At 42.2% G+C, this 57671-nt stretch carries 40 protein-coding genes and 2 tRNA genes (1 of these 42 running past the window's edge); 30 read left to right on the top strand and 12 right to left on the bottom strand.

Features of this window, described 5'->3' with window-relative positions; all coding sequences use genetic code 11:
- The 6 genes from L2730_RS20730 to L2730_RS20705 form a co-directional block, all read right to left on the bottom strand.
- Positions 1-240, bottom strand: partial view of a regulatory protein RecX gene (locus L2730_RS20730; protein WP_248976322.1) — the 5' portion only. Its footprint begins 570 nt before the window's first position; only the first 240 of its 810 coding nucleotides appear in the window; the start codon lies at positions 238-240; its stop codon lies beyond the left edge, outside the window.
- Between the two features lie 228 nt (positions 241-468).
- A complete protein-coding gene (locus tag L2730_RS20725) occupies positions 469-1731 on the bottom strand; it encodes an anaerobic sulfatase maturase (RefSeq protein WP_248976321.1) in 1263 nt (420 codons plus the stop codon).
- Between the two features lie 192 nt (positions 1732-1923).
- Positions 1924-2706 carry a hypothetical protein gene (locus L2730_RS20720; protein ID WP_248976320.1) on the bottom strand — a complete coding sequence of 261 codons (783 nt, stop codon included), beginning with the start codon at positions 2704-2706 and terminating at the stop codon, positions 1924-1926.
- A gap of 99 nt (positions 2707-2805) precedes the next feature.
- A complete protein-coding gene (locus tag L2730_RS20715) occupies positions 2806-5040 on the bottom strand; it encodes a multiheme c-type cytochrome (protein ID WP_248976319.1) in 2235 nt (744 codons plus the stop codon).
- Positions 5041-5160: 120 nt separating this feature from the next.
- The gene (locus tag L2730_RS20710) at positions 5161-5751 is read right to left on the bottom strand and encodes a response regulator (RefSeq protein WP_248976318.1); all 591 of its coding nucleotides are present in this window, start codon (positions 5749-5751) and stop codon (positions 5161-5163) included.
- Positions 5744-6928: a GAF domain-containing sensor histidine kinase gene (locus tag L2730_RS20705; protein WP_248976317.1), complete on the bottom strand. Its 1185-nt coding sequence runs from the start codon at positions 6926-6928 to the stop codon at positions 5744-5746. Before L2730_RS20705 ends, L2730_RS20710 begins: the two co-directional genes overlap by 8 nt.
- 391 nt (positions 6929-7319) lie before the next feature.
- Here L2730_RS20705 and L2730_RS20700 point away from each other — a divergent pair, with 391 nt between their 5' ends.
- From L2730_RS20700 to L2730_RS20670, 7 genes are all read left to right on the top strand, one after another.
- Entirely contained in the window at positions 7320-8876 is a 1557-nt protein-coding gene (locus L2730_RS20700) for an arylsulfatase (RefSeq protein ID WP_248976316.1), read from the top strand.
- Positions 8877-9192: 316 nt separating this feature from the next.
- Positions 9193-9981, top strand: a complete 789-nt coding sequence (locus tag L2730_RS20695) for a formylglycine-generating enzyme family protein (protein ID WP_248976315.1) — start codon at positions 9193-9195, stop codon at positions 9979-9981.
- A gap of 244 nt (positions 9982-10225) precedes the next feature.
- Positions 10226-11455: an OmpP1/FadL family transporter gene (locus tag L2730_RS20690; RefSeq protein ID WP_248976314.1), complete on the top strand. Its 1230-nt coding sequence runs from the start codon at positions 10226-10228 to the stop codon at positions 11453-11455.
- Positions 11456-11682: 227 nt separating this feature from the next.
- Positions 11683-12570, top strand: a complete 888-nt coding sequence (locus tag L2730_RS20685; RefSeq protein WP_248976313.1) for a LysR family transcriptional regulator — start codon at positions 11683-11685, stop codon at positions 12568-12570.
- 92 nt (positions 12571-12662) lie between these two features.
- The gene (locus tag L2730_RS20680) at positions 12663-13766 is read left to right on the top strand and encodes an efflux RND transporter periplasmic adaptor subunit (protein ID WP_248976312.1); all 1104 of its coding nucleotides are present in this window, start codon (positions 12663-12665) and stop codon (positions 13764-13766) included.
- A gap of 5 nt (positions 13767-13771) precedes the next feature.
- Positions 13772-16849 (top strand): efflux RND transporter permease subunit, encoded by a 3078-nt coding sequence (locus L2730_RS20675; RefSeq protein WP_248976311.1) that lies wholly within the window; start codon positions 13772-13774, stop codon positions 16847-16849.
- 1 nt (position 16850) lies between these two features.
- Positions 16851-18311 carry an efflux transporter outer membrane subunit gene (locus L2730_RS20670; protein ID WP_248976310.1) on the top strand — a complete coding sequence of 487 codons (1461 nt, stop codon included), beginning with the start codon at positions 16851-16853 and terminating at the stop codon, positions 18309-18311.
- Positions 18312-18401: 90 nt separating this feature from the next.
- Here L2730_RS20670 and yegS read toward each other — a convergent pair whose 3' ends face one another.
- Positions 18402-19334, bottom strand: coding sequence for a lipid kinase YegS (gene yegS / locus L2730_RS20665; protein ID WP_248976309.1), 933 nt, complete (start codon positions 19332-19334; stop codon positions 18402-18404).
- 536 nt (positions 19335-19870) lie between these two features.
- Between yegS and L2730_RS20660 the strand changes: the two genes are divergently transcribed.
- The 8 genes from L2730_RS20660 (at position 19871) to prpF (ending at position 32442) form a co-directional block, all read left to right on the top strand.
- Entirely contained in the window at positions 19871-20974 is a 1104-nt protein-coding gene (locus L2730_RS20660; RefSeq protein ID WP_248976308.1) for an efflux RND transporter periplasmic adaptor subunit, read from the top strand.
- Positions 20974-24084, top strand: a complete 3111-nt coding sequence (locus tag L2730_RS20655; protein ID WP_428848481.1) for an efflux RND transporter permease subunit — start codon at positions 20974-20976, stop codon at positions 24082-24084. The genes L2730_RS20660 and L2730_RS20655 overlap by 1 nt, the downstream gene beginning before the upstream one ends.
- Positions 24085-24392: 308 nt before the next feature.
- Positions 24393-24887, top strand: coding sequence for a hypothetical protein (locus tag L2730_RS20650; protein WP_248976307.1), 495 nt, complete (start codon positions 24393-24395; stop codon positions 24885-24887).
- 379 nt (positions 24888-25266) lie between these two features.
- A complete protein-coding gene (locus L2730_RS20645) occupies positions 25267-25926 on the top strand; it encodes a GntR family transcriptional regulator (RefSeq protein WP_248976306.1) in 660 nt (219 codons plus the stop codon).
- Positions 25927-26055: 129 nt separating this feature from the next.
- Positions 26056-26934 (top strand): methylisocitrate lyase, encoded by an 879-nt coding sequence (gene prpB / locus L2730_RS20640; protein WP_248976305.1) that lies wholly within the window; start codon positions 26056-26058, stop codon positions 26932-26934.
- Positions 26935-27115: 181 nt separating this feature from the next.
- Positions 27116-28240, top strand: a complete 1125-nt coding sequence (gene prpC / locus L2730_RS20635; RefSeq protein ID WP_248976304.1) for a bifunctional 2-methylcitrate synthase/citrate synthase — start codon at positions 27116-27118, stop codon at positions 28238-28240.
- 163 nt (positions 28241-28403) lie between these two features.
- On the top strand, positions 28404-31010 hold the full coding sequence (gene acnD, locus L2730_RS20630; RefSeq protein WP_248976303.1) for a Fe/S-dependent 2-methylisocitrate dehydratase AcnD: 2607 nt from the start codon (positions 28404-28406) through the stop codon (positions 31008-31010).
- A 223-nt stretch (positions 31011-31233) separates the two neighbouring features.
- A complete protein-coding gene (gene prpF, locus L2730_RS20625; protein ID WP_248976302.1) occupies positions 31234-32442 on the top strand; it encodes a 2-methylaconitate cis-trans isomerase PrpF in 1209 nt (402 codons plus the stop codon).
- Between the two features lie 129 nt (positions 32443-32571).
- On the opposite strand, the gene L2730_RS20620 is transcribed toward prpF, so the two are convergent.
- A complete protein-coding gene (locus L2730_RS20620) occupies positions 32572-32907 on the bottom strand; it encodes a winged helix-turn-helix transcriptional regulator (protein ID WP_248976301.1) in 336 nt (111 codons plus the stop codon).
- A gap of 155 nt (positions 32908-33062) precedes the next feature.
- Here L2730_RS20620 and L2730_RS20615 point away from each other — a divergent pair, with 155 nt between their 5' ends.
- The 8 genes from L2730_RS20615 to L2730_RS20580 all read left to right on the top strand — a co-directional run bounded on the left by L2730_RS20615 (position 33063) and on the right by L2730_RS20580 (position 42901).
- Positions 33063-34394 carry an aldehyde dehydrogenase family protein gene (locus L2730_RS20615; RefSeq protein ID WP_248976300.1) on the top strand — a complete coding sequence of 444 codons (1332 nt, stop codon included), beginning with the start codon at positions 33063-33065 and terminating at the stop codon, positions 34392-34394.
- Between the two features lie 106 nt (positions 34395-34500).
- On the top strand, positions 34501-35283 hold the full coding sequence (locus tag L2730_RS20610) for a 2OG-Fe(II) oxygenase family protein (protein WP_248976299.1): 783 nt from the start codon (positions 34501-34503) through the stop codon (positions 35281-35283).
- A 192-nt stretch (positions 35284-35475) separates the two neighbouring features.
- Entirely contained in the window at positions 35476-35760 is a 285-nt protein-coding gene (locus L2730_RS20605; protein WP_044555853.1) for a YkgJ family cysteine cluster protein, read from the top strand.
- 1066 nt (positions 35761-36826) lie between these two features.
- Positions 36827-37687: an efflux RND transporter periplasmic adaptor subunit gene (locus tag L2730_RS20600; protein ID WP_248976298.1), complete on the top strand. Its 861-nt coding sequence runs from the start codon at positions 36827-36829 to the stop codon at positions 37685-37687.
- Complete coding sequence (locus tag L2730_RS20595) at positions 37687-39471, top strand: FUSC family protein (RefSeq protein ID WP_248976297.1); 1785 nt, start codon at positions 37687-37689, stop codon at positions 39469-39471. Before L2730_RS20600 ends, L2730_RS20595 begins: the two co-directional genes overlap by 1 nt.
- A gap of 226 nt (positions 39472-39697) precedes the next feature.
- Positions 39698-41878, top strand: coding sequence for an OsmC domain/YcaO domain-containing protein (locus tag L2730_RS20590; protein ID WP_248976296.1), 2181 nt, complete (start codon positions 39698-39700; stop codon positions 41876-41878).
- Positions 41879-41996: 118 nt separating this feature from the next.
- On the top strand, positions 41997-42767 hold the full coding sequence (locus L2730_RS20585) for a DNA alkylation repair protein (RefSeq protein WP_248976295.1): 771 nt from the start codon (positions 41997-41999) through the stop codon (positions 42765-42767).
- Positions 42764-42901 carry a hypothetical protein gene (locus L2730_RS20580; RefSeq protein WP_248976294.1) on the top strand — a complete coding sequence of 46 codons (138 nt, stop codon included), beginning with the start codon at positions 42764-42766 and terminating at the stop codon, positions 42899-42901. Before L2730_RS20585 ends, L2730_RS20580 begins: the two co-directional genes overlap by 4 nt.
- A gap of 87 nt (positions 42902-42988) precedes the next feature.
- Here L2730_RS20580 and L2730_RS20575 read toward each other — a convergent pair whose 3' ends face one another.
- Positions 42989-44596, bottom strand: coding sequence for an ABC-F family ATPase (locus L2730_RS20575; RefSeq protein ID WP_248976293.1), 1608 nt, complete (start codon positions 44594-44596; stop codon positions 42989-42991).
- Positions 44597-44926: 330 nt separating this feature from the next.
- On the opposite strand from L2730_RS20575, the gene L2730_RS20570 reads away from it, so the two are divergent.
- Positions 44927-45424, top strand: a complete 498-nt coding sequence (locus tag L2730_RS20570) for a VF530 family DNA-binding protein (protein ID WP_248976323.1) — start codon at positions 44927-44929, stop codon at positions 45422-45424.
- A 115-nt stretch (positions 45425-45539) separates the two neighbouring features.
- Here L2730_RS20570 and L2730_RS20565 read toward each other — a convergent pair whose 3' ends face one another.
- Positions 45540-47114 (bottom strand): sulfatase family protein, encoded by a 1575-nt coding sequence (locus L2730_RS20565; RefSeq protein ID WP_248976292.1) that lies wholly within the window; start codon positions 47112-47114, stop codon positions 45540-45542.
- A gap of 321 nt (positions 47115-47435) precedes the next feature.
- On the opposite strand from L2730_RS20565, the gene melR reads away from it, so the two are divergent.
- From melR to galK, 6 genes are all read left to right on the top strand, one after another.
- A complete protein-coding gene (melR, locus tag L2730_RS20560) occupies positions 47436-48344 on the top strand; it encodes a transcriptional regulator MelR (protein WP_248976291.1) in 909 nt (302 codons plus the stop codon).
- Between the two features lie 195 nt (positions 48345-48539).
- Positions 48540-50549, top strand: coding sequence for a hypothetical protein (locus L2730_RS20555; protein WP_248976290.1), 2010 nt, complete (start codon positions 48540-48542; stop codon positions 50547-50549).
- A 93-nt stretch (positions 50550-50642) separates the two neighbouring features.
- The gene (locus tag L2730_RS20550; protein WP_248976289.1) at positions 50643-52625 is read left to right on the top strand and encodes a glycoside hydrolase family 97 protein; all 1983 of its coding nucleotides are present in this window, start codon (positions 50643-50645) and stop codon (positions 52623-52625) included.
- A 98-nt stretch (positions 52626-52723) separates the two neighbouring features.
- Positions 52724-54208: a Na+/H+ antiporter NhaC family protein gene (locus tag L2730_RS20545; protein WP_248976288.1), complete on the top strand. Its 1485-nt coding sequence runs from the start codon at positions 52724-52726 to the stop codon at positions 54206-54208.
- A 1-nt stretch (position 54209) separates the two neighbouring features.
- On the top strand, positions 54210-55397 hold the full coding sequence (locus tag L2730_RS20540) for a trans-sulfuration enzyme family protein (RefSeq protein WP_248976287.1): 1188 nt from the start codon (positions 54210-54212) through the stop codon (positions 55395-55397).
- A 533-nt stretch (positions 55398-55930) separates the two neighbouring features.
- A complete protein-coding gene (galK, locus tag L2730_RS20535; protein WP_248976286.1) occupies positions 55931-57073 on the top strand; it encodes a galactokinase in 1143 nt (380 codons plus the stop codon).
- A 130-nt stretch (positions 57074-57203) separates the two neighbouring features.
- Here galK and L2730_RS20530 read toward each other — a convergent pair.
- Both L2730_RS20530 and L2730_RS20525 read right to left on the bottom strand, forming a co-directional pair.
- Positions 57204-57280: transfer RNA gene (locus L2730_RS20530), tRNA-Met, on the bottom strand.
- 50 nt (positions 57281-57330) lie between these two features.
- Positions 57331-57407 (bottom strand) — tRNA-Met (locus L2730_RS20525).
- Positions 57408-57671: the final 264 nt, after the last annotated feature.

Genomic DNA, 57671 nt, shown 5'->3' with positions numbered 1-57671 from the left:
GCCGATTTCATTGCCGAAAGCCATTTCACAATAGCGCACTGCAAAATCAGCATCGCTCTTTAGATAACCGCAGTCTATAAGTTTGGCTAGAACCGTCTCTATCCACTCTTGCTTATCCGTTTTACGTTCAAGCTTAGAGCGAATTTCATTGATAGTAAAATCTTGTTGGCTTAAGTGCCAATAGGCGCTGTTGTAGACGTTATCAATCGATTTGGCTTGGCGAAGCGTAGCACGTTGCATAAGGAGCTGATCTGGTATTTGAATATGTCCCAAAGAGTGTATCAGACCGATAAGAGTTTGAGTACGCTCGTTATACAATGCACTCTATTGGTATTAAAGGTTTTATCCGCTGGGAACTTGATTTTAACGCTCTCTAGGTGGGCGAATATGAAGGTCGTTTGTGCTCGACAAATTAGCGAAGAATAGCGGCATAAGCGTATAAGGCTTATGCCGGTTCTGAAGATCAAGTTATACAGTTTTTCTTACTTGATAGCCCATGGCACTCACTATTTGGCACATATAAGTGTCGATATGTTTGAAAAACATATGCCAGCCTTGGCACAGATAATTATGGCCCACTTCACCTTCGTAAGATCGTACAAAGCGATTCTTAGGACATTCACCGAAACAGGCAAATTTGTAATCACAGTTTTGGCATTGTTTTGTTAGGCTACGGTTCTTGGCAAAGCCAAAAGATTGTTGCTTCGCTGAAAACGCCATTTGATCAAGCGGTTTTTCGTGAATATTGCCAATTTTATATTCAGGATAAACGTAGTGGTCACATGCAAATACGTCGCCGTTTGGCTCCATTGCTAAGCCTTTACCACATAATGAACCTAATGTGCATAAGGGGTTGGTTCTCCCCATCCAAGTTTCCACACAGGCTTCAAAATATTGTACGTTTACTCTTCCTAAATCATGCTTTACCCACTCATCAAAGACTGTACACAAGAAAGTTCCCCAGCCTTCACTGGATACCGACCATGGTGTGACGACGGAACCTAATTCGCCAGGTTGTGCTTGCTTACTGCCAAGAATTGGGAGTTGTTCTTTTTGCCAATGATGCGGAGCCGTTTTTCTAAATGTTTCTGGCTCTGCGATAGGAATAAACTGTATTTGCGGCGATCGCACTTCATCTCGCAAGAAACGGTAGATCTCTAACGGATTCTGGCTGGTAAGCTTATTGATACAAGTCAGCGTTGCAAAGTTCACTTTATGTTTATGCAATAGTGTAATGCTGGCCATTACTTGCTTAAACGTGCCACGGCCAGCTCTATTTTTACGGTAGGCGTTGTGGTACATCTCAGGCCCATCAATACTTAAGCCCACTAAAAACTTATGTTTAGATAAGAAGTAACACCATGCATCGTTTAGCAGGGTGCCGTTGGTTTGCAGGTCATTAGATATCAAAACTCCTTTAGGAGCGTATTTAGCCTGTAAGCGGACGACCTCTTTGAAATAATCAAGTCCGAGCATGGTCGGTTCACCGCCTTGCCAAGTGAAGATGATTTCTGGAGTATTTTGCTGTTCAATATATTGCTTAATGTAAGATTCAAGCTGATCGAATGGCATCTGTGGGCTGCAACCTTTTTTATATTCAAGAAGATCCTGTTTACTTAAGTAGTAGCAGTAGGTGCAGTCGATGTTACATGCAGCCCCAATAGGCTTACTCATCACATGAAATCGTTTGCTTGCTTTTCCATTATGTAAATTGACTTTGATTGGTTGCATTATTAACTCCGTTGGAACGCTAGGGTCGATCGTTATCTAACATCCGTGATTATAAAGTGAAAGCTAAACTACCCCTGTGAATCGGGACTCACTGCGATGAAAACAGGTGTTTTTACCAGCTGGAGTCTCGCAATAAAAAAGCCAGCTTATTGCTGGCTTTTTTGCTTAGGGGTAGCTAAATTCTGTTTGGTATTAGAATTGCTGGTTGTACTCTAGACGAAAGTCACCGTCGCTAAAGTTATTCTGAGTCGTGTTATACCAAAGACGAAAGTTTTGCTTGGGTGTCATCTGCCAGCTCAAAACAAACTCATGAGTCAAACCATCACTTCCACGCAGATTATCTGTGTAGAGTTGATCGCCAAAAATAGCTTGAGTATAAACTGGGTTGTAGTTTGCCCAAATGGTATCGGTTAACTGAAATTTGTTGTACAAGGTGAAACTTGCAAAAGCAAAGTCAGAATGTAAGCCCGTAGAATCACCATCAGCTGCATGCATTGAGCCATCATTGTACTGGACGCCAGCTGCGATAATTGGGAATGCTTGCCAAAAACCGACTTTTGGTAAAGCTTGAATCATGCCAATTGACGCTGTACCTGAATTGGTGTCGAAGTTATGGATAACATCCATAGAAATACCACGACCGTTGGTCATGTCTACATCAAACTTTCTAAAGCGGAGCTCAGAGATACCATCATTAGCCATGTCAGGGTTCATTGCACTTGAACCTTCATCTTTAGTGTGTTCGCCAAACATGCTTTTTAATTCAAAAAGAACCATCGACATATCTGTAGGTGAACCGGTATCAAGTGTCTTACCTAGCTTAAAGTTAATTCCATTTGTGCCGTAAGAGCCGCCGACCTGCGTATATACAGCAAGTGGATCTGACATGTCTTGAACTTCTTTTTCTTCAGCAAAAGCTGCAGTGCTAATAAACGATACAGTTAGCAAGCCTAATAGTGCGGTTTGTGATTTCACTTATTTCACCCATAGTCACAATTTCAATGGGCTCATAGTAGAGCAGAGAAGAAAACCGAAATACTCGTAGATATTCCAGTTTTCTTTATTATGCTGGGGTTAATCACTCTTCAAATGAAAGCGAGCTTTAAGCTGGTTAACCGCATCTGCAGGTGCTCGCGTTGATAATTCTTGTAAACATTGGCTCGATTGCGGGCTTTTATTACTCAACATCAACTCACAAAGGGCATAAAGGTACTGTGGATTACCACTAACTTGATAAGCTTTGTCAAATGCGGCTCCAGCCGCTGAAACCGATGTTGGGGTGATTGCTATTGCATAGACATACCAAAAACGGCCATTTGTAGGCTCCAATTCCGTTGCTTTTTTGAGGTGTTTTATGGCTGTTGATGTTTGTTTGTCACGTAGTAATGCTAGCGCCATACTAAATTGAATTGAACCTGATGCCGGTTGTGCCAGCATACCTTGCTCTAAAATTGCCATTGCTTGGCTATTGTTACCTTGAGTACGATATAAATCTGCGAGATTAATATACGCGGCATCATAATTAGCTTGCACCTCAATTGCTGCTTTGTATTCTTTAATTGCTTGTTCAGCTAAGCCCTGATTGGCATAAAGATGACCGAGATTGGTTCTAGCAAAACCTCGGTCGCCATTAAATTTCAATATTTTTATATATTCGTCCAAGGGGGACTTCAATTGTCTCCGCTGTTCTTGACTCAACTCAGGCCAGAATCCCGCCAAAGCGCCAGCAGCTTGGCTACGCACCATCAGTATCTTGTCATTGAGTAAGGGCGCCAGCATGCGCCATCTGTCAGCAATGGGGTAGGGGGCACTTCCTTGGATAGTCGCAAACCTGAGCATTGGTTCATCGTTACGGGTCGCTCTTGCGACTGCCACAATGCCGTTACGGCTGGGGTATTGCTGTAAACGCTCTATGGCAGCAGCACGTATAACCGCTGGCTGACTACTATCTTGGGCGATGTAAGATAGCTGATCGCCTGCAGCGGGAAGGCCAGCTCTAGCACCAGCAAACGCACTACTAAAATGTTTTGCATCATACTGATTTAACGATGGATACCAGTTTGAGGTTTTATCTACAGCCCAAGCAGTATCTTTATCTTGATGGCATTGATTACAAGCGTTAGGGGTACCCATTCTTTGTGAGTTACCTGGGTTGGGAATACTAAAGCTATGATCACGCCTTTTATCAATCTGCATATAGGTTGTTTGCGGCATATGACAATTAACACACTGGGCACCACTGGTGTTTACTGGGTGCTGATGGTGCTCACTGGTGTCGAATATTGCAGGACTGTGGCATTGGCTACAAAGTGCATTTTTAGGCAGCACTAACTTGGTAGAATGAGGGTTGTGGCAATTACTGCAAACAACACCGTTATGGTGCATTTTTGATTGTAAGAAAGAGCCATAAACATAGTCTTCGTCGTACACTTGGCCGTCATCATAGTAACGATCTTGGCTGATAAGATTGAGTTGGTAACGATCGCCAAAATCACTATCGACAAGCGGATTAGTATCGCTTATTTGTAAACGACGGCTATGACATTGTGCGCAAGTCTGCAGTTGATTACTGTGCCCTTTGTTGATGGGCGTTGCTGTATCGGTACTTTTACTCGTTTCTTGGGCATTGGTTTGCCAAGTCCATTTCGAGACGGGCTTAGTTAAGTCTCTACTGAATCCTTTCCTCTCATCTTTTTTATTACTGCTACTGTCTTTATTCGCTGCCCAGGTTAGGTGCTTACTAGCCGCACCATGGCAGGCTTCACAGCCGACATTGATTTCTGAGAACGTAGTATTAAAACGATTTTTTTCGAAATCATAGTTCTTTTTGACATTGGTTGAATGGCAATCTGCACACATAAAATTCCAATTTTGACCGACATTTTGCCAGAAAAAATCATCATGTTTTGCACTGTTATCCGGATAAAGGTGGAACCACTTCTGGCCACCTTCTATTTTGGAACGATTGTCCCAAGCAAACGGAATTAGTTGCACCCGGCCATCTTCGAACTCGACCATATATTGCTGTAAAGGATCGATACCAAAGGTGTAGCTTATTCTAAAGTCATTAAACTGACCGCTGCTATCTTCGATGTTTACCCAGTATTCATCGCCTTTTCGAAAAAAACGGTTTTGTTTACCTAAAAAACTGAAGCTAGTATCAAAGTCAGCAGCCACAGATGATGGTGTTGCATGCTTCATTGCCATATCGTGATCTGAACCCGTCCAATCTTCAAATTCTGTTTGGTGGCACTGCTGACATTTAAACGAGCCAACAAATTCAGTAGCAACTGATGGCTGAGTAGCCAATAGTCCTGTTAGTAAGAGACCGATTAAGCGACTTTTGGGCTGCCATTGAACGGCTACTAATCTTTGTAAGCGTTTAATAATATTCTCCCTTTTGAATATTTACTTTTCTAAATACGAGCTTTACACCAAACCTCGAGAAAGTGCATACTGGATAAGCTCTGCACTAGATTTAGCTTCTATGAGCTTCATAATTGAATACTTATGAAATTCAACGGTCCGTGGTGAGATAAACAGTTCATCTGCGACCTGTTTGGCTGATTTTCCTTGTGCTAATAACCGCAATACACTTAGTTGCCTTGCTGAAAGACTCGGTGCTGAGTCTTCAACTTGCACTGATTTGGATAAGTACTGTTTACCTGCTAATACGCTATTAACTGCATCAACTAAGTCATCAGTAGCTTCATGCTTAAGCACATACCCTAATGCGCCAGCGGCAATGGCACCTTCTGCATACTCTTGTTCATCATGCATGGTGAGGCAAATAACCCGTAGATTTTTCTTAATACGTTTAAGAGCTGCGACAGCCGCGATGCCAGTCATACCCGGCATGCTTATGTCAGTGATGACAAGTTCTGGATTATGGCGTTTAACAAGTTCAATTAGCTCTTCACCATCTTTAGCAATTGCCAATACTTCATGTTCTGCTTTTAATAGACCTGCAATTCCCTGAGCAACAATTAAATGGTCGTCTGCGATAATAATTCTACTCATAATGTTCCTTTATTGCTGGAATGGTAATGTTAACTTCAAAGCCACCTTCATCAGGGCTAACAAATTCTGCATCACCATGTAATAGTTGTGCTCGTTCTCTGATACTCACTAAGCCAATACTCCCTTTGCTCTTTTCGAGTGTCTCTTTGCAACCTATCCCATCATCCATTACTTGTAATGTGAGTTTATTATTGGTTATTTCAATAGAAACAAAGACGGCTGAAGCATGGGAGTGTTTAATGACATTATTCAATGACTCTTGCAAAATTCGATAAAGGTTAAGTGATACTTCTTTTTTGAGGGGCGGTATTTCACCAAACATAGTTTGTAACTCTAATGCTTTGACCCCCGCGATACGTCTAGCTTCAGATTTTAGTGCAGCGATAAGTCCAAGATCTTCCAGCATAGCTGGGTGCAAGGAGCGAGATAGCGACTGCATATCTTTGGCTATCTGCTGAATATTTACGTGCAGTTCTTTAGCTTCAGGCTTTACGCTCTCACGTACTATGCCGAAAACGTTATTTGCCTTAATGGTGAGCAGGGCGAGTCGCTGAGAAAAGTTATCGTGTAATTCACGTGATAGCAGGCGTCGCTCGGTCTCTTGATTTTCCATTAAATGACGCGATAGTGATTCAAGCTCTTTATTCTTGGTTTGCAGTGATAACCAAAAGTGGTAGCGCTCGTAGGACGCGGCCAAGACTTGGCCGAGTGTCTTAATGCGTTCAAGTAATATTGGACACCAGTCAGAATGCTCCTTATAACGGCTACAGGCAATTGCCCCCCAAATGCGATCTTTTACTTTAATAGGGATCACAGCGTGGGCAATAACGCCTTCCATATTGACGAGACTTATTTCATCTCTGGTAAATATCTCTTCGATGGGACCTGAGTGCACAATCATCTCGCCTAAAGATATTTTGTCCAAGTAGGGACTATTAAAACCAACTCCAACCATCTTTGTTGGTGTATATCCCGGTGCAGCAACGGAATAGGCCCCTTCATGTTGCTTCTCTTTGGTGATCCTAAGTAGCGACATGCGTTGCACGTTTGCATAAGACAAGTATTCGGAAAGTCCTGCGCAGATAACATCGGGAATATTCGCCGTGTCTTCCTCTAATAAGCGATTCGATATATCAGCAAAGAAATGCTCTGCAATTGAAATTGGTTCTACACTCATACGCTGTGCCCTATCATTCATTGAAAGCGAATATTGTGAATGGCTAATAATGTCTATCGCTATCAATAACGCTTTTTAATGACTTTCGCCACTAAAACATAACATTGGGACAAATAACAGGAATTATTACTAGGCTAATACTAAGCGAATACTAAGTTTGGTAAGCGTTCAGAGAATAGCCCTAGATTGATATTGATGAAGTTAAGCTTAGTTGATGTGACTCCCAAGTTTGTAAAACAAAGTAACAATTGTAGATGGAACAAGTATTTCTTCGAGGTTTTTTTTAAGAGATTTAGACGTTAAATGTCGACATCGTTTTAAGGACACCGTTTTAATCGGCAGTGTGCTTTTTAACAACAGTAAATAAAAAGATCTAACCAAGGGGAATGAAATGTCCAAACTACTATCGAAAGTTGCATTAGGTGTAGGCCTTCTCGCAACTGCTTCTTCTGCAATGGCGGCTACTGATCCAGAGCGTCCAAATATTCTTGTGATCTGGGGTGATGATATTGGTTATTACAATATCAGCGCATACAACCAAGGTATGATGGGTTACCAAACGCCTAATTTAGACCGTATTGCGAATGAAGGTGCGTTATTCACCGATCACTATGCCCAGCAAAGTTGTACCGCAGGCCGTTCTTCATTTATTACTGGTCAACATCCATTCCGTACTGGCCTTTTAACTATCGGTATGCCGGGTTCAGAACATGGTATTCCTGATTGGGCGCCAACGATTGCTGATGCGCTTAAAGACAAAGGCTATACAACAGGGCAATTCGGCAAGAATCACTTGGGTGACCAAGACAAGCATTTGCCTACCGCACATGGTTTTGATGAGTTCTTCGGTAACTTGTACCACTTAAATGCTGAAGAAGAACCTGAAACATACTACTACCCAAAAGATCCTGAGTTTAAAAAGAAGTATGGACCACGTGGTGTAATCCATTCTTATGCAGATGGTCGTATTGAAGATACTGGTCCTATGACCCGCAAACGCATGGAAACTGCAGACGAAGAGTTTGTAGGTGCATCAATTAAATTCATGACAAAAGCGGTGAAAGCAGATAAGCCTTTCTTTGCATGGGTAAATGCATCAAGAATGCATGTGCATACACGTTTGCAAGAAAAGTACGATGGTATTACCGGCATTGGTTTATACCCTGATGGCATGATTGAGCACGATGATCATGTTGGGTTGCTGCTTGATACGTTAGATGAGTTGAAAATTGCCGATAACACCATTGTTGTCTACTCAACCGATAACGGTGCAGAAAAATTTACTTGGCCTGACGGTGGTACCTCTCCATTCCATGGTGAGAAGGGAACAACCTTTGAAGGTGGCATGCGCGTTCCTCAACTAGTGCGCTGGCCTGGTGTGATTGAACCTGGTACTAAGATTAACGCCATGATGTCCCATGAAGATTGGATGCCAACTCTGTTAGCAGCAGCAGGTGAAGACACTTTGGTTGAAGACCTTAAAGAAGGGAAAAGCTTTAACGGTAAAGACTGGCGTGTACATCTAGATGGTAGTAATTTCTTACCTTACTTTAAGGGTGATGTAGAGCAAGGTCCACGTACTAGCAAGATATATTTCAGTGCTAATGGTGAACTTAACGCTGTACGTTGGAATGACTGGAAAGCATCTTTTGCTATGATGGATGGAGACATGCAGTCTGCTGTTCGTAACGTACCCGCTTGGGCGTCTTTAACAAACTTACGTGCAGATCCTTTTGAGATCGCTGCTAAAGAATCTGGTATGTATGTCCGTTGGATGATCGACAACATGTGGTTGTTTGTGCCAATGTCACAAGAAGTTGGAAAGTTCCTGAGTACGATAGAAGACTATCCATTCCAACCTGGTTCAGGCTTTAGTGCTGCGGGTATTAACTATAATACTTTAAAGCTACAAAAAATCATGAAAGCGGTTGAAGCTCAACAAAATTAAGCCGTCAACAAAAACCATAGTGCTAATGACAAACGTCATACATTAGCAGCAAGCGCTCTTAGGTATAAATATATCTAGGGGCGTTTTTATTCCCCCTATTAAGCATCTTCATTAAGGCGTTATAAAGCCTCAGCACTAATGTCCCCGCTCAATATGGATTTGCTAAAATAGTGCGCCTAAAGTTGAACTGGCGTGACACCTCTTAACCGTGCGATTACAACTTGCATAGAACAGTTTAAAACTGGTAGTTCTTCGAGCATCAAACATCGTGAACTAAGCGTAAAATTTCGCTGTAACTTACAAACTTGGATCTGTTATGCCTAAAAGCCTAATTACTGCCACTACTATATTATCCGTTATATTTCTTCAAGGTTGCGCCGCATTTATCCACGAACATATTAATGTGGAACTAAAAGACAAGGTCTTGTCTGAAATGGTTTGGGTTGAAGGTGGTGAGTTTAGGATGGGTAGTGACTGTGGTGTTGGGACGATTAGTGAGTGTCCTGCACGTATGGTTACTCTCGACGGATTCTATATCGGTCAGTATGAAGTGACACAATCCTTGTTTGATTCCGTACTTGAAGGCGCCACCCCCTATTTTCCTGGCTCACAAATGCCAATGAATAACTTAAGTTGGCAACAAGCCAAGTATTTTATCAATCAGCTTAACCTTGAAACCGGACTCACTTTTCGCCTACCGACTGAAGCTGAGTGGGAATATGCTGCTAAAGGCGGAATAAAAAGCAAAGGTTACCGCTATAGCGGTTCGAACGATATCGAGACTGTGGGTTGGTATGCTGGTAACGCAGGGAATAAAGCCCAGCAAGTCGGGCAAAAGTTACCTAACGAGCTGGGGCTCTATGATATGACGGGGAATGTGGGTGAAATGGTAGAAGACGCCTTTGATGTTGATTTTTATCGTCATGCTCCTAATGAAAACCCGGTGAATGCCATCGATTCGGCTCATCATTTAGCTTATAAATCTGTTCGTGGTGGTAGCTTTTCTTATGATGCTCTCGAATCTGCAAATTACTCGCGTGACTCCGCGAGTCAAAGCGCAATTATGCCGGATATTGGGCTAAGGCTAGTTCTGACTAAGAAATAGCCGATAAAAACAAGTAGGGATCTTGGCATACTAAAACCTCAAGTTTTTAGCATTTTGAAAGCTAAGTTATACCGCAAATCGCTTTAACTTGCTGTTTGCGGTATTTTTTGTTTTAGCGAAGTGTCAGTTAGCGCAAAGGTTTAAGGTTTTTTCGCTAAAACTAGGAATTTTCCGAGTCCATTTTAAAAACGTTAACCGTGATAATTGATTGTGATTATTACATAACAACATACGAGATTATTTAATGAAATTTCTACTTAAACCTTTAGCAGTGACCATTGCATTAGTATCAGCACCAAGTTTTGCAGCAGGTACCGTTCTTGGTGAGTTAGGCAGTTTAAACGCTAGCACTGCAGGTGCAGGTAGCGCAGCGATTTCAGAAGGTGCTGAAAGTGCTTACTCCAACCCTGCAGCAATGAGTCTCGTTGAAAAATCGACCTTAACTGGCAGTCTTCAAGCTTTTGACCTCAATATCAAATATCAAGATAACGGTTCCTATGGTAGTTTTGGTGGTGGCAATGACGGTGGTAATGCAGGCAGTGTTACACCACTTGGATCTGTATATTGGGTTAACCCATTAAGCGACAAATGGGCATTTGGTCTTGCACTCGCTTCACAAGGCGGAGCATCTGTTGATTATGGTGATGATTGGCGTGGCGCAAGTCTTATTAGCTCTATTGATCTTGTGACTGTTCAGGTAAACGCATCTGTTTCTTATAAAATCAATGAGCAATGGGCAGTTGGCGTAGGCATGGTTTCTGAATATGCGTCACTTTTGCAAACTCAGCAGTTTACTCAAAACATTGGCGCTGAATATGAAGCGGGTTCAGTAGAGTTTGGGGTTAATTTAGGCCTGCATTACACGATCGATGCGGACAATATGTTGGGGCTAACAGTTCGCTCAGGTCTGGACCATACCCTTGAGGGCGATGTAAAACTTGACCGTAACGGCAATGGCGAAACCTACGATGCGCGCTTAGGTCTGGTTTCACCCGCTATTGTAAAGTTAAGTGGTTACCATGGTTTGACTGACAAGTTTGCGTTGTTATGGTCTTTAGACTGGCAGGATTGGAGTAAGAATCAGTCAAGCGTATTGATCTTAGATGACTCTGGCCGTCAAGTTAATGTAGATAGGAATTGGGATGACACGTATAGCGCTTCTTTAGGGATGCACTATCAGCTGACTAATCAATGGCGTTTAGAGTTTGGAGTCGGTTACGAGTCATCGCCGCTAAGCGATACCGCTGATAACGCGTACAACCAATACCCAGACCTTCCTGTAGATGACATAATCCGTATCGGTACCGGTGCAACATATCAGGCATCAGAAGACTTTTCTGTTAATTTCTTCATTGAATATCTAGATCTTGGTTCTCCAGAGATCCGCTATGACGCACTGGGCTATGGGGCGCTATCTGGCAGTTATAACAATGATGCTGCCATCGCTGGTATCACTATGAATTGGGTATTTTAAAAGGCTTTATGTATAAGTCTTAGTAGGAATAGTTACTCTTTTCTGCTTCAAATCAGATTTAATTAACTGTGCAGTAACGCACATAGCTGACTTGTAAACTACCACCGCTACAAAAAAAACATTACAGTATTTTTAAGCTTAGTCTTTACCGACTAAGCTTTTTTTGTTGCCTACAACAAAGTTAACTTTGACTCAGTAAGCAAAAATATTTAAATGGGTGGAAATGTATGCGGATAGAAGATCTAAAATTATTTACCATCGTGGTAAAGCTCGGTAGTTTTACAGCAGCGGCCAATGCCTTAGATCTGCCACGAGCGAATGTGAGTAGGCGGATTGGCGAGCTAGAAAAAGCGTTAAATGCTCAGCTGTTTTTTCGTACTACTAGGCAGCTACGTTTAACTCAGCATGGTGAAGCATACTATCATGAATTATTGTCTGTTTTAGAAGGGTTTGAATTAGCGAAAAACAAGCTACTGGATATTGATGACAAGCCAGTAGGTAAGGTAAAAGTTGGTTTTTTACCTGAAAGTGATGAAGCACTGCAACCGGTATTGGCTAAATTTCAGCAACTCTACCCCGAGATAGAGCTGGATTTGCGCTACACCAATAACTATGCCACTGACATATATAGCCAAGCATTAGACTTTGCCATTCATGCAGGCAAGGTTCAAGATTCGGGCTTTATCGCTAGACGTATCCTTAGCTTAGGTCGAGGTATATACGCTAGCCCTGAATACATACAGAAGCACGGAGCGCCAAAAACGCTATCAGATCTGCAGCAGCATAATGCCATTTGTTACCGCTGGCCCGATGGAACACTAGATGATAATTGGGATTTGAGCAGTGAAACGGTTAAAGTTAACAGCCGATTTAGTTGTAATCATATGGGGTTTGTTCGTCGTGCCATTGTCGGTGGCCAAGGTATCGGCTTTATGCCGCCTCTATATGCGTTAGCATCCATCGAAAGCCAGCACTTAGTGCGTATTTTGCCTGAATATGAATCTAAGAAAGAAGATGTTTGGCTCATTTATGCCGACAGAAAAGGGATAAGTTTACCAACAAGGCTATTGATTGATTTTTTATTACAAGAAATCCCTGAAATGGCTGGATTGTAATAATATTCATGACAGTTTGGTGCGCGATAGACTGATTATCTTGCTAAGTTAAAGTCTTAAACTCTCTACCAATTATTCTATTGGAGAGAGCAATGTCCTTCTCATACGCAAAACTTACCAAATTCACTATCGCACCTCTAGCCATCGCTGTTCTTTCAGGCTGTAGTGAAGCTCCTGCTGCAAGCGCTACAGCGGCCATTAAGGTTGAGCGCCCCGTTCAAGTGATGGTTCTTAAGCAATCCCACCAAACTAATACCAAGCAATTTTCCGGTGTACTTGAAGCAACCCAAACAGCAAATCTGGCATTTAGAGTCGCTGGTACCATTGAAGAAATGTTAGTTAAGACCGGCGATAAGGTTGTAAAAGGGCAGGTACTGGCCAGATTAGAGCCCCATGATTATCGTGTCAATGTCGCTGAATTGGAGGCGAGACTTGCTGAGGCAAATGCTGCACACCAGCTGGCCTCCGTCGAGCTTGAGCGAGTTAAGCAAGCGATTGCTGACGATGCAATTTCAAAGGTTAATTTAGATAGAGCACAAAGCGGCTACAAGCGTAGCTTAGCGATGGTGAATGTCGTTAAGCAAAACTTACAAAAAGCTCAAGATGCTCTAGGCTATACAGAGCTTAAAGCACCATTTAGTGGCATTATTGGTTCTAAATCTCAACAAACCTTCCAGCAAACCTCTCCAGGTACTTCAGTGTATTCACTGCATCAACCTAATGAGTTAAAAGCCATTATCGATATGCCTGAAAACCTAATGGGCCAATTGACACTCGCGCAGAGCGCAGTTGTTAGCTGGCATGGAGCGCAGCAAGGCTTAACTGCAACGTTAACTGCAATGGACACCTTAGCTGATCCAATTAAACAAACTTATGCTGTTGAGTTTCTTCTTGAACAAGCGACAGATGCTTTGCCAGGAAAAGCGGTAAATGTTGCTGTTAACTTCAATATTGATCAGGCCAGTTACTGTGTGCCATATGGGGCCTTGCTGCAAAAAGGCAACAACAAAAGCGTTTATATCGTGAAGGCGCAGGTTATTGCTGAAATACCAGTAACGGTAGAGTCTTTGCAAAGTAATAGCGTTTGTTTGAGCGGCAGTTTACAAACAGGTGATGCGATCGTCACAGCTGGCGTGAGTTATTTGGCGCCTTATCAGCAAGTGACTAACACTGTCGATAAAGCATTTAGCTATTAGGAGTTATGATGAATTTAGCTGAATTTGCAATTAAACAACGTTTATTCGTGCTGTTTTTCAGTGTGTTATGTGTGATTGTTGGTTTAATCTCTTACTTCGAGTTGGGTAAATTAGAGGATCCGACGTTTACCGTAAAAAGTGCCGTTGTGGTGACGCTTTACCCTGGTGCGTCTGCGGAAGAGATTGAGCGACAAGTCACAGACAAAGTTGAGACCAAACTGCAAGAGATGGGCTCTATGTGGAAACTGCGCTCTTTGTCACGCCCAGGCAGCTCTATGATTTTTATTGATTTGAAAGAGTCTACAAAATCTGAAGAGTTACCTCAGCAGTGGGATCTGCTGCGACGAAAAATTAATGATGTTAAGTTAACTTTGCCAGCAACCGCGCAAATTAGCATAGTGCAAGATGAATTTTCTGAAGTTTACGGCATGTTGTTTAGCGTCTATGGCGAAAACGCGCAACCAGAAGAGCTGCGTCAGTATGCTAAAGAACTGCAACGACGAATAAAGTCGGTTGACGGCATTAAAAAGATTGAGCTCCATGGCGTACAGAGCCAAGCGGTGTATATCGATCTTCCTGAGGAGCGTTTAGCACAATATGGGATCTCATCTGCCCAAGTTATTAACCAACTAGCGACACAGAACCTGACATTTAATAGCGGTAGTTTTGCCGCAGATAATGAACGTATCCGGATTGATCAAAGCAGTGCATTTAAATCGATTGAAGACGTTAAAGCGCTCAGCATCAAAGGTGGAATAGGCGATTACAGTACTGGTTTACTGACATTAGGTGATATTGCCGATGTCAGTCTTGGTTATCAAACCCCGATAACAACTTTAAGCCGATTCAATGGCCAGCAAGCTGTAACATTGGCGGTAAGTCCTGTTGCCGGCATTAATGTTGTTAGTTTAGGCGAAAGTTTAACCAACATTATAAGCGAGTATCAACAACAGCTGCCTGTCGGCATCGAAATTGGTGTCACGGCTTTTCAGCCAGATGAAGTAGAAAAGTCGATTGAAGATTTTGTCGTCAATTTACTTGAAAGTGTGGCAATTGTTGTAGCTGTACTGCTAGTCTTTATGGGCTTTAAAAGTGCGACCATTGTAGGTGGCAGCCTTATTTTTACCATCTTGCTAACACTTATCTACATGTATATTGCAGGGGTCGACTTGCAGCGAGTTTCTTTGGGGACGTTTATTTTAGCACTCGGTATGTTAGTGGATAACGCCATTGTTATTACTGATCTGTTTATCGTCAAACTCAACCAAGGTATCGAAAGAACCAAAGCGGCAATTGATTCAGTGAAAGAAACGGCTAAACCACTGCTTGCGGCAACCGTTATCGCTATTATGGGTTCAAGCCCTGTTGTGTTCTCGCAAACTGATGCCGGTGAATTCGCCAGCTCTGTGTTCCTAATTGTTTGCTCATCTTTACTGTTTTCATGGCTGGTGGCTGTCACTCTTACACCACTACTTTGTTGGTTATGGATCAAACCTAACACTAAAAAGTCACAGCAAGATAGTAAACCAACGCGCTATCAAACCGCGGTTAATTGGACAGTATTAAATCCAGTGAAAGCCATTTCAATGGTGGTGCCTTTGCTGTTAATTACCGCATTAGCTGCGCCGTACGTTGCTATCAACTTTATTCCTAGCTCTGACCGCCCAATGGTGTTTCTTGATTACTGGTTACCAAATGGTTCTAAGATAGAAAGCACATCGGAGGATATGAAAAAAATTGAAGGCTGGTTGGTTAAGCAACCTGAAGTTAGCAGTATTTCAAGTTTTGTTGGTGCCAGTGCACCGCGATTCTCTGTGACTGTAGAGCCAGAACCTTACGATACCAGTTATGGCCAGATAGTCATTAATGTTCATGAATACGAAGGTATAGAGACGCTTTCTAAACGTGGTGACGAATGGCTAGCAAACAACTTTCCCAACGCAGAGCCTCGGTTTAGAGCACTAAAACTAGCGACTAAAGATAAGTTTAGTGTTGAAGCAAGGTTTACCGGTCCTGATCCACTGGTGTTACATGAGTTGTCTAACAGAGCTCAAGCAATCATGAAGGCTAACAGTAATACTAAATATGTTCGTGATGACTGGCGCCAACTAAGTAAAGTTATCGAACCTGTGATCAATCAAGAACAAGCTCGTAGGGCAGGTATTAACCGTACTGATATTTCGCTAGCAATAAAACGTGCGACGGAAGGTGTGACCCTAGGGACTTTGAATCAAGGTGATCAGCTAATCCCTATTAGCGTGAGAAGTGCAAATGCTGACTTGAGCAACCTAGAAACCTTACCTGTCCGTTCACTATTGGGCGTCCATAGCGTGCCATTAGGCCAAGTGGTAGATAGTTTTGAGTTGCAAAGTGAAGAGAGCATGATTTGGCGCCGTAATCGCGTTCCGACAATTACTGCTCAAGCAGATGTATTTGATGCCACACCAGCACAAGTCCGTAATCAAATTAAGGACAGTATTGAAGCAATAGAGTTGCCTGCTGGGTATGCGTTTGAGTGGGGCGGAGAGTTCTATGATGAAGATCGCGCTATTAACGACATTATGAGCCAAATGCCAAAAGCCTTGCTGATGATGGTGGTGATTATGGTCGCGATGTTTAACGGCTTTAAGCAGCCAGCAATCATTTTGATCACTTTGCCGCTGGCATCAATAGGCGCAACATGGACGCTATTGTTACTTGATAAACCGTTTGGCTTTATGGCCTTGATTGGTGCAATTACCCTCTCTGGGATGATTATCAAGAACGGCATTGTGTTGATGGATCAAATTGAGTTAGAACGCGCGGCTAATAAGCCTCTTAAAGAAGCAGTTAAGGCTGCTACGTTAAACCGTACTATGGCGATTTCAATGGGCGCACTCACTACAGCACTTGGAATGATCCCGCTCTTAAGCGATAGATTGTTTGACCAAATGGCGGCCACTATTATCGGTGGGTTAGCAGCGGCAACTGTATTGTCACTGTTTATTATGCCAGCCTTTTATTGCCTATTTTACCGAGAAAACAGTCATAAGACGGATGCTATAAACACGCAAACCTCAAGTGTCGCTATGGAGCAAAACTAATATGAAACTATTCAAAATAGCGCCGATAGCGATGGCTATCTTGATGTCTGGTTGCGCAGTAGGCCCTGATTATCAAGCGCCTACAACCACTCTTGACAGTGAGTATTTGTATCAAGACACGGCTGGTACTATTGCTGGCGAGCGCAGTGATATTAACGATAACGCTTGGTGGACTAAGTTCAACGACCCGGTGCTTGATCAATTGGTAGCCGATGCCCAAAATCAGGCTATACCGTTAAAAATAGCGGCGCAGCGTATAAAAATGGCGCAATCATATCAAGCTGCTATTGAATCTTTTAAGGTACCAACCGTCAACTTAGGTGCGGGCTTTGGAAATTTTCAGATCAGTGAGAATGATCCGTTACTGGGGACGGCAATAACTGCCAAGAATCCAGCTACCGGCGAAGATTTAGGTTTAGTGGACGACAACAATAGTGCGTTCTTCGCGGGGGCAACTATTGCCTGGGAAGCTGACCTATTTGGCCGTATTGATCGTCAAGCGAATGCCGCAGCGATACGTGCCGAGCAGATGGTGATAATGCGTGAAGGGCTAGTCACCTTGATCACTTCGGATGTGATCCATAACTATTTGCAGTTACGCGGTGCTCAGGAGCGTAAGCAGATTGCGCTACATACGGTTGAGGATCAGCAACGTACGTTGGAGTTGGTGCAACTAATGGTTAAGAGTGGTTACGGCTCAAAACTTGATGAAGCACGCGCTAAGGCGATGTTAGCAGCCACCAAGTCAGTGATCCCACAGTTGGAGATCGCCGCCAATGTTCATAAACAGCGTTTAGCTATTTTACTTGGAGAAACACCCAAGCAGGGTGAACAGAGATTAAGTGAAGTTATGCCACTGCCTAACTTTACCGGGATAGTGCCAATTGGTCTGCCAGCGGATTTACTCAATCGCAGGCCCGATATCAGGATTGCTGAACGTGAGATGGCGGCGCTTAATGAAGAAAGAGCAGCGGCGATTGCAGCACAATATCCGAAAGTATTTTTAACCGGTGCGCCTGGAGTGTTGGCGGAAGACTTTGATGATCTGTTTAGCGGTGACTCTGTGGCTTGGGCTGGCAGTATTGGTGTTAGTTGGAACGTATTTGATGGTGGCAGAGGTGATGCAATTGTTGAAATGCAGGAGGCTCGTTTTGATTCAAGCGTATTGAGTTATCAGCACTCCGTGATTGCAGCGTTTGGTGAAGTAGAAACGCTTTTACAAGGTTATGGTCACAGTCAGCAATATGTAAAACTGGTTAGTGAAGCAGAAACAGAAACCACAAACGCCGTCAATAAGGCAAAGTCACTTTATAAGGCGGGTCTTAGTGATTATTTGTCGATACTAGATGCTCAGCGACAAGAGAATATGATCAAAGATCGAGTGGTTGCGGCAAAGCTGCAAACCGCCCATATGACCATAGGGTTGCATAAAGCGCTTGGAGGTAACTGGCAGCTTAATTAGGAGACAAGCTGGTGACCTAAGTTTTATACTGGTTTTACGCAAATAGAAAAGCAGCACTAAGTGCTGCTTTTCTATTTGTAGATTCAAAAACTAGCCAAGCACTGGCGAGTCATCGGGTAGTACTAAATGAATTGCATTGGGGATGATTGAAATGGTATGTTTTTGGCTTGAAGTAGGTTCGCCATCAAGGTTTACAGGCAAAGGTTGAGTTGATTCAAGCACAATATTGGTAACTTGCATTCTGCTGACATATTCACCATTAATACTGGTATCGATGAGCTCATCAACAACCTGTTTCAATGCTGTGCTAGGAAAGTGGCGCACTAGAAAGACATCGAGTAAACCATCGTTCAGCAATGCATTTGGAGCAAGACTTTGGCCACCGCCAGCGAGGCGCCCATTACAAACAGCACCTAGTAATCCCGCTCCTTCCTGGGTTACTTGCTGTCCATCTGCGAGGGTTGCTGTGAACTTTCCCTCGTAAGGGGTAAAGTTAAGTGCCTGCACTAAACCTGATATGAAGTAAGCTTGCCCTCCTAAAAGATCTTTCAGCTCTACTGGTGTATCAACAGTCACTTGAGCGCCAAATCCTGCAGATGCGACGTTGATAAAATAACGCTCATTCGCTTGAGCCATATCTATAGAGTAGGCTTTACCCGTGAGCGCCAGTTTCAATGCCGCTTCCACGTCTGCAGGTATACGGCAGGCCGTGGCAAAATCATTTGCGGTGCCTAATGGCAGTATCGCAATCTCACTTTTGTTAAGTTGAGAAACTAAGGTCTCGTCTGCATCTTGCTTAAGTGTCGTAACGGCATCGGCCAATTCGTTTACGGTTCCATCTCCTCCGCCAGCAATGATTCTGGTTATGTTTGACTGTATTGCTTCTTTAACAAAGCGTGCAATATCACCAGACTCCCATGTGCATCGCACTTCAATATTATAGCCTTGCTGCCTGAGTGTATTAACACTCTGTCTGATTTCAGCCAAACCGGCTTTTTTTCCATTAAGGATTAACATGGCCATAAATATAAGCTTCTCTACAGTGAGTATTAACATTGATTATGCTGGTGAACTGCCAAAATTAGAAGGGTTTTACGCACTTTGTTAATTACCTAGCATGGCAATGATTAGCCTGTTTAACCAGCTAACAACTTCGCTTAAGGCCTAAGTTCTTCTTTATAATTGCTAGCTTAGTGTTTTCTATATAACTGAGTTGATAATGTTTCGTATGTTTAGTTCTCCAGCTTTCTCTTCATAAAGGTTAATGACCTGCTGTGTTTACGTACAAATTTTAGTTAGCTGTTATCACTAGTAAAACCTCCTGTTATTGATGTAGTGCGTTGTGGCGCGCGGCTTAATACAAATTATATTGCTAATATTCCGCCATTATTTAAATGCGAGCTAAATGTTTTAAGATTAATTTTGTTAAAAATCAGATATTTACGTTTGTTTTTTTTGCAATAACTAGGTCAGTCGTAGTAGGTGGGGATCTATTAAACGGCTGATTGATGAACATCTTGGTGCGTTTAGTTTGTGAGTTTCATGCTTGCGGAGTACTAATGACAACCATAAAAAATCGACTGTTACTAACAACAATAGCACTTGCTACCTCTTCATTAATAGGTTGTGCTGAACATAAAACAGAACAACAAACTAACGAGACAGTGCGACCTGTGAAAATGGCCATTGTAGAGAGTGTAGCAGCCAATATTGAACGCTCTTTTCCTGCTCAAGTTACTGCAAATGAGAGTACTGACCTTGCATTTAGGGTATCGGGGCAAATTACTAAACATTATGTCATTGAGGGAGATCGCGTTAAGAAAGGAGCGCTGATTGCTGAATTAGATCCTACTGATTTTAATATTTTATTGGATAATGCCAAGGCTAAGTATGAACTGTCTGTTTCTCAGCATGAACGTAATTCAACGCTTGTACCGAAAGGCTTGGCAACTAAAGCTGAATTTGATACCTCTCGTGCAGAGATGCTGATGGCAAAAGCTAGACTTGATAGAGCAAGTCAAAATCTTAAGTATACTAAAATCTATGCCCCTTATGATGGTATTGTAGCTAAAAAATACGGTGAAAATCATGATCATATCGCCGCTACTCAAGCCATTGTAGAGTTTCAAAACGATCGCTTAAGTGATATTCAGTTTGACCTTCCTGAGCAGCTATTAAAACAGTTCGACCCTGAAAAATTCAAAGCGATAACTACTCAAGTTGTTCTTGATAGTTACTCTGATAGACCCCTCGTTGCCACTTTTAAAGAGATGCGTAAATCAACCACACTCGGAGCATTGAGCTTTAGGGTGACGCTATCAGTTGAGGTTCCTGCTGATATGCGCGCACTGCCAGGTATGAGTGCCAATGTTAATACCGTGATTACTGACGAAAAGTTGGCTACAAATAGCGCAGTCATTGTTCCGATGAGTGCCTTATTTAGCCCTGAAACTAAAAAGCTTAGTGATGATAGTAAATATGTCTGGGTGGTCGATAGCAACTATAAGACTCATCTTCGAGAAGTTAACGTATTGAGTCTTCTAGCGACTGGGGCAGTTGTTGATTCTGGTCTAGTGGCTGGCGATAAAGTAGTAACAGCTGGCACTTATTTGATAAGCGAAAACCAGCAAGTTAAAGAACTTAAGCGTGAGCGAGGTATTTAATGACTACTTTTTCAAAAGAGCAAAGCTTAACTGAGGATTTAGAAAAGGAATGCCTGGGTGGTGGTATCGCGGGTTATTCGATGCGTAACTCTGTGGTTAGCTGGCTAATCATTATGGTGTTACTTGTTGGGGGGATTCTTGCGTTTAAAGATCTAGGTAGGTTAGAAGATCCTGAGTTTACACCTCGCTCAGCATTGATTGTTACTAGTTATCCAGGCGCCTCTCCAGAACAAGTTGAAGAGGAAGTAACTCTGCTAATTGAGAATGCATTGCAGCAACTTCCGTCAGTTAAGTGGATTAAGTCTGTAAGCACTGCTGGGTTATCTCAAGTTGATGTAATGATGGAGTCGGAATATACCAGTCTGCATCTACCGCAAATTTGGGATGAAGTACGGCGTAAGATTGGCGATCTAAAAACCTTACCACCTGGTGCTGCAGAACCAATCGTTAATGATGATTTTGGTGATGTATACGGCATGATATGGGGGATCACCGGTAAAGGCTATGATATGGCTGAACTGGAACAATTCGCCGATCAACTTCGACGGGATGTGGTTACGCTTGATGGAGTCAGCAAAGTTGTTATTGGTGGTGTTCAGCAGCAGCAAATTTTTGTCGAGATCTCAAACAGTAAGATCTCTGCACTCAATATTCCGATAGATCATATTGCTGCTTTATTGCAGAGCCAAAACTCAGTATCAAATGCTGGCCGGATCAGAATTCAAAATGACACAGTAAGACTCTATCCTACTGGTGAGTTTCAGGACATCAGTGAGTTAAGAGATCTGGTGATTAGCCCTGTTGGCTCTGAGGCTAGGATATTACTAGGAGATGTTGCTGAGATCAGTCAAGGCTATGTCGAAGTACCGACAAAGCTCATGTCTATGAACGGTCTTCCGGCGCTTGAGTTTGGTGTGTCATTTATGCCAGGCGAAAACGTCATTAAGGTTGGTAGCCGTGTTCAGGCGCATATCGACAGTATGCTTAACAAGCAACCAATCGGTATTGAGATGGAGAACATCTACAATCAGCCTGTACAAGTAGAAAAAGCCGTTGATGGTTTTGTGTGGAGCCTTGTTGAAGCGGTAGCGATTGTTATTGCCGTACTGCTACTCACGATGGGCTTGAAAAGTGGCATTATCATTGGGATTGTACTGATCTTATCTGTGACTGGTACGTTTATCTTCATGGAACAAATGGGGATCAATTTACAGCGGATCTCATTAGGTGCGCTGATCATTGCGCTAGGTATGTTGGTTGATAACGCCATTGTTGTCGTGGAAGGTATTCTGGTCGGTATGCAGAGAGGTAAAAACCGTTTCCGCGCCGCGATTGATATTGTTGAACAAACAAAGTGGCCATTACTCGGTGCCACAGTCATTGCGGTGACTGCATTCGCCCCGATTGGTTTATCAGAAGATATATCGGGTGAATTGATTGGTACACTGTTCTGGGTGGTATTGATATCGTTAACCTTAAGTTGGATCACCGCCATTACCACTACACCATTTTTATCCGCTATGTTCTTCAAAAATGAAAAGCCAGCAGCGGAAGGGGAAGAAGTTGATCCCTATAAAAGTGTAGTGTTTACTTCCTACAGAAAGTTCTTAAAAGGGTGCATACGTCATAGAAAGAAGACCATGCTTTTGTTGGTGGTTTTGCTACTAGGTTCTGTAAAAGGTTTTGGCATGTTGAAGAACGAATTCTTCCCGCCAATGAACCTACCTAAATTTATGGTCGATACCTGGTTACCCTACAATACAGACATCCGCGCGACAGCGACAGAAATTAAAGCGATGGAAGACTTGGTATTGAGTCACCCAGAAGTTACTCAAGTTGCTTCTAGTGTCGGTGGAGGGCATGTTCGTTTCATGCTGGCTTATAAGCCTGAAAAGATGTACAACAATTACGGCAACCTAATGGTTACTGTTAAAGATATGGATAGCCTGCTTGATGTCATGCGTGATGTGCGCAGTATGCTTGAATCTAACTTTGCTGGTGCAAATTATAACTTTAAGCGTTTTGAAATGGGTCCTGCGCCTGACGGTCGAATAGAAGCTCGTTTCCAAGGTCCAGATCCTGACGTATTAAGAGACCTCTCAGCCCAGGCAAAAGCGATAATGGCTGCAAGCGAAGGTGGGACAGCTGTACGTGATGATTGGCGTGAACGAACAAAAGTTGTCCGCCCTGTATTTAACGTAGAAGCCGCGAGAACGCTAGGGATCAGTAAGGCACAGATCGATAACGTGCTACTGGCAAACTTCTCTGGTCGCAGTGTAGGCTTATATCGTGATGGCTCAGACCTAATGCCAATTATTGTACGTCCACCGGAAGTGGAACGTACTGATATTAATGGAATTATGGAATTGCAGATCTGGAGTAATCAGCTTAATAAATACGTGAGCCTATCTCAAGTCGTTCATCGTTTTGACATCGAGTTTGAAGATCCTGTCATTATGCGTCGTGACAGAGTGCGCACCGTGATGGCGATGGCTGATGAAGATCAAATGGGGACGTTAACCACTGCAGCTGTTCAAAAGTCATTTAAAGCTGAAGTTGAGGCGATTGAATTACCTGAAGGCTATAGCATGCATTGGGGTGGTAAGCATGAAACATCGATGGATGCATTGGTAGCTATCGGTGAAAAATTGGGTGGTGGTTATTTGGTTATGATCCTTATTACAGTGTTGCTCTTTAGCTCATTCAAAGATGCCGCAGTTATTTGGACTGTTGTTCCATTTGCGATAATCGGTGTCGTTGTAGGGCTTTATACCGCTAATATGCCATTTACTTTCTTAGCACTGCTTGGCACGATGAGCTTAACTGGCATGTTAATTAAAAATGCTATCGTGTTAGTTGAAGAGATTAAGCTGCAGATCCATGAGGGGAAAGAGGATTACCTCGCAGTAATTGATGCGTCAGTTTCAAGGGTTCGTCCAGTAAGTATGGCTGCGGTAACGACTGTTTTAGGTATGATCCCACTCATCACTGATGGGTTCTTCCAAGCAATGGCTGTGGCGATGATGGCAGGATTAACGTTCGCGACAATTCTTACTTTGATCGTAACACCAGTAATGTATACGGTTATTCATCGAGTTCGATCCGCATAGCTTCGCAACGCGGTTCCATCGTTAAACCGTACACTGACTTAGTGAGTGTGCGGTTTTTTATATCTCAACCATGGCTAACAATATTTTATTCATTGTATAGAGAGCAAAGTAAAAGGGCGGCTCATTGATTGGTTTGACTGTGATGTTTGCGCGCCGTCAAAGTTTAATCACCCGATACCTTTTCCTAGTAAAGTTACTAGTATGACTTTTGAACAAACGGCGTATATTTATTGTAAATTGACCAGCAACTAAAACCGTTGCACTGATTTTTATCAAACGATTGGTATAACGATTACTAGGATTAGGCTATGTTCAAAAATACGCATTTGGCTACTGTTGTTATTAGCTGTGTTTGCTGCAGTATGCTCGTGGGTTGCTCCGGCAAAGATAGCGCTATTTTTACAGGTGTTACAAACGATAACTACCAGCAAGTATCGAACTTAAATATTGAAAACAATAGTGACTTTGACTTGCTAAACAAACAGAATAAGTTAACTTCTGCAAAGTCTGATTTAATTAATGCTAAAGCTGTCTTGTTAGCGGCAGAGTCTAGAAAGTATTTGTACTCCCTTGATGCACTTAACCCAAAAAGCAGCCGTCCTTATAATGTTGGCGACTATTCCAGTGCCCTTGCTAATGTTCACAGAGCGGAAGAAAAGGTGATGAGTGCTGAGCTTGATGTTACTTATGCTGTAAAAATGACAAAGTTTAGTGGGATGCAAGCAGCGTTTGTGACTGATAACGGACCTGTGTCCGCTTCATCGTCCACTAACACCTTGACCAACTTAATCGAACAATATTAGGGAAGATTGTCGACACTGCAACCTGTTGCATTCAGCAACCGTTTACTAAAATCATCATCTATGAGTAGAGTGCAACGGTTTGTGTTAGCGGCTTATCCGTGTTAGGTAAGTCGCTGTTCATCAGTATCTCAAACCAGTTAGGTTATTGATTGTTTTTTGTTAATCTTTGTTTTCGACACCCCGTAATCTCTATAGATACAGCTTACTGCTAGTCCTATTCACTGTAAATTAAACCTGCCTAATCTATTACCTTTTGCTTCATCGTGTACCATCAGTGTTACTGTGTCTTTGTCGACAATATTGCCTAGAAGTGTTGACTTGGTCACATAATGGCGATAAATTGTCGACAATCCAGTTTTAAACTATCAAGCCTATTTATATGACCTTTTTTACTGAACAGCCCGTCACTGCTGCAGATAAGACATTTTTCCAGCTACGAAAAGATATCGTAGAAGGCGATGTCGCAGCCGGTTCTAAGTTAAGTGAAACTGAGTTGTCGACAAAATATGCGGTTAGTCGTGCTGTCGTTAGAGAAGCAATTAATCGGTTAGAGGCCAGCCACTTGGTTGAGCGTAAAGCAAATGTTGGTGCTAGGGTTGTCACCTTGACACCTGAAGGACTAGTAGAACTTTATCAGGTACGTGAGTCGCTTGAGGGAATGGCGGCCCGACTTGCAGCGCAAAATATGACCGATCATGAAATAGCCGATCTACAGGCTCTCCTTAATAGCCATTTCGATAAAGTCCAGTCTGGCCTGACATATTACCAGGAAGCCGGCGATGTCGATTTTCATTACCGCATCATTCTGGGCAGTAAAAATAAGCACCTTATTTCTATGTTAACCGATGGTATCTATCACCTGGTACGTATGTATCGTGTGCAGCTAGGCATGAGTGGTCCGCGGGTAACCACGGCATTTGATGAGCATAAGCATATTGTTCAAGCTATCTGTAATCGTGATGCAGAACTTGCCGAGATGCTGATGCGCCGACATATTTTGTACTCAAAATCGAGTATCGAGAATAAGCTGAATTTATAGAAATTAACTTTTAAACATAAAGTCGTAATCAAAAGACCGTTAAATAACTAATATTATTTTTCTCTGATCTAGCTTGTTACAGCATCGAATAATTACAAGTTAGCTGAGCCATAACAAAGGGAGCACCACATGAGCGCAGGTAAGAAGTTTCGTGAGGCCTTAGCAGCCAATAGTCCATTACAAATAGTCGGTACCATTAATGCTTATTCGGCCATGATGGCGAAGAAAATTGGTCATCAAGCTATATATCTATCAGGTGGCGGCGTCGCTAATGCCTCTTATGGTTTACCAGATCTCGGCATGACCTCATTAAATGACGTGATTGTTGATGTGCAACGTATCACTTCTGCTTGTGACTTACCGTTAATGGTTGATATCGATACGGGTTGGGGCGGCGCATTTAATATTGCTAAGACGATTCGTGATATGGAAAAAGCGGGTGCAGCAGCTGTACATATGGAAGATCAAGTCGCACAGAAGCGTTGTGGTCACCGTCCGAACAAAGAGATCGTATCAACTGAAGAGATGGTTGATCGAATTAAAGCGGCTGTTGATGCTCGCACAGATCCTGATTTTTTCATCATGGCGCGCACCGATTCATTCGCACAAGAAGGTCTAGAGGCCGCGATTGCACGTGCTAAAGCCTATGTTGCAGCAGGCGCTGACGGTATTTTTGCTGAAGCAGTAAAGACCGAAGAGCATTACCGCGCATTTAGCGATGCACTGGATGTGCCTATTCTTGCAAATATTACCGAGTTTGGTCAAACCGAGCTATGGAATAAAGAGCAATTAGGCGAGTGGGGCGCTTCAATGGTGTTGTATCCATTAAGTGCATTCAGAGCGATGAACAAAGCGGCTGAAATGGTTTATAGCTCGATTCTTGAGCATGGCGATCAAAAAGCGGTAGTTGATTCAATGCAAACACGCATGGATCTCTACGACTACCTTGGTTATCACGATTATGAACAAAAGCTAGATAGCTTGTTCGCCGAAGGTAAGAATCTCTAATTAGTTGGAAAATTAGTCAGTAAAAACCGCTGTCATTAGGCAGCCAAACCTTACACCTTGTGTCAGCAATTACACCTCGCAGCATTGAGGAGCTGGCATAAACTAAAAAATATAAAAAAAATGCGGGGCTTAGTACGTAAAGTTAAGCCACCAGCAATACAAATTGAAAAGGAATACTGTCATGGTTGATAAAAAATTGAGTGGTGCAGGTCTTCGTGGTCAGAGTGCTGGTGAAACAGCGCTTTGTACTGTGGGTAAATCAGGATCAGGTTTGACCTACTGCGGCTACGATGTCTCGGATCTTGCTGACAACGCAACCTTTGAAGAAGTTGCTTATCTATTGTTTAACGGTGAGCTACCTAATCAAACAGAGCTTGATCACTATAAGACTGAGCTGTTTGCACAACGCGATCTACCTCAAGCATTAAAGGAAGTATTGCAACGTATTCCTGCCGATGCTCATCCAATGGATGTTATGCGCACTGGCTGTTCATTTCTCGGTAACTTAGAACCTGAAGCTGATTTTTCGGAGCAGAACAAAGCTGCTAATCGTCTGCTGGCAGCTTTTCCGGCAATTATGTGTTACTGGTACAAATTCTCCCATGAAGGTGTTGAAATTGATTGTGTGACTAATGAAGATTCCATAGGCGGTCACTTCCTACATTTGCTCAATGGTAAAGCGCCTTCTGAGCAACATAGGCGCGTGATGGACGTATCGTTAATCCTTTATGCTGAGCATGAGTTTAATGCATCGACCTTCACTGCCCGTGTTTGTGCATCAACTCTATCCGATATGTATTCTTGTATTACTGGCGCCATAGGCACTCTGCGTGGGCCACTGCATGGTGGTGCAAATGAAGCGGCAATGGATATGATCCAGCAGTTTAGCTCTCCCAGCGATGCTAAAGAGCAAATGGCCGGTATGCTTGAACGTAAAGAGAAGATCATGGGCTTTGGCCACGCTATCTACCGTACCTCTGATCCACGTAATGTGATTATTAAAGCTTGGTCTGAAAAACTCGCTGCCGAGAATGGTGATACATCACTATATGATATCTCAGTCGCGTGTGAAGAGTTTATGTGGGACACCAAGAAGCTATTTTGTAATGCTGACTTCTTCCATGCATCTGCTTACCATTTCATGGGGATCCCAACCAAACTGTTTACGCCGATATTTGTATGTTCGCGTTTAACGGGCTGGGCTGCACATGTTATGGAGCAACGCACCAATAACCGCATCATTCGCCCAAGTGCTGATTACACAGGCAGCGAGCCACGTAAGGTGACTCCTATCAGTGAAAGATAGTTGTATTAACTAGCTAAAAGGCAGTATTTAACTGCCTTTTATTTATTTATCTTTATAATAATAAAAGATATTTAGGTATTAAAATAATTCACTGGTTATCGTTTAGTCTTTAATTTAGTGGGAAGTCAATACTCTGAATGTCAGCTTAGAATTGGAATGCCCTATGAATACCAACTACCGTAAACCCTTGCTTGGTACCGAGTTAGATTTTTTCGATACTGAAGCGGCCGTCAATGCCATCAGTCCGAATGCCTTTAAAAAGTTACCCTATTGCTCCCGTGTATATGCTGAGAACTTAGTTCGTCGCTGCAGTCCAGAAACCTTAACCGACAGCCTTAAGCAGATCATAGAAGGTAAACGCGATTTAGATTTTCCTTGGTATCCGGCGCGCGTAGTTTGTCACGATATTCTTGGCCAAACAGCCTTGGTAGACCTTGCGGGCCTGCGAGATGCTATTGCTGATAAAGGCGGCGATCCTTCAAAAGTTAACCCAGTAGTGCCAACCCAATTGATTGTTGATCATTCCTTAGCGGTAGAGCATGCTGGCTTTGAAAAAGATGCCTTTGAAAAGAACCGCGCTATCGAGGACAGACGTAATGACGATAGATTCCATTTTATCAACTGGACTAAAACGGCGTTTAAAAACATCGACGTGATCCAGCCTGGTAACGGCATTATGCATCAGATCAACCTTGAGAAGATGTCTCCTGTTGTGCAAGCCCGTGATGGTGTTGCCTTTCCTGACACATTAGTTGGCACCGATAGCCACACACCTCATGTCGATGCGTTAGGGGTAATTGCAATTGGCGTCGGTGGTTTAGAGGCCGAAAGTGTAATGCTAGGCCGTCCATCATACATGCGCCTGCCTGACATTGTTGGTGTTGAACTGGTGGGTAAACGCCAAGCGGGTATTACCGCAACGGATATCGTTCTGGCAATCACTGAGTTTCTGCGTAATGAGAAAGTGGTGTCAACCTATCTTGAGTTTTTCGGTGAAGGTGCGGCTAACCTTACTTTAGGTGATAGAGCTACCATCTCAAACATGACGCCTGAATTTGGCGCGACAGCAGCAATGTTCTATATCGATGACAAAACCATAGATTATTTAACATTGACGGGCCGTGATGATAAGCAAGTTAAGTTAGTCGAAACCTATGCCAAGCAAGCGGGTTTATGGGCTGATACGCTTAATGATGTTGAATATGAGCGTGTGCTGCGTTTTGATTTATCAAGTGTCGGGCGTAATATTGCAGGCCCTTCAAATCCGCATCGCCGTGTATCAACTAGTGATCTGGCAGAAAAAGGCATTAGTGGTGTGGTTGAAAACGAAGACGGATTGATGCCTGACGGCGCGTGTATTATTGCGGCAATTACTAGCTGTACTAATACGTCGAACCCACGCAATGTGATTGCTGCAGGGTTACTTGCCCGTAATGCAAATGCAAAAGGTTTAACCCGTAAACCTTGGGTGAAGACCTCATTAGCTCCAGGCTCAAAAGCGGTGCAGTTATATCTTGAAGATGCTAATTTATTACCTGAACTTGAAGCACTTGGTTTTGGAATTGTTGGCTTTGCATGTACCACTTGTAATGGCATGAGCGGCGCGCTTGACCCTGTTATTCAAAAAGAGGTTATCGAACGCGATCTCTATTCAACGGCAGTGCTTTCTGGCAACCGTAACTTTGATGGTCGTATCCACCCTTATGCTAAACAAGCATTTTTAGCATCACCACCTCTTGTCGTAGCCTATGCCATTGCTGGCACCATACGTTTTGATATCGAAAAAGATGTGCTGGGAACTGATGCTGATGGCAAGGATATTTTGCTTAAAGATCTGTGGCCGTCCGATGAAGAGATTGATGCAGTCATTGCCAAAAGCGTTAAGCCAGAGCAGTTCCGAAAAGTCTATGAGCCGATGTTCGATATTAAAGTTGAGTACGGCACCGATAACGATCCGCAATATGATTGGCGTCCGCAGAGTACCTATATTCGCCGCCCTCCTTATTGGGAAGGTGCATTGGCAGGTGAGCGGACCATGAAAGGTATGCGCCCATTAGCGGTACTGGGAGATAACATTACGACTGACCATTTATCGCCTTCTAACGCGATTATGCTAGACAGTGCCGCTGGCGCTTATCTGGACAAGATGGGACTACCGGAAGTTGATTTTAACTCCTATGCTACTCATCGCGGCGATCACTTAACTGCACAACGTGCGACCTTTGCTAACCCTAAATTGTTTAATGAGATGGTCACTCAGCTTGGTAAGGATGGCGAAGTTGAAATCAAGCAGGGCTCTTATGCTCGTATTGAACCAGAAGGGGTTGAATCACGGATGTGGGAAGCGATCGAGACCTATATGGACCGTAAGCAGCCATTGATTATAATCGCTGGAGCGGACTATGGACAAGGTTCAAGTCGCGACTGGGCAGCTAAAGGTGTACGCCTTGCAGGGGTTGAAGTTATCGTTGCTGAAGGGTTCGAGCGTATCCATCGAACTAACTTAGTCGGAATGGGAGTACTACCGCTTGAATTCACTCATGGCGAAAACCGCCATAGCTACCAAATCGATGGGACTGAAACCTATGATGTGATTGGCGAACGTACACCTGGAGCTGCATTAACGGTAATCATGACTCGTCAAAACGGTGAAACTGTTGAGATCCCTGTTAAGTGTCGACTAGATACAGCCGAAGAGGTCTCTATCTATGAAGCTGGTGGGATTTTACAGCGCTTTGCACAAGACTTTTTAGAGTCTTCAGCCGCATAAAGTATTGGGGTTTTAACAAGTTAAAGCGTATCGGCGAAGGTAGCTTTATTTGATGTAGCTTTGGTGGCTTTTTGCCATCGAAGCTCAATGTTGATTATCTTCAGTTTTAAAGAGTACAGAAAACAAACTTTCTGACCTTTACATGCCGAAATTTACGCGGCTGTTTACTTTAGCAATAAAAGTTAACTCTATGATATATAAAGAACTGTAGCGGTAACCTAATATGACTAGCAAAAAAGTACATTTACCACAGATTAAAGTGCCCGCAACCTATATGCGTGGCGGCACCAGTAAAGGTGTGTTTTTTAATTTAACTGATTTGCCGCAAGCAGCACAGGTGGCAGGACCGATACGCGACTCTCTGTTGTTGAGAGTAATTGGAAGCCCTGATCCCTACCAGAAACAGACCGATGGCATGGGCGGCGCAACTTCAAGTACCAGTAAGACGGTCATTGTGGCCAAGAGTAACGAGGTTGGTCACGATGTTGATTATCTGTTTGGCCAAGTCGCCATTGATAAACCTTTTGTAGATTGGAGCGGTAACTGTGGCAACTTATCTGCAGCGGTTGGCTCGTTTGCAATAAGTAGCGGCCTCGTAGATCCTCGCCGTGTTCCTGAGAACGGGATTGCTGTTGTGCGGATCTGGCAAAAAAATATTAGCAAAACCATTATCGCACATGTCCCTATGACGAATGGCGAAGTGCAAGAAACCGGTGATTTTGAATTAGACGGGGTAACGTTCCCTGCTGCAGAAGTTCAAGTTGAGTTTATGGATCCTGCCGATGGGGAAGGTGACATGTTCCCAACGGGTAATCTGGTCGATGATTTAGAGTTACCTACTGATATCGTATCAAGCGGCAGTGTCAAAGCGACCATGATTAATGCTGGGATCCCAACGATATTTATCAATGCACAGGACTTAGGTTACAGTGGGGCCGAGTTACAAGAAGCGATAAATGGCGATCAAGCTGCGCTTAATAGGTTTGAAACCATCCGTGCTTATGGTGCTGTGCAAATGGGGCTCATTAAACATATTGATGAGGCTGCTGCGCGTCAGCACACTCCAAAAGTTGCTATCGTGGCAACGCCGATGGATTATATATCGTCAAGCGGTAAGGCAATAGCCAAGGAAGATATTGACCTTAATGTACGAGCATTGTCCATGGGGAAGCTACATCATGCAATGATGGGCACTGCAGCTGTGGCTATTGGCACTGCAGCCGCTATTCCTGGCACTTTGGTAAGCGAAGCTGCTGGCAGTGTAGAACGTGAGTCTGTGCTGTTTGGTCACCCATCAGGAACGCTTAAAGTAGGCGCGCAAGCAAGCCAAGTGGCAGGCCATTGGAAAGTAAACAAAGCTGTGATGGGCCGCAGTGCGCGAGTGTTGATGGAAGGCTGGGTGAGGGTTCCAAGTGACGTTTTAGATGGTTAGTTAAGTTGCTCATTTAGACCTAAAAGTGGTTTATATTGACGCTCGTTAATTCAACCGATATAAAAACCGCATTGCCTTTAAAAGGTTATGCGGTTTTTTGTTGTCTAATTTGCCTTGATAAGGATTAACCTAAAAATCGCTCTCCTCAGTCCAATCCTTGAGCTTTTCCAAAATGTCTAAAGCAGTACGGCCAAACTCGGTAATTTCATAAGTGACTGCGATAGGCCGATCGCAGATCACTTCTCGAGTCACCAAGCCCTGAACCTCTAACTCTTTAAGACGTTGATCGACCATTTTCTTGCTTGCACCACCGAGCATACGAGACAGTTCGTTAAAGCGTACCGGCCCATCTTTTAAGTGCCACAAGATAGAAGCTTTCCACTTTCCACCAAGAATACGCATTCCTCGCTCTATAGAGCAAGGTTCATCGCAACCGTTTAAATTTAATTCTTTATTATTAACCATTGTATTTATTCATTTTTTAATATTTTTCATAGCCATGCTAGCGTGGTTACTAAAAGTATACTGGTTGCATTTGTTTCCCACTCTAGCAAAATATGCAGCAACTACCAAACATAAATAGCGCTGATAAACATCGCGTAAGTCCAAGGATAATAATTATGTCAGTACTTATCTCCTACGATCCCATAGATAAAAAAGCAATTGGTAAAGTATCTACAACCAGTGAGCAACAAATAGCAATTTTGGTTAAAAAGGCTAAATCAGCGCAGAAAAATTGGGCTACGCAATCTTTGATTGAGCGACAACAACGGATAGTGGCCGCTTATAAGCATCTAGGCACTGTGCAAGAGTCCTTGGGGTTATTAATAAGTCAAGAGATGGGTAAGGATTTTAGGCGCGCAAGTTACGAGGCGGGGGGCGCTGTGCAGAATGCCCAATACTTTTGCCAGGAGATCGCTGCATCACTACAAAGCGAACCTCTTGGACATGGCAGTGAGCTTCAATATCGTGCTTTAGGTATTGTTGCTGTGATCTCCCCATGGAACTACCCATTGGCAATGGCAAATAACTTACTACTGCCCGCACTAATGGCTGGTAATAGCGTTATTTTAAAGCCGTCAGAAGAAACGCCCTTGGTTGCAGATTTGTTTGTCAAAACGCTAAATAAAGTACTGCCTGATGGTTTATTACAGATAGCCCATGGCGGTGCTGATACAGGTAAAGCATTAGTGAACAGTGATATCAATATGGTGGCCTTTACGGGTTCATTAGCTGCCGGTAAACACATTATGTCTAGTGCCGCATCATCTCTTAAAAGGTTAGTCATGGAGCTTGGGGGTAACGATCCCATGATAGTGATGGTTAGTGCAGATATTGATAAAGCGGTGCAATTTGCTGTTGCGAGCTCGTTTGAAAATGCCGGACAGATGTGCACGTCCACTGAGCGTATTTACGTCGATGAGCGCATTGCTGATGAGTTTGAGCAAAAGGTAGTGTCATTAGCAAGCCGATATCAAGTAGGTGCTTGGGATAAACCAGGTGTCAATATTGGTCCAATTGTTAATGCTAAACAGCACAGTAAGATTGTCGCTCATCTTAAAGATGCTGAGTTAAAAGGTGCCCGATTTTTGTTAGGCCACGCTGATTATCAACCGCCATTTATTCAGCCTACCGTCGTAGCCAGCATCACTGCTGATATGTTGCTAGAACAAGATGAAACTTTTGGCCCTGTAGTCGCTGTTAGCCGCTTTAATGATATTTCTCAAGCTATAGAGCGAGCCAACGATAGCCCGTATGGATTGAGTGCATCGGTATTCGGTGGCGCTGGTGCAGCAGGTATTGCTGAGCAAATGGAGGCCGGAATGGTCGGCGTTAACCAAGGCGGCGGTGGCGCAGGCCCGTGGGTGGGTGCCAAACAAAGTGGATTTGGCTTTCATGGAGGCGCTGCGGGTCATCGACAGTTTGCGCAAGTAAGAGTACTCAGCAAGTAAGCGCTAAGTGCGGCATGCATGTGCGTATATTTGTAACAATATAATTCATGGCAAATAGAAGTCACTTCTTATTTGTTGTACGAAATCAAAATAAAGTAGAAATGTTATGAATCTAGAAAATAGACCTGAATCCTTCTTTGTTGCTGCATTAGAGCCAGGTGCAGAGCATCCAGCATTACCAGCATGGGGCAACACTAATAAAAACCCAGCCAATTTAAGTGTTGAATATTCTTCGATGCAGGTAGGGCGAAAGGAGTTGCAAGAGGTGCCTGGCGCATTTCAATTGCTCAATGTGCTATCTAAAACTGAGTGCACTAATCTTATCGAAATTAGTGAACAACTTGAATTCTTACCAGATGCAGCTGTTTCGTTACCGAGAAGTGTTCGCCATAACGATAGCCTTACATGGATTGTAGATGAACAGACGGATAGATTGATCTGGCAACGTATTGAGCACTTAATGGATGATAGACAAGATATTTTTAATGGCAGTAAAGCGTTAGGGATAAACGCCCGCTTTCGATTCTATCGATATGGACAAGAGGATTACTTTAAGCCGCATTCCGACGGCGCATGGCCCGGGAGTCGTGTTATAGATAATCAACTCATTGCTAATGCTTATCCAGATCGGTTTAGCCAAATGACGTTCTTGATACTATTGAGTGAAGATTTTGAGGGCGGAGAGACCCGGTTCTTGGTTAATGCTGAAAATGCTTCAAAGCCCGCAAAACCGGGTGACAAAGTCAACAATGTGGATATTAGAATCCCCGCCGGTAGCGTTTTGTGTTTTCCACACGGAATGCACCCGCTGCACTGTATCCATAGCTCGGTGCCAATCACTAAAGGTGTTAAATATATTATCCGCACTGACGTGTTGTTCGAGCTATAGCGTTTGTTTTGGTAACAATTTATGAGGAAATGGAGAACTTTGGATTGTTCAATCAAAGACAGACTGTAGTTCAATAATAAAGCGCTATCCTTGTGGCGTTCGGTATATAGCGCTCATGGTTATTAATTTAAGGTCATGTTTAATTTTGCTTACATGAGGTAAAATGTACGATTATTCAATATTGTGAACCGCATGACCATTAACATTAAGAACGTATCTGAACCTGAAGTCACTTGTTCTAACTGCCAAGCATGTTGCTGTCGGTTGGAAGTGATGATAATCACTGATACTGGCGTACCAGAAACCTATATCGCTACCGATGAATGGGGTGCAGAAACAATGCTGCGTTTAGATGATGGTTGGTGCGCCGCTCTCGATAGGGAAACTTTGATGTGTTCCATTTACGAAAATAGGCCTTGGATCTGCCGAGAGTTTGAGATGGGATCTTATGAATGCCGGGTAGAAAGAGAAGCTTAGTAGATATTGGGATTAACATGCTGTTTGTAAAGGCCATCGATTTCTAACGATGGCCAGTTAGCGCTTAGATTACTGATGATTTAGTTGCAGACTTTTTCGCGGCCTTAGCTGCTTTCTTTTCTTTAGCAGTTAAAAGTGGCTGTTTTTTGACGTTCTTTTTACTGTCTTGTCCTTTACTCATAATGCTATCTACCTTTCACTTATACGCCCTTACTAAACATAATTACACATTTGGACGTTGGTAACTTAGGACTCTTAGGATAAAAGCCTATCTAGTTACTGCTGGTTCAGTATGCCCCTATAACCTAGTAATAGATAGTAAATGCTAATCGTACGATAAAGGATAAGAGTAGCCCTTGCTGTAAAGCTATCATTTAGAGGGTCATTTTTTCAGTACTATGTGATCCAAATCCTCTAATTAGATTTCAACAGAATTGTTTAGCCAGATGTCTTGGTAACATGTTGCCAGCATCTAATTGAAATATTTCTGTTTACCTGCCCCTCGATAACGCCTGATGCCAGTATGTTTTCGGTTTTACTGACTATGGTCGCACCGAGTCACCTTAGGTAGTCATCTTCGTTGCACATTTTGTGCATTTCTCATTTACAGACAGGTGTTTTCAGCTCCCTCTATCGCTAACCATAAATTTCAGCTACCCATAATGTTATCTGAGTCAATTTTAAAGATAATTCTACTTAAGTAATGATGTGGTTAGCTGAAAAAGTTGAGCATTTGTAAGGTATTAAGTCTATACCTTTAATAGGAAGTTGTTTAGCAAGAGCTCTAACTGTTCTACTCATCAACTTCTAAATCTATTACCACTGAGCAGTTACTGATAAGGAATGTCTTTATGTTCGAAACTTCGTTGTTTGGTAGCCTTTACGTTACCCCATTTTTTGTAACATTTTTTTGGGGCTCAGTTTTTTGGTTGTCAGCTAGAAAATCAAATTTCTTCCATATTATTGCCATTCCAATTGAATTAAGTGGTTACGTAGCCGTATCGACTTGGATTCTAACAATTACTTTAGTTCATTTTGGTCGTATTACATTACTAGGGTGGCCGGCATGAAAATAGATAGAGCCTTAGTGATGACTATTATTTTGGTATTAGCAGCCATTGGGTTTAGTTATTACCTATGGGTTTTCTATATGGTTTCCCCCTGGACGCGTGATGCGCGTGTTCATGCTGATATTTCTCATATTGCTAGTCAAATTGCCGGTCAGGTGCAACAGATACACGTTAAAACTGATGATAAAGTGGATAAAGGCCAGTTACTGTTTGAATTAAAGGGTGAAGACCAAGTTATTGCCTTAGCTAAAGCGACAGCCGCGTTAGAGCAGGGGGAGTATCAGTTAAAGCTCTTGCAAGATGAAGAACTGCGTTTATTGGGGATCCCCGGTAATTTGGTATCTGAAGACGATCGAGAGAAAGCGAATACTTCGGTAAAAGAGCAACAAGCCCAGATTAAAGTGTTAACAGCAGATCTTTCCCAAGCAAAACTCAACATTGAGCGTACAAAAATTTATGCACCTCATGCTGGTTACATATCGGAACTGGACTTTACCCGTGGTCAGGTAGTTACACCTGGACAGCAGGTATTGGCGCTTATTGATCTTAATAGCTTTACTGTAAAAGCCTATTTTGAAGAAACGCGCATAAAAGAGTTAGCGTCTGGACAAAAAGCCAGAATACGTTTGATGGGGCGAGACGACATTATTCTGAAGGGGACTGTGGTCAGTATTGCGCGCGGGATCAATAATAACAATGTGACAAAAGGGAGCCAACAGTTACCAGATGTACAGCAAACATTCCCTTGGATAAGATTAGCGCAACGAGTGCCTGTTACCATTGTTTTTGATGATCAGCAACGAGTGCAGGAGTTGCACCTGTTTTCCGGGTCAACCGCTTCAGTAGTTATTGAATAATGGCACTGTCACCAAGTAAGACCTCAAGTTGGCGTTGGTTAATTCCGGATTTTACTAATGTCGAAATCATGGCTGGCATTAGAATGGGTTTGGCATTGTCTGGCTGTACATTAACGGCAATGTATTTAGATTTAGAAAGTCCTGCTTGGGCGACAACGACAGCGCTATTAATTACTTTAGTAGGCAGTTTTGGAGGCGTGATTGATAGGGGACTTTCTCGTTTAAAAGGCACTATACTCGCTGTACCGCTAGGTATTCTTGCTTATAACTATCTTATCAATGATCCATGGTTGTTTTCTTTTGGCGTTGCTTTTATCACAGCGGCTCTTATCTTACCTTCGTTACTACGAAAAAATAATGAGCGTTATATATTTAACGTCACTTGTTCGACATTCATTCTAATTGCCATTAATGGCTTGTTGGTCAGTGACTCGCAAGATATGTTGCAGACGATTGCAAATCGAGTCTCTGAAGTCAGTCTAGGGATCCTGTTTTCCTTTTTCGCCACTCTGGGAACTAAACCTAATTATGAAGTAAAAAAGTTGTATGCACAGTTAGAAAAGTTGATGAAAATAACCAAGGAGACAATCAAGGATAACCGCTACCAATTAGATATTTTACAAGCGTTAGAGACTTTAGTCCCCGCATCCATTGAATCAGTAAAAATTGGTTTTCATGCTAATAGTTTGGAGCTTGCATTATCAAAATTGTTGTTAGCTACTGAGTTGTCAGACACCGCTAATACTGTACCATTATCGGCTACGTCACAGTTATTGCTGGACGAAAAAGTAGAGCGCTTGATAAAGGATTATCGCGTTGCCTATAAACAACTCATGTCGTCGAGAAAGATCCCAAAGACGAGTAATCGTAGACTTAAGAGTTTGACTCCAACTAACTGGCAAATAGTTATCATTGCAGCTTCTCGGGTATTTTGGGTTCTCTCTTTATCGTTATTATATTGGTACTTTTCCGGTTTCCAAAGTGCGCCAGCAGCTTTGTTGCTAGGTTGTATATTTATCTCAATTTTTTCTACTCAAATAGGTTTCACTAAACAACTTAAAAACTTCCTTATCGCCGCGATTCTTGGTTCAAGCTTAGGTTTTTTATTCGCTAATAGTCTGTTTTTAGCTATTCCGATATGGCAGTGGCTATTGTTAGTTTTATTCGGTGCGGGATTTGTCAGTGGTGTATTACTTACCAGGGCTGGCCCAAAAACTCCCATTATCCTGTTTGGTACCGTTTTTTTCCTGTCCGCGTTGGGACTTAATAATTTGGCTGTTTTTGATCCTATCACCAGTTTTAATAATGCCTTAGTACATCTTATAACGGCATTGCAGTTGTGGTTAGGCTTTATGTTGATCCCAGAACCTAGTCAGGAGTACATCGCGAGATTATCAATAGAGTCGATTCAAAAGAATACAGCTAAAGCAGTGCACTACAAAATAGTAAAACCCTCAAAATACTTTGTGGTACAGATGCAGCGTCGCTTGCAGATAAGTCAGCTGCAAGGATTCAATATCGATCAAAAAAGAAAACAACTGTGTAATATTGAAACGACCAAAGGAATATTGGCACTTCGTGCTAATGAAAAGCTGGTTACTGTTGGGCTCAATATGGCTAATTTGCTGGAGCAGTTCGATAGCTCTGAGAAGGCTGCTGAATATTTGCAGCAGCTAGATAACGCTAGGATTTGTGATAAAGATCAGCTTGTCGCTACCGTAGTCTGTTTTTTTGAATTGCATCAATGGAGACAAGAGTTGGTTGCTGTAAAGCCCATAAGCTAGAAAACGCTGGTTGTTACTTTTGTATGACTTACTTTTTTAATCTGGTGGCTATTCTAGCAGTGGTAGCGGTATGGAAACTGCTCATTAATAGTCTATGAGGTTCTGTTAGTGATCTAATTAGTGTTTTTTGCTAATTAACCCAAGACTATTGCCTTAAAAACACCGATAATTCCCTATATAAAGACACGCTAGCCTATTTACTGCGCACGACTCTGGACATTATTTAATGGAAATCAAAGTAAACTTTCTCGATAATCTTAGACTTGAAGCCAAGTTCGATGATTTTACCGTCACCGCCGATCAGCCTATTCGTTATAAAGGTGATGGTTCTGCACCTAGTCCATTCGATTACTTCTTAGCGTCTTCAGCACTATGCGCTGCTTATTTCATTAAGGTGTACTGCAAGGCTAGAGATATTCCGACCGATAATATTCGTTTGTCGCAGAACAATATAGTTGACCCTGAAGATCGTTATAACCAAATCTTTCAAATACAAGTCGAACTCCCTGAAAACATTTCTGAAAAAGATAGAACCGGTATCTTACGTTCGATTGATCGTTGTACGGTTAAAAAAGTGGTTCAGACTGGCCCTGAGTTTAAAATTGAAACGGTAGAAAATCTCGATACCGACGCCAATGCGATGTTAATGGGTCAAGCGGATGCAGATGCAAGTACCTACATATTGGGTAAAGACTTGCCATTAGAGCAAACTATCTCAAACATGACCGCGATGCTCGCTGAGTTGGGGATGAAGATTGAGATCTCATCATGGCGTAACATAATTCCAAACGTGTGGTCTTTACATATTCGAGACGCGGCATCGCCTATGTGTTTTACCAATGGTAAAGGTGCAACTAAAGAAAGCGCATTATGTTCGGCCCTTGGTGAATTCATTGAACGTTTAAACTGTAATTTCTTTTATAATGATCAGTTCTTTGGTGAGGAGATCGCCAATAGCGAGTTTGTGCATTATCCGAATGAGAAATGGTTTGAACTGGAAGAGGATGATTCACTACCTGCTGGCATTTTAGATAAACACTGTCTAGAGATTTATAACCCAGATGGTGAGCTGGCTGGCTCAAACCTGATTGATACGAACTCGGGTATGATTGAGCGTGGGATCTGCTCAATTCCTTATGTACGCCATTCGGATGGCGAGACGGTGTACATTCCATCTAATCTAATTGAAAACCTTTTCTTAAGTAACGGCATGAGCGCAGGTAATAACTTGGCTGAAGCTAAAGTTCAGTGCTTGTCAGAGATTTTTGAGCGTGCGGTTAAAAGGCAGATCATTGAGCAAGAGATTGTATTACCAGAAGTGCCTATGGCAGTGCTAGAGAAGTTTCCTAGTATCTTAGCGGGCATAGAAGGACTTGAGGCGCAAGGTTTCCCTGTCGTTGTTAAAGATGCGTCGCTTGGTGGCCAATTCCCTGTGATGTGCGTGACCTTGATGAACCCCCGTACTGGCGGCGTCTTTGCGTCATTTGGTGCTCACCCTAGTTTTGAAGTCGCGTTAGAGCGAAGCCTAACCGAACTGCTGCAAGGTCGTAGTTTTGAAGGCTTGAATGATGTGCCAAAACCGACGTTTGATAGCATGGCGGTGACTGAACCAGAAAATTTTGTCGATCATTTTATCGACTCCACGGGTGTTATCTCATGGCGTTTCTTTAGCAATAAATCTGACTATGACTTTTGTGAATGGGATTTTTCTGGCACTAACGAAGAAGAAACAGAGAGCCTGTTTGGTATCTTGGCTGAAATTGGTAAAGAGGCTTACATTGCAGAGTTTGATCAACTCGGCGCATCAGTTTGCCGTATCTTAGTACCTGATTACTCAGAAGTTTATCCCGTTGAAGATCTTATCTGGGATAATACCAACAAATCACTGCACTACCGTGAAGATATCCTTAATCTGCATCGCTTAGGTGAAGAGGCACTGGCTGATTTGGTTGAGCGACTTGAAGAGAGCCAACTCGATAATCAAACTGATATACCGACGTTAATCGGCATTGTATTTGATGAAAATACGCCTTGGGGCCAGTTAACGATTGTTGAACTTAAAATCCTTATCTACTTAGCTCTGGGTGAGCTTGAAGATGCCATGGAATTGGTGGCTGAGTTCTTACAATACAACGATAATACGGTTGAACGCGGTTTATTCTATCAAGCTGTGAGCGCTGTGCTTGAAGTTGCAATGGACGAAGAACTAGAGCTTGAGCACTTTATTCACAACTTTAATAGAATGTTTGGTAAAGAGGTGATGGATAATGTGGTTGGTTCGATTACCGGTGAGGTTAAGTTCTATGGATTGACTGAAACCAGTATGAAGCTCGAAGGAATTGAACCGCATTTAAGATTGATTGAAAGTTACAAAAAGCTTCACAAAGCGCGTAAGGATCAAATGTAAGCCAATCGTTTACGCGGTCAAAATGTTTACTATTGAGCCCATCTTTTGATGGGCTTTTTGTTATTAGTTGCGATAGTAGTATATTGATGTCTCGTTAAGCTCAAGGAGTGCTATGCCCGTGACGAACTATAATCAATACCATGCTTATCACTGTGATTTACTGGTTAGGCTTAACGCTGTTAGCTCCGCCGAAAATACAACGGCGATGACGAGGTTTTTCAACCATGAAGTGAATTTCATTGGTGTTAAAGCGCCAATGATTAAACAGGTCGTTAGAGAGTTTCAAGTTGAGCAGGCTCAGTTAGATGCTAATGGGTATTTAGCGTTAACAGAGCACATTCTTGAGCATGCTAAGTATACCGAAGAGGTGCTACTCGCATTTGGACTGATTAATAAGTTTGTTAAACGTCATTATGATGAAAAGCTGTTATTGCGTTTTCAGTATTGGCTGGAACATTACGTGTCTAACTGGTCTCATGTAGATGATCTCTGCATTAAAACTGTCTATCAATTTATGCTTTCTAGACCACATTTGATTGAAACTACTCAATCTTGGACTAGATCTGCTAGCCCATGGTGCCGACGCGCTGCTAATGTGGTTTGGGTTAAGTTTATTAAGCGCAAGATAGGTAAAAACACTTTTATGCTGTCAAAAGCGCTTATATTTGAAAACTGCGATCGCTTACTTAAGGATGAAGATCCTTTTGTTCAAAAGAGTGTCGGTTGGCTACTTAAAGTCGCAGCAGTAGAGCATGAAGAGGATGTTATTAGGTATCTTAAAACCAATATTAATAGCATGCAGCGTGCTACTTTACGTTACGCCATAGAGAAACTTGATCCTTGCACACGCAAGCAGTTGCTTAGCAATACAAGTAAGGGGAAAGGGTGAGAACATTACTGCGTTTTATCGTGATAACGTTAGCTGCATTAGCCGTTACCACTTTAGTGCTGTTTGTGATGGCTAGCCTTATCAATATGCAGCTGCCAGAAGCTGTCGCTAGCACTATTGCTTGTTCTGGTTAACACAATGACATAAGTATCAAAAAAGCCATATGAACATTCAAATGGCTTTTTAGTTTTAGCTATTGCACAGTACAGAGGGTTTAATGATTAAGCCTTCTTTGCTAGGGCTTCCGCTTGGCTTGACATGTACTCATTAAAGGTACCGTGGAAGTTGATTAACTTCTTATCTCGAACATCAATAATATGAGTCGCTAGCGACGAAACAAACTCTCTGTCGTGGCTAACAAATATCAAAGTACCTTCAAACAATTTAAGCGCATTGTTTAACGCTTCAATGGCTTCCATATCCATATGGTTAGTCGGCTCGTCCATAACCAATACGTTGATATCCATCATCATTAACTTACCAAACAATAGGCGGTTCTTCTCACCACCAGAGCAGTTGCGTGCTTTCTTGTTGGCGTCGTCTTCAGTAAACAGCAGACGACCTAACATACCGCGAACCATTAAGTCATTGTGGCGCGGTGTACGCCATTGAGACATCCAATCAAATAACGTTAAGTCATTATCAAAATCTTTGTTGCTGTCTTGCGGGCAATAACCGATGGCTGCATTTTCAGACCATTTAATCACGCCTTGCTTATTCGCAAGCTCATTGACTAAGCAGCGTAGCAGGGTAGTTTTACCTACACCGTTTTCGCCAATTACGGCGAGCTTTGCACCAGCTTCTAGGATCAGCTCGCCACCTTTAAATAGCAACTCTCCATCAAAGCCGTGACCGAGCTCTTCTATTACAAGTGCTTGACGGTGCATTTTCTTGCTTTCATCGAAACGTAGAGACGGTGTCATGCGACTAGAAGATTTAACTTCATCGAGAGATATTTTTTCAAGTTTCTTAGCTCGAGAACTTGCTTGCTTGGCTTTTGAAGCATTAGCGCCAAAGCGGTTAACGAAGTCTTGAAGCTCGGCCATTTCTGCACTTTTCTTGGCATTACCTGCTAGAAGTTGCTCTTGAATAAGCCCTGCAGCTTCAAGAAAATACTCGTAGTTGCCAGGGTAAATACGCAGTTCACCGTAATCAATATCAGCCATATGCGTGCAGACAGTGTTTAAGAAGTGTCTGTCGTGGGAGATGATGATCATAGTGCACTTGCGTTTGTTTAGCTCTTCTGCCAGCCAACTAATGGTATGGATATCCAAGTTGTTGGTAGGTTCATCGAGTAACAAAATATCTGGGTTTGAAAATAATGCTTGTGCCAGTAACACACGTAGTTTTTTACCCGGTGCAACTTGGCTCATTAAGCCGAAGTGATACTCTTCTTCTATTCCTGCTTCAATAAGGATTTCACCTGCACGGCTTTCTGCACTGTAGCCATCCATTTCAGCAAACTCACTTTCAAGTTCACCGACCTTCATGCCATCCTCTTCACTCATTTCAGGCAGAGAATAGATGCGCTCACGCTCCTCTTTAACTTCCCATAGCTTCGGGTCACCTTGAATAACCGCATCAATTACGCTGTATTGCTCAAACGCGAATTGATCTTGGCTTAATGTACCGACTTTTTGACCCGGTGTGATTGACACGTTGCCAGAAGTTGGCGCAAGTTCACCACTTAAGATCTTCATGAAAGTTGACTTACCACAGCCATTTGCACCGATTAAACCATAGCGGTTGCCGTTGCCAAATTTTGCGGAGATGTTTTCAAACAGTGGCTCAGGGCCAAACTGCATGGTGATGTTTGCGGTAGAGATCAATGGAATATCCTGAAAGGTTAAGTATTCAAAGCTAAGCAGATAATCGCAAGCCTTACTAAAGACAAGCATTTGCCAAGGTAAAACAGCCGCGGATTATACAGACATAGGCGGTTATATGTCGAGCAACCAACGCCTAAATCCACTAAATAAGAGTGTTTTGAGGGCATTTGTTAACTATATTGCTAGACAATCGTATTTGAAGCGGGTGATAACGACATTTTCTTGTTATTATTAGCAGAATATTTTGACCGTTGCTAAAATGGTCTCGTTAGTTATCTAACGCTCGGTAAACTATCAGTGATTTTTGGACACACCATGACTGAACGCCCCATGCTTGAACATCAAAAGAACAACCCTTTGCACGGTCTTAACTTGGAAACCATGCTTACAGAACTCATCAAGTTTTATGACTTTAAAGTGCTATACGCAGCGCTTAGGTTAGAGTGCTTTAACTTGAATCCAAACATGGATGCTTGTGTTAAGTTTCTAAAGAAGACTGAGTGGGCCAGAGAGCGGGTTGAAGGCTTTTATCTTTATCGCTTTAAGCGTATGCCTAAAGGTAGTGAGCAGCAAATGGAGCTCAAACCAAGAGAGCGCGGGTACGCGAATGGAATAGTACCTCGCCAGCCACAAAAGTTGACGGTAGAACTAGTCGCCGAAATGCGTGAAAAAGCGCAAGAGAATTATAAAGCGATGAAAAATAGCGGCCAGCGACCGCGTTACGGCAAAGATAAGCCGAAAGCACAAGATTCCTATGCACAAAACAAACGTTCTGCGGGTAAACGCTCTGCTCCTTCACAAGATCCAACTAACCCTTGGGGTAAGTAACCAAATAGTTGAGAAAGCTTTAACTGTGGTGTATTAAGCGAGTTACTCTCCTGTTTGCCTAGAATGTTGAGTTGCAGTTGGTTTATGGCGTTAACCGTAAACCAACTGCTATGAGTTATAGTTTTTCTACTTTTTCAAAACGTGCATTCTTAAGTGAGTATTGTGAACCCGATAGGTTAGGGTATTGCTTTCGAAGCTCATCGAACTCTGGGTTAATCGCGGTATCGCCCCAAATCCCTAGCATCAATTTCAAAGACTCTTCTCGTTCAGGGTACTGACCCAAGTCGTTACTATTTTTAATCCATAGGTTAAGTATGTTGCGATGCTTTATAAGCTCTTTTGCATACTCTTTATTTGCAACAAGGTTGTTGATTTCATGGGGGTCGTTAACAAGATCATATAACTCTTCCGGTTCACGAGTTGGCCTAAAATGTTTTGCTTGTACCGAATTGAGTTTTCCTTGCTCGTAGAGTTCACGACTTACTTTAGTCAGTTGCCATTCATCACGATAACTCGGTTGCATACCTGAGCGTTCAGGATAAAAGTTTTTAATATATTTGAAACGTTCAGTTCGAACAGAGCGGATCCTGTCTATGGTAAAGTCACAGCGGTCTCGTGCTGAAATCACAAACTCTTTAGCTTTGTATTGTGGATCAAAAAGATTTTTACCCTCAAAGTAATCAGGTATTTGAATACCTGCAATAGCCAGTGAAGTGGCACTGATATCTAGCCCACTGATCAGTTCATCCCTTTGGGTCGTTTTCACTATCTTTGGTTGTCCTTTCCAATAAGCAATAAAGGGGACTTTAATGCCACCTTCATACAAAAACTGTTTATGGCGTAAAAAACGAGTACCGTGATCGGCAAAGAACAAAACTAAAGTATTTTCTAGTTCACCATCGGCTTCCAGTTTCTTAAAGATACTTGCGACTTCTCGGTCTGTAATTTCCATTGATTCTAAATATCGTGCCCATTCATTAATTACAACTGGATCATTTGGGTAGTAGGGCGGTAACTTAATTTTGCTTCGATCAATAGGGTATTTAATTTTATCTTTAAAAGTACGGCTAAAGATCTGCTTCCCTCCCTTTAGCTGAATTTGACCAAAAAATGGTTGGTCTTTATCGGGACGGTCACTCCAATCTGTTTTTAGCCCTGATTGTCCATAAAGGGGGTGCTTTGCATAATCTCCTTCATAAAGATCTTCTCTGTTATAACTAAAGTTGTAATCATCTTTACCGCTATTAAACGTGTAGTAACCAGCGTCTTTAAACAATTCTGGTAGTGTTTTTATATCTTTAGGAAGATAAAAGGCTGATTCCGGCGTTCGTGCACTATGGTGATTATGCACGCCGGTCGTAGTTTGCATCATGCCAGTCATCATTGCTGAACGACCCGCCGAACAGACTGGAGCTGGCATGATGGTGTTGGTAAATTTGGTGCCCTGTGATGCAATTTCATCAAGTGTGGGTGTATGGACAAGTGGCTCACCATCACTACCCAAGTGAGGTGAAATATCCTCAACATAGATCCACAAAATATTGGGTTTCTTGAGATTAGAAGCCAGCATTGGTGCATTATCATCAGTTTGTTTTTTAGTGCTGGTGGTTTCTGGCGAAGATTGTTTTGAGCATGAACACATTGCGCCAATCATGAGTAAGGCACTTAAGCCTCGAATGAACTGAGTCATTTTATTTACCTACTTTCCATTTATATAAAACAATAAATCCGTCTTTTGCTAAATGCCTGTTTAGCCTTAGTTAAATAGATATAACCAAAACTAGATAAAAAACACCTCCTGTAAGGTTGGTAAAACCTCCCGAAAGCTAACCTTTAAGTGGAATTTGTAGTTCGGCAGCGCTGATTTCATTATAGAAAAGCAATTATCAAGAGTAATAACTCTAATACTCCTGCTTAAACACTATTTATTCCTGTTTTGTGTTGTTGTGTTGTTGAGATGTTGGTTTTCAGTTAAGTTGTTATTGCGATCAACACGACAATGAGAATAAAAATGCTTGATTGGGTAAACAGAATTAAATTTAAAGAAAACAGTCCATTAGAAACACAGGCTCATGAAAGTAACTTTGGTTTTCAGCGTCATAAACCGGAGATAATGCCAACTAGCCATTGGCATGGACATATTGAAATTAACTACTTATTTAATTGCAGCGCAGACTATTTGATCAATGGAAAACATATCAGTGTACCTGAAGGTAAAATGATCCTTTTTTGGGCTTCAATACCTCATCAAATGGTTGCTTATGAGGGCGAAGGTGAGATGGTGAATATATATATTCCACTCAACGCTTTTTTATCCTGGAAAATGTCGAATGATTTCATTAGTAACATTTTACATGGAGAAGTACTGGTAGCAGATAACCTTCACGCGAGCGATAAAGTTATAACTCAGCTTTGGCAGGACGACCTGCAGAAGAAAGAGATCTATCTAACAATGCAGGTAATAGATGAAATTCGTAATCGTATACGTCGGATGTCTATGGAGCCTTATAGCACTTTTGATCTCAACAGAAACTCAAATAAGCAAGATCGCAAGTCCTTAGTCAGTGGATTGCCGCATATTCAGACTATCTTAAAATATATCGCTGATAACTATGACCAAAAAATTACCATTGACGATGTTGCCAAGCTAACAGGGTTACACCCGAATTATGTAATGAAATTATTTCAAGGGATTATGAAGATTTCAATTAAGCAGTACATCAATCAATTACGGTTACAGCATGCTCAGGCGCTGTTAGTGGATACCAACAACCCTGTTTTAAATATAGCGCTAGAAGCTGGGTTTGGTTCTATCAGTCGCTTTTATGACATCTTTCAAAGAGAGTTCAAAATGACACCACTGCAGTTTAGAAATTCGATAGTGAATCCACAAAAAGAACTTGAACATAATTTAAGCTGAATTTCCTGTCAGTAAAATTCATCTCAACTGAACTGTAATCGATTGCAACTGATAAGTACAAAGTGAAACTCACTCAGAATGTTATTTTTCGAGAAGTTTTCGTCAGAATATGACGAGTTAAAATACCAATAATTTGCTGCAATAAGGTGAATAAGAACGATAAAAGTGCTGCAAAGCAGCAGTTAGGAGTATCTCGTGTTAAAAAAGTTAATCTGCTCGTTAGTTGTTGCAGGCTGTTGCCATAATCTGGTTGGCGCTAAAGAGAGTGATGTTATCGGTGATTTAGCCAACACCTTAGATAACCGCTGGCAGTTAGGGCAAGATAAAATCAGTTGGCAAGTTAAAGATAGCCATGAAGATCATCTTGAGTTTAGTGGCGAGAAGATGTCTGCCATTATCTATTACGGTAGTGATACTGCGGGTAAACTTAGCTTAAAACGTAAGCTTGTTTGGCCGATGTTACGGACTATACCGAACGATACTCACGCAAGTTTAATTCATGATTTTCCAATAGAAATATCACCTAAATGGACAATCAACGGAGATGTTTCAGTTGCGGAAAATCTAGTAAATGTTGAGTTTGATGGCGTACTCACCTTAACTTCCACTTTAGGCCAAAGTATTGTTTTAGAAAGAACACTTTCTCCTAGTACTAACTTGCCAGTCTTAGTCGAGAGGCTTAAATTTACCAATAACGGTACAAAAAGCATCGATTTGGAGCTTTCAAAACTTGACTATTCATTGAAAACTAAAAAAAGCAACGGCGTTTATGGTGTTTATCATATACAAGCGCTAAGTGAAGAGTCTGGGAGTTTTACGCTCAAGCCCAACCAATCTGTTATCGTAAATGCTAAGTATATGGCGACGAAGCAGGGGCAGGAATATGATGTTGTTGTTGATAAGGAGATTAAAAAGCGCCAGCGATACATCGAAAGTCTGACCAGTGACCTGCAACTTGTGACGCCAGATCCTATCGTTAATCAGATGTTTAACTTCTCAAAAATACGTGCGGCCGAAAGCATTTATCGAACTAAGGGAGGATTAATGCATGGCCCTGGTGGAGGACGTTATTACGCTGCTATTTGGGCAAACGATCAGGCCGAATATATTAACCCTTATTTTCCTTATCTAGGCAATGCAAACGGCAATGAGTCAGCTATCAATAGCTATGAACACTTTGCTCGGTTTATGAATCCTGAATATACAGCAATCCCATCTTCGATTATTGCGGAAGGGATTGATATTTGGAACGGTGCTGGGGATCGTGGTGATTGTGCAATGATCGCTTATGGTGCAAGTCGTTTTGCGCTTGCTAATGGTGATGAAAAGGATGCTAAGTCACTAATACCTTTAATAGACTGGTGTATAGAGTTTAGTTATAGACAAATGTCTAAAGAGGGAGTTATCGCCTCGGAAAGTGATGAACTCGAAGGCCGATTCCCGTCAGGCCAGTATAACTTGAGCACTAATATGCTGACTTATGGCGCACTCGTTTCGTCAGTTCACTTAAATAATGAATTAGGGCGTAAGGATATTGCCAAGAGCTATGCACAGCGAGCAATAAAGCTGCGTTCATCTATTGAGAATTACTTTGGTGCTAACGTACAAGGCTTTGAGACCTATCGTTACTTTGAAGGAAATGAAAAGCTACGGGCTTGGATTGCATTGCCTCTTACGATGGGTATTTTCGACCGTAAGCAGGGAACATTAGATGCTTTGTTATCGGATAAACTTTGGAGTGCTGATGGTATTTATAGCGAAGCCGGCAATGATACGTTTTGGGATCGCGCTACGCTGTATGCATTTAGAGGGATTTTTGCTGCCGGTGAAACGGATACAGCAATGCGCTACTTCAAGTATTACTCTCGTAAACGATTATTAGGTGAGCATGTTCCTTATGCCGTAGAAGCTTGGCCTGAAGGTAATCAGCGTCATTTATCGGCAGAAAGTGCGCTTTATGGCAGAGTGGTAACGGAAGGGATCTTCGGTATTGAAGCGACAGGATTTAAACAATTCTCTGTTGCCCCATTCCTACCAAGCACTTGGAACGAAATGTGTTTGAATAATATTCGAGCATTTAAAGATAACTTTGACGTGTGTGTTAGCCGCAAAGGAGATGCATTTGAGGTGGCTATCAAACCGGAAAATAAACCAGTAATGCGTCTCCCTTGGCAGGGGAAGGCTGCCATCAGTGTTAACTTATAACTCTGCAGGTTTCTAGCTTTTTATCAGCATTCAATGAGTGAGCCTTCTGGCTCACTCATTTCAATATTTCCCCTGTATCAATAAAGGTTTTGAATGAAAAAGACTATCGCAACCCTCTGCTGCGTTGTTGCTAGCGTATGTTGCTCCTCTGTTTCTGCGTTGGAAGATGTACATAAACTAGCCTCTCCAAATGGACAAATAACCCTTGAAATATCTAGTGGTAAAACGTTTGTTTATTCCGTCAGTATAGCGGGCAAGCCTGTATTAAAGGACGCTATCGCCGCGCTAGAGTTTTCCGGTGGCGACAGCAAAGTCAATGGTATTAATGTTTATAACGTCTCAGGAACGACAGTGGACAGAACATTAATGCCCCATGTGCAGCAGAAGTCGCAGCATATTAAAGAACATTACAACCAAATTACTTTGGCTTTTAATCAAAACTGGCAGCTAACTTTTAGATTGTTTGATCAAGGGCTAGGATACCGATTCAGTACCACCAGTGGGGGAGATGTTACGGTTATCTCTGAAACAGCAGAGTTTAATTTCGGCCAAAACCTGGATGTGCTTTTTCCTGAAGAGAAAAGCTTTGTTTCTCATAACGAACGTCTTTACTTGCCAATGCAGTTAAATGCAATTGAGCCGTCTCAGTTTGCCAGTTTACCTCTACTTGTAGATGGTGGTGATTTTAAACTAGTGATAAGTGAAACTGGATTGAAAGATTATCCTGGGATGTGGCTAAGAGGTGATAGCAGCAATATATTAAAGGGGATTTTTCCTAAATACGTCGTTAAGGCAGAGCTTAAAGAAAAGTCAGATCGCAATGAAAATATTTTGCAGCGAGCAGCGTTCAATGCAAAAAACGTAAAGCTAACCCAGGGAGTAGGTCGTCATTACCCGTGGCGAATGTTTGCCATTGCTCAGAATGACGCAGAGTTATTAACTAACGAGCTGAGCTACTTACTTGCTGATGATTTGGCTATTGATCCTTCTTGGATCAAACCTGGCCAAGTGGCTTGGGATTGGTGGAACGCCAACAATATACACGGTGTCGACTTCAAAGCGGGGATCAATACTGAAACCTACAAATACTATATCGATTTTGCAGCGAAATATGGTATTGAATACATTGTGCTCGACGAGGGGTGGCACCATCTAGATAGTGTGCTTAATGTCGTTGATGATATCGATGTAGAAGCGATAATCGATTATGGTAAGTCAAAAAACGTAGATGTTATATTGTGGGTTATTTGGAAAACCCTTGATAATGAGTTAACGCTAGCACTTGATACTTTCGAGCAATGGGGGGCTGCGGGCATTAAAGTTGATTTTATGCAACGCGATGACCAAGCCATGGTCAACTATTATTGGAAGATTGCTGAAGAGTCGGCAAACAGACAGTTACTTGTCGACTTTCATGGCTCATATAAACCAGCAGGGCTTAGACGGGCTTATCCTAATGTTATTACCCGAGAAGGGGTTAGAGGCTTAGAGCACAATAAGTGGGCTGACTACATCACTGCTGAACATAATCTTACGCTACCCTTTATCAGGCAGGTGGCAGGTCCAATGGATTATACCCCTGGTGCGATGGTAAATAGTCAACCAGACAACTTTCGCATTGTATTTAACCGTCCAATGAGTAAAACCACTCGCGCCCACCAAATCGCTATGTATGTCGTTTATGAAAGTCCATTGCAGATGCTGGCTGACAGTCCATCAAACTATTTAAACGAACATGAATCGACAGTATTTATAAGCCAAATCCCCACGGTATGGGACGAAACTATAGTCATCTCAGCCAAACTTAGTGACCACATAATTACTGCACGTCGTAGCGGAAAAGAGTGGTTTATTGCTGCAATGGGAAATGGAGAAGCAAGAAAATTTAATATTGATTTACCTTTTCTTGAGCCTGGAATGTATCAACTAAAAAGTATTGCTGATGGACTAAATGCTGATAAATATGCGAGTGATTATCAAGTTGCATCAATGGTGGTTAGCAAGTCGACAAAACTCAACTTGGTATTGGCACCGAGTGGTGGTTGGGTTGGCCATTTGGTCCCTATAAAGAAGTAATATATTCCAAATAAATGAGCGCTTTGATATCTGTTTTTTAACGACATTATAGACGCTGAAATAAAATTAAATTGCAGTAATAGCAATAAGGACCAACCATGAATACTGAGACAAAGTCTAAAAAGAAGAGGGTATTAACTGCGTTACTTTCTATTTCGTTTCTCGTAATCTCAGTTTTTTATGGGTTGATTGTTCGTCCTCTTATTCTGGGACAGCCGTCTTTGCCGCTAGAGATAGTGTTCCTGTTAGCTGCGAGCCTGCTGGTTTTTCAATTATTATGTATCGGCATTAACTGGAGTTCTATTCAACAAGCGATTGTCAATAAGCTTGGACAGGCTCTGCCAACCATTTTGTTATTGTTTGCTATTGGATTGCTCATCGGTAGCTGGATCATGGCGGGAACAATCCCGATGCTAGTTTATTACGCGCTGCAAGCATTGTCAGTAGAGCATTTCTATCTACTTTGTTTTGTGATCCCAATACTCTTCTCTATCTGCACGGGAACCTCTTGGGGATCTATCGCAACGATAGGGTTGGTGCTGATTGCAGTTGCAACTGTTTATCAGGCCGATGTAGCAATCGCTGCTGGGGCAATTATCGGTGGTGCTTATTTTGGCGACAAATTGTCACCTTTGTCAGACACAACCAATATTGCAGCAATGTCGGCAGGGGTAGAACTCTACGAGCACATACAGTCAATGTTGGTAACGACGCTACCTTCTGCAGTTATCGCTGCTATTGGCTTTGGACTGTGTGATTTAAGCTATCCTGTTAACTATGCAATTTCGACTCAGTTGATAGAAACACAGTCACTTTCAAATACATTAGTTCACATTGAACAGTTGTTTTCGTTTAACTTGTTGTTATTGGCACCAGTAATGATTATTTTATTCGGTTCCTTAATGAGAATGCCTCCTCTACCAATACTTATCTTATCTTCATTTTCAGCTAGCCTATTGGCTTTTATCGTTCAAAACTTAAGTATTACAGACATTGCTCAAACTCTATACCAGGGATTTAATGTATCAATGTTAGCGAGTGGAGAACTGCTCCCTCAAAATATTGGTCAGTTGTTTAATCGCGGGGGGCTTTATGCGTTAAGCAGTGCAATTATGATCACCATTTTAGTTTTTGTTTACGTTGGTGCATTAGATTGTATATCAGCTTTCCCTACGTTAATGGGCTCTCTATTAACAAGGATAAACTCAGCTAGGCTGCTGATTAGCAGCACACTCTTTGCTTCTGCATTTACCAATGCAATGACATCAAGTCAGTATGCCAACAGTTTTATCGTCGCTGAGTCATTCAAGAATAAATATGATGCGCTACGGGTTGATCGAAAGGTGCTGTCTCGATCATTAGAGGATAGCGGAACGATGATAGAAAGCTTAGTGCCATGGAGCACCACTGCCGTATTTATTTACGCCACCTTAGATGTCAGCATTACTGACTATTGGCATTGGCAATTACTGTCTCTAATTAATATTCCATTAGCGTTTATGCTGGTGTTTTTTAATAAAGGGTTTAGCCAATCTAGTTCAAATTCAAATAAGTACGCACAGTTAAAGGAAGAACACGCTTAGTATGAAAAAAGAATTGCACATTGACACGTTAATGGTTGGTGACAAACCAACTAAGCCTGATCCTTATGGCGCGGTCGTACCGCCTATCTATCAGAACTCGTTGTTCACTTTTAAAAGCTGGGAAGCGATTCAAGACGCTTTTACTGATAAGGTTAACAACAGTATCTACACCCGTGGTAATAATCCAACTGTCGCGCTAACAGAGCGCAAAATTGCTCTGTTAGCCGAAGGAGAGAAGGCTAAGCTGTTTGCATCAGGGATGGCGGCTGTATCTGCTGGGATGTTGCATTTTTTGAACGCTGGCGATCATATCATTACACTTAAGAATATCTATGGCCCCGCAATCAGTTTAATCAATGATTTTATCAGACCCAAAATGGGCGTTGAGGTAAGCTATATTAACGGTGATTGCCTTGAAGAACTTGAGTTGCAGATCCAATCCAATACTCGGCTCATTTATCTTGAAAGCCCAACTTCTGTGGTGTTTTCTTTGCAAGATCTTAAGGCAATCGCTGAATTAGCAAAGAAGCGTGGTATTGCCACTATGATAGATAACACTTGGGCAACACCTATTTATCAAAAGCCTTTAAACATGGGCATAGATTTGGAAGTCCATTCCTGCTCCAAGTATTTAGGTGGTCATAGTGACATCGTTGCGGGCGTTTTAATTGGTAGTGATGCATTGCTAGATTCAATACACTGCCGAGAGTATGAACTGTTAGGTGCAAAAATGGCACCCATGGAAGCATCGTTGTTACTGCGCAGCTTGAGAACTTTAGATATGCGAATGGAACGCCATCAACAGAGCGCAATGAAAGTCGCCAATTTCCTAGAACAACACCCTAAAATAGAAACGGTAAATTATCCAGGTTTGGCAAGTTTTACTCAATCCAAACTTGCTGAGCAGCAAATGACAGGCTTTAGCGGTTTAATGAGCTTTAAGTTAAAAACTAATAAGTTAGAATTGGTTAAACGATTCTTTAATCATTTGACGCTATTTAATATTGGCGTGAGCTGGGGAGGGCATGAGAGCTTGATTTATGCGCCAGCGATAAGCTGTATGCAAGAGCAAAGCGGTGAGCAGTTTGCAAAAATGGGTATTTCACTAGGAGATATGAGAATTTCAATAGGTCTTGAGCAAGTTGATGATCTCATTGATGATCTAACCAGTGCATTAAATACCATTTAGCCTACATTGTAGCGCGGTAAGCTAGTTACCGCGCATTACTATACTGCTAGTCATTGCAATTCCCCAGTTTTTGTTTCAATACAGATCCATTACGGCTGTTAAGCATTTAATGCGCATCTCACTGTACAGCGAACATTGCTAAAATCCGATAATTACCTCGAATATTGCTATAAAAATACATCATTTCTTGAATTCATGAATCCATTTAATACAGCTTTGACCACTAAATTTAAGATTTACAGGGGCCTTACTTTTCTTTATATGAAACACTCAATATGTGTATATTGTATAAAGATAGTCTGAGTGTTTAAACGATAACTTTAAGTAGGTTTTTGGGAATGGAGAGTTGCAATCACACCGTTAAGATAAGCGCCCAATAAAAATAACTATAGGAACTATTATGCGCTTACTTCTTATCTATGATGCTCATAAGGTGGAAGCACAATCCAATATGAAATTGGATCGATTGGCAAAAAAAATTGACGTTGAGTCGGACAAAACGAATTTAGCAAATATTAAGCCGGAGTTTATTCATGCCTGTTAATTTGGATATATCCTCAATGTTTACCGAATATTTTTCGTTTACTGCTGACGTGGTAGTGCATGCTCCTGGAAGAGTGAATCTTATCGGCGATCACACCGATTATAATGATGGCTTTGTATTACCGGCTGCTATTAATTTTGGGACTGATATAGCAGCTCGTATTCGAAACGATGATTTAGTGAGGGTAGTTGCAGTGGATTGCAATAACGAAATGGAGTGCTTTGAGCTAAGTAACATCCAGTTCAGTGACACGAGCATGTGGAGTAACTACGTTAGAGGTACGGTTCTTTCACTGCTTAACGTGTACCCAGATCTGCATGGCGTAGATTTAATGGTGAAAGGGAATGTGCCACAAGGTGCTGGTTTGAGCTCATCAGCAAGTTTTGAAGTCGCTATCGTTAAGGCGCTTGCAGAGGTAAACCAGCTACCCATAAATGGGGTTCAAGCAGCTCTCATTGCCCAAAGCGCAGAGCGTGATTTTGTAGGGTGTAATTGCGGGATTATGGATCAACTCGTTTCTGCCTGCGGAATACAACGTCATGCAATGCTGCTCGATTGCGACAGCCTAGCCTACAAGCATGCACCTATCCCTGATGGACTCTCATTAGTTATTGTTAACACCAATGTGAAGCGTACTTTGGTAGACAGTGAATACAACTTAAGGAGAGAGCAGTGTGAAGCAGTAGCTTCTCATTTTAATGTTAAAGCGCTGAGAGATGTTACCATTGAACAACTAGTAAGCGAGCATAACGTATTACCTTCCGTTCTCTTTCGCCGTGCTCGGCATGTGATTTCTGAAAACACGCGTACTGTAAATGCACAAACTGCATTGGTTAACAAAGATATGAAAACCATGAGCAGGTTAATGCAAGAGTCTCATCATTCACTGAGAGATGATTTTGAGGTTTCTACACCGGAGTTGAATTTTTTAGTAGAGATTATTAGCAAGGTATTAGGCAATAAGGGCGGTGTTAGAATGACTGGTGGTGGATTTGGCGGTTGCGTAGTGGCAATAACTCCAACAGAGCTGGTTTCATCTACAGTAAGATCAGTAGGGGAACAATACCAGAGTGAATTTGGTTTAGAGCCTAGTATTTATCAATGCAGTGTAGAAAATGGAGCATTCTCCTGATTGAGAAATTAAACTTTATGACTGTCGAGATAGCTATGTAGCGGTAAATAAATATAAAAAGTAGTAGGTCGAAGTTGAAATTTAGACACAAAAAAACCAGCTTCCGCTGGCCTACTACTTAATTATATATTGGTTGCGGGAGCTGGATTTGAACCAACGACCTTCGGGTTATGAGCCCGACGAGCTACCAAACTGCTCCATCCCGCGTCCGTAATATATCTAAGTTAATAATTGTTTTAATTCTATTATTGAAGAATTGGTTGCGGGAGCTGGATTTGAACCAACGACCTTCGGGTTATGAGCCCGACGAGCTACCATACTGCTCCATCCCGCGTCCATGTAAATGCTATAGTTGTTTTGATTCTACTAATAAAGAATTGGTTGCGGGAGCTGGATTACTCTTTACTAGGGCAGGGCAACGACCTTCGCCAATCTCTAGTAAAAAGTTGAGTCCGAGTAGCTTTTATGCTGCTCCATCCCGCGTCCGTGTAAACGCTATAGTTATTTTGATTCTACTAATAAAGAATTGGTTGCGGGAGCTGGATTTGAACCAACGACCTTCGGGTTATGAGCCCGACGAGCTACCATACTGCTCCAT

It is taken from the genome of Shewanella kaireitica, from assembly GCF_023284045.1.
In the GTDB taxonomy this organism is placed as follows: Bacteria; Pseudomonadota; Gammaproteobacteria; order Enterobacterales; family Shewanellaceae; genus Shewanella; species Shewanella kaireitica.
This window is presented reverse-complemented; position numbering and strand designations above follow the sequence as displayed.

Coding starts and splice junctions, on each gene's coding strand:
- L2730_RS20725 (WP_248976321.1), bottom strand. CDS start 1,731: ATGCAACCAATCAAAGTCAATTTACATAATGGAAAAGCAAGCAAACGA.
- L2730_RS20710 (WP_248976318.1), bottom strand. CDS start 5,751: ATGAGTAGAATTATTATCGCAGACGACCATTTAATTGTTGCTCAGGGA.
- L2730_RS20705 (WP_248976317.1), bottom strand. CDS start 6,928: ATGAGTGTAGAACCAATTTCAATTGCAGAGCATTTCTTTGCTGATATA.
- L2730_RS20700 (WP_248976316.1), top strand. CDS start 7,320: ATGTCCAAACTACTATCGAAAGTTGCATTAGGTGTAGGCCTTCTCGCA.
- L2730_RS20695 (WP_248976315.1), top strand. CDS start 9,193: ATGCCTAAAAGCCTAATTACTGCCACTACTATATTATCCGTTATATTT.
- L2730_RS20690 (WP_248976314.1), top strand. CDS start 10,226: ATGAAATTTCTACTTAAACCTTTAGCAGTGACCATTGCATTAGTATCA.
- L2730_RS20685 (WP_248976313.1), top strand. CDS start 11,683: ATGCGGATAGAAGATCTAAAATTATTTACCATCGTGGTAAAGCTCGGT.
- L2730_RS20680 (WP_248976312.1), top strand. CDS start 12,663: ATGTCCTTCTCATACGCAAAACTTACCAAATTCACTATCGCACCTCTA.
- L2730_RS20675 (WP_248976311.1), top strand. CDS start 13,772: ATGATGAATTTAGCTGAATTTGCAATTAAACAACGTTTATTCGTGCTG.
- L2730_RS20670 (WP_248976310.1), top strand. CDS start 16,851: ATGAAACTATTCAAAATAGCGCCGATAGCGATGGCTATCTTGATGTCT.
- yegS (WP_248976309.1), bottom strand. CDS start 19,334: ATGGCCATGTTAATCCTTAATGGAAAAAAAGCCGGTTTGGCTGAAATC.
- L2730_RS20660 (WP_248976308.1), top strand. CDS start 19,871: ATGACAACCATAAAAAATCGACTGTTACTAACAACAATAGCACTTGCT.
- L2730_RS20655 (WP_428848481.1), top strand. CDS start 20,974: ATGACTACTTTTTCAAAAGAGCAAAGCTTAACTGAGGATTTAGAAAAG.
- L2730_RS20650 (WP_248976307.1), top strand. CDS start 24,393: ATGTTCAAAAATACGCATTTGGCTACTGTTGTTATTAGCTGTGTTTGC.
- L2730_RS20645 (WP_248976306.1), top strand. CDS start 25,267: ATGACCTTTTTTACTGAACAGCCCGTCACTGCTGCAGATAAGACATTT.
- prpB (WP_248976305.1), top strand. CDS start 26,056: ATGAGCGCAGGTAAGAAGTTTCGTGAGGCCTTAGCAGCCAATAGTCCA.
- prpC (WP_248976304.1), top strand. CDS start 27,116: ATGGTTGATAAAAAATTGAGTGGTGCAGGTCTTCGTGGTCAGAGTGCT.
- acnD (WP_248976303.1), top strand. CDS start 28,404: ATGAATACCAACTACCGTAAACCCTTGCTTGGTACCGAGTTAGATTTT.
- prpF (WP_248976302.1), top strand. CDS start 31,234: ATGACTAGCAAAAAAGTACATTTACCACAGATTAAAGTGCCCGCAACC.
- L2730_RS20620 (WP_248976301.1), bottom strand. CDS start 32,907: ATGGTTAATAATAAAGAATTAAATTTAAACGGTTGCGATGAACCTTGC.
- L2730_RS20615 (WP_248976300.1), top strand. CDS start 33,063: ATGTCAGTACTTATCTCCTACGATCCCATAGATAAAAAAGCAATTGGT.
- L2730_RS20610 (WP_248976299.1), top strand. CDS start 34,501: ATGAATCTAGAAAATAGACCTGAATCCTTCTTTGTTGCTGCATTAGAG.
- L2730_RS20605 (WP_044555853.1), top strand. CDS start 35,476: ATGACCATTAACATTAAGAACGTATCTGAACCTGAAGTCACTTGTTCT.
- L2730_RS20600 (WP_248976298.1), top strand. CDS start 36,827: ATGAAAATAGATAGAGCCTTAGTGATGACTATTATTTTGGTATTAGCA.
- L2730_RS20595 (WP_248976297.1), top strand. CDS start 37,687: ATGGCACTGTCACCAAGTAAGACCTCAAGTTGGCGTTGGTTAATTCCG.
- L2730_RS20590 (WP_248976296.1), top strand. CDS start 39,698: ATGGAAATCAAAGTAAACTTTCTCGATAATCTTAGACTTGAAGCCAAG.
- L2730_RS20570 (WP_248976323.1), top strand. CDS start 44,927: ATGCTTGAACATCAAAAGAACAACCCTTTGCACGGTCTTAACTTGGAA.
- L2730_RS20565 (WP_248976292.1), bottom strand. CDS start 47,114: ATGACTCAGTTCATTCGAGGCTTAAGTGCCTTACTCATGATTGGCGCA.
- melR (WP_248976291.1), top strand. CDS start 47,436: ATGCTTGATTGGGTAAACAGAATTAAATTTAAAGAAAACAGTCCATTA.
- L2730_RS20550 (WP_248976289.1), top strand. CDS start 50,643: ATGAAAAAGACTATCGCAACCCTCTGCTGCGTTGTTGCTAGCGTATGT.
- L2730_RS20545 (WP_248976288.1), top strand. CDS start 52,724: ATGAATACTGAGACAAAGTCTAAAAAGAAGAGGGTATTAACTGCGTTA.
- L2730_RS20540 (WP_248976287.1), top strand. CDS start 54,210: ATGAAAAAAGAATTGCACATTGACACGTTAATGGTTGGTGACAAACCA.
- galK (WP_248976286.1), top strand. CDS start 55,931: ATGCCTGTTAATTTGGATATATCCTCAATGTTTACCGAATATTTTTCG.